General features: G+C 49.0%; 37 protein-coding genes and 1 pseudogene. 30 read left to right on the top strand and 8 right to left on the bottom strand.

Annotated features, from left to right (window positions below; translation table 11 throughout):
* Positions 1–462 precede the first annotated feature (462 nt).
* On the top strand, positions 463–711 hold the full coding sequence (locus tag G358_RS33055; RefSeq protein ID WP_157274342.1) for a hypothetical protein: 249 nt from the start codon (positions 463–465) through the stop codon (positions 709–711).
* Between the two features lie 204 nt (positions 712–915).
* Here G358_RS33055 and G358_RS0111555 read toward each other — a convergent pair whose 3' ends face one another.
* Positions 916–3,585: an EAL domain-containing protein gene (locus G358_RS0111555; RefSeq protein ID WP_019637382.1), complete on the bottom strand. Its 2,670-nt coding sequence runs from the start codon at positions 3,583–3,585 to the stop codon at positions 916–918.
* Between the two features lie 235 nt (positions 3,586–3,820).
* Here G358_RS0111555 and menA point away from each other — a divergent pair, with 235 nt between their 5' ends.
* Both menA and G358_RS33050 read left to right on the top strand, forming a co-directional pair.
* Positions 3,821–4,768, top strand: a complete 948-nt coding sequence (menA, locus tag G358_RS0111550; RefSeq protein WP_019637381.1) for a 1,4-dihydroxy-2-naphthoate polyprenyltransferase — start codon at positions 3,821–3,823, stop codon at positions 4,766–4,768.
* A gap of 34 nt (positions 4,769–4,802) precedes the next feature.
* Complete coding sequence (locus G358_RS33050; RefSeq protein WP_157274341.1) at positions 4,803–4,991, top strand: hypothetical protein; 189 nt, start codon at positions 4,803–4,805, stop codon at positions 4,989–4,991.
* Between the two features lie 283 nt (positions 4,992–5,274).
* Here G358_RS33050 and G358_RS0111540 read toward each other — a convergent pair whose 3' ends face one another.
* Positions 5,275–5,775: a hypothetical protein gene (locus G358_RS0111540; protein ID WP_019637379.1), complete on the bottom strand. Its 501-nt coding sequence runs from the start codon at positions 5,773–5,775 to the stop codon at positions 5,275–5,277.
* Between the two features lie 212 nt (positions 5,776–5,987).
* Between G358_RS0111540 and G358_RS0111535 the strand changes: the two genes are divergently transcribed.
* The 3 genes from G358_RS0111535 to G358_RS0111525 all read left to right on the top strand — a co-directional run bounded on the left by G358_RS0111535 (position 5,988) and on the right by G358_RS0111525 (position 8,271).
* Positions 5,988–6,908 carry a prenyltransferase gene (locus G358_RS0111535; protein WP_019637378.1) on the top strand — a complete coding sequence of 307 codons (921 nt, stop codon included), beginning with the start codon at positions 5,988–5,990 and terminating at the stop codon, positions 6,906–6,908.
* A gap of 90 nt (positions 6,909–6,998) precedes the next feature.
* Positions 6,999–7,727 carry a DUF6081 family protein gene (locus G358_RS0111530; protein WP_019637377.1) on the top strand — a complete coding sequence of 243 codons (729 nt, stop codon included), beginning with the start codon at positions 6,999–7,001 and terminating at the stop codon, positions 7,725–7,727.
* A 364-nt stretch (positions 7,728–8,091) separates the two neighbouring features.
* Positions 8,092–8,271, top strand: a complete 180-nt coding sequence (locus G358_RS0111525) for a hypothetical protein (protein ID WP_019637376.1) — start codon at positions 8,092–8,094, stop codon at positions 8,269–8,271.
* Positions 8,272–8,496: 225 nt separating this feature from the next.
* Here G358_RS0111525 and G358_RS32295 read toward each other — a convergent pair whose 3' ends face one another.
* A complete protein-coding gene (locus G358_RS32295; RefSeq protein ID WP_019637375.1) occupies positions 8,497–8,628 on the bottom strand; it encodes a DUF4023 domain-containing protein in 132 nt (43 codons plus the stop codon).
* Positions 8,629–8,801: 173 nt separating this feature from the next.
* Here G358_RS32295 and G358_RS0111515 point away from each other — a divergent pair, with 173 nt between their 5' ends.
* The 7 genes from G358_RS0111515 (at position 8,802) to G358_RS0111480 (ending at position 15,204) form a co-directional block, all read left to right on the top strand.
* Positions 8,802–9,806, top strand: a complete 1,005-nt coding sequence (locus G358_RS0111515; RefSeq protein WP_019637374.1) for a Gfo/Idh/MocA family protein — start codon at positions 8,802–8,804, stop codon at positions 9,804–9,806.
* Between the two features lie 341 nt (positions 9,807–10,147).
* Complete coding sequence (locus G358_RS0111510; RefSeq protein WP_019637373.1) at positions 10,148–11,101, top strand: ABC transporter permease; 954 nt, start codon at positions 10,148–10,150, stop codon at positions 11,099–11,101.
* A complete protein-coding gene (locus G358_RS0111505) occupies positions 11,091–12,041 on the top strand; it encodes an iron chelate uptake ABC transporter family permease subunit (RefSeq protein WP_019637372.1) in 951 nt (316 codons plus the stop codon). The genes G358_RS0111510 and G358_RS0111505 overlap by 11 nt, the downstream gene beginning before the upstream one ends.
* On the top strand, positions 12,035–12,793 hold the full coding sequence (locus G358_RS0111500; RefSeq protein ID WP_019637371.1) for an iron ABC transporter ATP-binding protein: 759 nt from the start codon (positions 12,035–12,037) through the stop codon (positions 12,791–12,793). The genes G358_RS0111505 and G358_RS0111500 overlap by 7 nt, the downstream gene beginning before the upstream one ends.
* A gap of 52 nt (positions 12,794–12,845) precedes the next feature.
* Complete coding sequence (locus G358_RS0111495; RefSeq protein WP_019637370.1) at positions 12,846–13,034, top strand: hypothetical protein; 189 nt, start codon at positions 12,846–12,848, stop codon at positions 13,032–13,034.
* A gap of 34 nt (positions 13,035–13,068) precedes the next feature.
* Positions 13,069–14,070: a siderophore ABC transporter substrate-binding protein gene (locus G358_RS0111490; protein WP_019637369.1), complete on the top strand. Its 1,002-nt coding sequence runs from the start codon at positions 13,069–13,071 to the stop codon at positions 14,068–14,070.
* 834 nt (positions 14,071–14,904) lie between these two features.
* Positions 14,905–15,204 carry a hypothetical protein gene (locus G358_RS0111480; protein ID WP_019637367.1) on the top strand — a complete coding sequence of 100 codons (300 nt, stop codon included), beginning with the start codon at positions 14,905–14,907 and terminating at the stop codon, positions 15,202–15,204.
* 321 nt (positions 15,205–15,525) lie between these two features.
* Here the strand turns inward: G358_RS0111480 and G358_RS0111475 are convergent, their stop codons facing one another.
* Complete coding sequence (locus G358_RS0111475; RefSeq protein WP_019637366.1) at positions 15,526–16,812, bottom strand: Gfo/Idh/MocA family oxidoreductase; 1,287 nt, start codon at positions 16,810–16,812, stop codon at positions 15,526–15,528.
* 130 nt (positions 16,813–16,942) lie between these two features.
* On the opposite strand from G358_RS0111475, the gene G358_RS0111470 reads away from it, so the two are divergent.
* Positions 16,943–17,770: a helix-turn-helix transcriptional regulator gene (locus G358_RS0111470; protein WP_019637365.1), complete on the top strand. Its 828-nt coding sequence runs from the start codon at positions 16,943–16,945 to the stop codon at positions 17,768–17,770.
* Between the two features lie 283 nt (positions 17,771–18,053).
* Here G358_RS0111470 and G358_RS0111465 read toward each other — a convergent pair whose 3' ends face one another.
* Together G358_RS0111465 and G358_RS0111460 are read right to left on the bottom strand one after the other, a co-directional pair.
* A complete protein-coding gene (locus G358_RS0111465; protein WP_019637364.1) occupies positions 18,054–19,805 on the bottom strand; it encodes a sensor histidine kinase in 1,752 nt (583 codons plus the stop codon).
* Positions 19,802–20,581 (bottom strand): response regulator transcription factor, encoded by a 780-nt coding sequence (locus tag G358_RS0111460; RefSeq protein WP_019637363.1) that lies wholly within the window; start codon positions 20,579–20,581, stop codon positions 19,802–19,804. The genes G358_RS0111465 and G358_RS0111460 overlap by 4 nt, the downstream gene beginning before the upstream one ends.
* Before the next feature lie 259 nt (positions 20,582–20,840).
* Here G358_RS0111460 and G358_RS0111455 point away from each other — a divergent pair, with 259 nt between their 5' ends.
* The 8 genes from G358_RS0111455 (at position 20,841) to G358_RS0111420 (ending at position 30,140) form a co-directional block, all read left to right on the top strand.
* A complete protein-coding gene (locus G358_RS0111455) occupies positions 20,841–22,190 on the top strand; it encodes an ABC transporter substrate-binding protein (protein WP_019637362.1) in 1,350 nt (449 codons plus the stop codon).
* 35 nt (positions 22,191–22,225) lie between these two features.
* On the top strand, positions 22,226–23,167 hold the full coding sequence (locus G358_RS0111450) for a carbohydrate ABC transporter permease (protein WP_019637361.1): 942 nt from the start codon (positions 22,226–22,228) through the stop codon (positions 23,165–23,167).
* A 3-nt stretch (positions 23,168–23,170) separates the two neighbouring features.
* Positions 23,171–24,016 (top strand): carbohydrate ABC transporter permease, encoded by an 846-nt coding sequence (locus tag G358_RS0111445; RefSeq protein ID WP_019637360.1) that lies wholly within the window; start codon positions 23,171–23,173, stop codon positions 24,014–24,016.
* Between the two features lie 383 nt (positions 24,017–24,399).
* Positions 24,400–25,173, top strand: coding sequence for an alpha/beta fold hydrolase (locus tag G358_RS0111440; protein WP_019637359.1), 774 nt, complete (start codon positions 24,400–24,402; stop codon positions 25,171–25,173).
* Positions 25,174–25,417: 244 nt separating this feature from the next.
* Positions 25,418–26,872, top strand: coding sequence for a catalase (locus G358_RS0111435; RefSeq protein ID WP_019637358.1), 1,455 nt, complete (start codon positions 25,418–25,420; stop codon positions 26,870–26,872).
* Between the two features lie 367 nt (positions 26,873–27,239).
* Entirely contained in the window at positions 27,240–28,028 is a 789-nt protein-coding gene (locus G358_RS0111430; protein ID WP_019637357.1) for an ABC transporter ATP-binding protein, read from the top strand.
* Positions 28,029–28,031: 3 nt separating this feature from the next.
* Positions 28,032–29,687, top strand: a complete 1,656-nt coding sequence (locus tag G358_RS0111425; RefSeq protein WP_019637356.1) for a hypothetical protein — start codon at positions 28,032–28,034, stop codon at positions 29,685–29,687.
* On the top strand, positions 29,688–30,140 hold the full coding sequence (locus G358_RS0111420; protein ID WP_019637355.1) for a nitrous oxide-stimulated promoter family protein: 453 nt from the start codon (positions 29,688–29,690) through the stop codon (positions 30,138–30,140).
* 125 nt (positions 30,141–30,265) lie between these two features.
* Here the strand turns inward: G358_RS0111420 and G358_RS0111415 are convergent, their stop codons facing one another.
* The gene (locus G358_RS0111415) at positions 30,266–32,563 is read right to left on the bottom strand and encodes a copper amine oxidase N-terminal domain-containing protein (RefSeq protein WP_019637354.1); all 2,298 of its coding nucleotides are present in this window, start codon (positions 32,561–32,563) and stop codon (positions 30,266–30,268) included.
* Positions 32,564–32,961: 398 nt separating this feature from the next.
* Here G358_RS0111415 and G358_RS0111410 point away from each other — a divergent pair, with 398 nt between their 5' ends.
* The 5 genes from G358_RS0111410 (at position 32,962) to gltC (ending at position 40,178) form a co-directional block, all read left to right on the top strand.
* On the top strand, positions 32,962–34,368 hold the full coding sequence (locus tag G358_RS0111410) for a cytochrome ubiquinol oxidase subunit I (RefSeq protein ID WP_019637353.1): 1,407 nt from the start codon (positions 32,962–32,964) through the stop codon (positions 34,366–34,368).
* Complete coding sequence (cydB, locus tag G358_RS0111405) at positions 34,355–35,371, top strand: cytochrome d ubiquinol oxidase subunit II (RefSeq protein ID WP_019637352.1); 1,017 nt, start codon at positions 34,355–34,357, stop codon at positions 35,369–35,371. The genes G358_RS0111410 and cydB overlap by 14 nt, the downstream gene beginning before the upstream one ends.
* Positions 35,371–37,107 carry a thiol reductant ABC exporter subunit CydD gene (gene cydD / locus G358_RS0111400; RefSeq protein ID WP_019637351.1) on the top strand — a complete coding sequence of 579 codons (1,737 nt, stop codon included), beginning with the start codon at positions 35,371–35,373 and terminating at the stop codon, positions 37,105–37,107. Before cydB ends, cydD begins: the two co-directional genes overlap by 1 nt.
* A complete protein-coding gene (gene cydC, locus G358_RS0111395) occupies positions 37,104–39,074 on the top strand; it encodes a thiol reductant ABC exporter subunit CydC (RefSeq protein WP_019637350.1) in 1,971 nt (656 codons plus the stop codon). Before cydD ends, cydC begins: the two co-directional genes overlap by 4 nt.
* Positions 39,075–39,281: 207 nt before the next feature.
* Complete coding sequence (gene gltC / locus G358_RS0111390; RefSeq protein ID WP_019637349.1) at positions 39,282–40,178, top strand: glutamate biosynthesis transcriptional regulator GltC; 897 nt, start codon at positions 39,282–39,284, stop codon at positions 40,176–40,178.
* Between the two features lie 211 nt (positions 40,179–40,389).
* On the opposite strand, the gene gdhA is transcribed toward gltC, so the two are convergent.
* Complete coding sequence (gene gdhA / locus G358_RS0111385) at positions 40,390–41,769, bottom strand: NADP-specific glutamate dehydrogenase (RefSeq protein WP_019637348.1); 1,380 nt, start codon at positions 41,767–41,769, stop codon at positions 40,390–40,392.
* 304 nt (positions 41,770–42,073) lie between these two features.
* On the opposite strand from gdhA, the gene G358_RS0111380 reads away from it, so the two are divergent.
* The 3 genes and pseudogenes from G358_RS0111380 to G358_RS29995 all read left to right on the top strand — a co-directional run.
* Complete coding sequence (locus G358_RS0111380) at positions 42,074–43,063, top strand: Gfo/Idh/MocA family protein (RefSeq protein ID WP_019637347.1); 990 nt, start codon at positions 42,074–42,076, stop codon at positions 43,061–43,063.
* A gap of 198 nt (positions 43,064–43,261) precedes the next feature.
* The gene (locus G358_RS30000) at positions 43,262–43,675 is read left to right on the top strand and encodes a hypothetical protein (RefSeq protein WP_019637346.1); all 414 of its coding nucleotides are present in this window, start codon (positions 43,262–43,264) and stop codon (positions 43,673–43,675) included.
* 143 nt (positions 43,676–43,818) lie between these two features.
* A pseudogene (locus G358_RS29995) lies at positions 43,819–44,001 on the top strand (transposase); the annotation flags it as partial.
* Positions 44,002–44,603: the final 602 nt, after the last annotated feature.

The raw sequence follows: 44,603 nt of genomic DNA, 5'->3' as shown, positions 1-44,603 counted from the left end.
GAATTTTCATATACACTCTCTGGATCTGGCCGCTGCGCGAGTGATGTGTATGAATTTTCATATACACTCTCTGGATCGGGCTGTCCCGCGAGTGAATGTGTATGAATTATCATATACACTCTCTGGATCGGGCTGCCACGCGAGTGATGTGTATGAATTATCATATACACTCCCTGGATCCGGCCGCCCCGCGAGTGAATGTGTACGAATTTTCATATACACTCTCTGGATCGGGCTGCCCCGCGATTGATGTGTATGAATTATCATATACAATCTCTGGATCCGGCCGCCCCGCGATTGATGTGTATGAATTATCATATACACTCTCTGGATCCGGCCGCCCCGCGAGTGAATGTGTATGAATTATCATATACACTCTCTGGATCGGGCTGCCCCGCGAGTGAATGTGTATGAATTATCATATACACTCTCTGGATCGGGCTGCCCCGCGAGTGAATGTGTATGAATTTTCATATACACTCCCTGGAACCGGCCGCCCCGCGAGTGCTTCTGTACGATTTTTCATCTATCCCCACCACCCCCGACGCCGGCCTAGGCGCTGCTAAGCAGCAACTGCTCGATCGGATGAGCCAAGAGCAGGTAATAAGCATTCAGCATGCTTACATCGTCAATTCCAACAACCGATCCCAGCTCTGCCCGGTTACATTAGAACTTATTTGCAGATTTCAAGCCGCGAAAGTAGAGTTATAAGTTTTTAACGGAGTTGAAAGATTGCATCATCGCAAGAAAAACGGGAGACCTCAAAAGACGCATTTGAAAGATCTCGTTCATATCAGAAGAACTACCGCTAATCGCGGTCTGTCTTTCCAGAAAATACGTCAATACGATAGACGTTTTCCTTACAAAACCGGATGAAAAAGAGCCCCGCCAACGCGGCGAGGCTGCAAACGCTAGTCAAAAGTTCATCTTATTGTCGTTCCAATCCCTGATGAAATGGATAAACTCATCGTTGGGCAGCGGCCGGCTGAACAGATAGCCCTGAAATTGGTCGCATTTCAGGTTCCGCAAGTAATGAAGCTCTTCCTCCGACTCGATGCCTTCCGCTACGATGTCCAGCTCCATATGATGCCCAAGCTCGATCACTGCACGGACGATGGCAGATTTTTTGGAGTCATGGGCCAGTCCTTGAATGAAGGAACGATCCAGCTTCATCTCATGAATGGGTAAGCGCTGGAGCTGACTAAGTGAAGAGTAGCCGGTACCAAAATCGTCCAATGAGATGGTAATCCCCATGGCGCGCAAATCGGACATCACCTTAATAACATATTCTGCGCTTTTGATTAGCGAGCCTTCCGTAATTTCAAGAATTAAGTCCTCTGGAGCAAGTTCTGTCTTCTTCAGCACGCGGGAGATCATCCCGAGCAAATTGCCTTGATAAAAGTGCCTTGCAGAGAGATTAATGGCGATTGGAAAACGCGGCAGCCCCTGCTCCTGCCAGGCTTTATTTTGCCGGCACGCTTCTGTAACGACCCATTCGTCAATATCCAGGATAATTCCGGACGTCTCGGCGAGCGGGATGAACTTGTCGGGAGGCACTGAACCGTATTCGGGATGAAGCCAGCGGATCAACGCTTCCGCTCCGCAGATGCGCCCCGTCAACGCATCGATTTTAGGCTGGTAGTTAAGGGAGAATTGTCCTGATAACAAGGCATTGCGCAGGCTGTTCTCCAGCTTCATATTTTCCGAACGCTGATTTTCAATGATCTGGTCATAGAAATGATAAATGCTGTCCCCTTGCTCTTTAGCGGCATACATAGCGATATCTGCATTTCTCATAATCAAATCAAGGTTGTCTCCATCATATGGATATATACTGATTCCGATACTGACGGAGACGTACAATACGACGTCATGGATACGGACCGGTTCATTCAAGGCATCGCAAATCGCCTGGGCGGCCTGCTGTACCGATGTTGTGTCATTGTAGTGATAGACAAAGACGAACTCGTCCCCGCTGAGCCTGAATACCCGGAGCTGATCGGTGACAAGCAGGGAAAAGCGGGAGGCGACCTGCTGCAATAAAATATCACCCATCTCATGCCCCAATGTATCGTTCACTTGCTTGAAGCGGTTCAAATCCGCAAACATGACGGCAAAGGGATGCTCCGGTCCATAGTGCATGCCCAGTGAGCCGATATATTCCGTAAAATGGAGCCGGTTGGGCAGCCCGGTCAGGCCGTCATAATAGGCTAGCTCCTGCAGCTTCTTCTCCGATTGCTGCAGCTGCATCGTTTGCTCCTGAAGCAACTGGTTGCTCTTAAGCGATTCCTGAAATATATGTAGCAGCTTATTGGTCATTTGCCGGAAATTCAGTGTCAGTGAGCGAATCTCCTGGATGCGGCTCTCCGGCCAGTCTAAATTATGTAGGCTGTATACTTTGCCTGGCAAGCCTGTTGTCACTTCCGCGAGCTCGGACAGCCCGCGAACCAGCCGCCGCGTGAACCACTTGCCGGCCATTGCCGCACAAATGGTGAACAGGAGCAAACAGCTGAACTGTGTTAAATATTGGCCGTAGATTTTCTCCTGGTACTGCAGCAAAGGCACCCTCATATATAAAGTCAGCGGCGCGCGCTTCAGTGTTGTCCCGTAAATATAACTGGCCTCTTGCCACTCCTGATTCGGCAGCAGCCTGGGCTGCTGCTGCTGTAAATGGAGGGTGAAATCATCCGATTGGATTGGATCGGCTTGAGGGAGCAGGAACTTCTCCATAGAGCGGTCGGAGAAAACGTTCTGGCTGTCTGCGACAATCTGCTGTGTCTTTGGATCGAAAATGATGATGTGATACAGATCGTCAGCGGCAAAATGCTTCACGATTTGCTGCAATCCCTCAACCTGGTTTCTCCCCAAACGCCCCAGGCTCCGAATATCGTAAGGGGACCAGCGGTCGATTTCATTGGAAATGCTGTTCGACGTCGTTAAGGCAACCTGTAAGGAATTGTAGCGTACAGCATCATATGTATTCCTGCTGTTAATGACAAGATAGAACAGAAATGGCAAGGAAATAGCCAAAAAAATAATATAATACAGCAATTTGCTTAAATAAATCGGCTGTTCAGGAGCGGCTACCCCAGTCTGAAAAAAACGCCTCGGAAGATGTTCCCAGATTACGTCAGCCATCAAGACGTTGAACAATCCGTTCGATATGTAAATAACCGCCAATAACCAGGCCTCTATCGATAAAATTTGATAGGATGCATAGTATAGGAGGAGGAAGAGAGGGGTACCGAGGGTAACCCAGAAAGCAAAATCCGCGCCGACCACGGTCCTGATTCGTTTTTTCCAGCGCAATGACAGGCTCACAAAGATGATCTCTAAAAGAAGAATACCCTGAAAATAGGGGTTGCCCCAAGCAAAAATGGAAAGAGTATAGACGATTAACGCAGCGCTTATCCCAGCGCCGATCCCGTATACCCGGGTCAACAGAAAAAGTACCAGATTTGTGAATATGAGTGAAATCCCAAATATCAGATGCAGGGGATGATATTCACTGAAGAGTGCCAGGGCGAGCCCCGCCAGAAAGATGATACCTGATGTGTAATGAAAACGCCTTCTTTTGGTGATCATGTTGATCCTCCCCCGGAGGAATTATAATCCGTTATACCTACATTTCGTCATGATCAGAAGAAAACCCTTTTTTTAAGGGGAGAAATCAGCGAGAGCCTCACTCGGAATACTAGGACAATAGAATTACAACTTGCACGTGTCAATGACTTATGGAACAGCAAATATTTAAAAAATGAGATACTTTTATTTTAAAGGTTCGGCTAGCATTAGATTACAGACGTTGAGGGGTGATACTATGGATTTTAAAAAATTTCTGAAACTGGTAGAAATCCAGACGAAGGCAGCGAGCATGATCCCCTTTTTGTTCGGAACGGTTTATGCTTTGTTCAGATTTCAGCAGCTCAATGCCCTGCATTTTATGCTGATGTTCATTTCCTTGTTAAGCTTTGATATGGCGACTACAGCGATCAACAATTACTATGATTATCGAAAAGCTATCAAAAAGCACGGCTACGGCTATGAGATTCATAATGCCATCGTACAGTACAATATTAAGCCGCCGGTTGTGCTTGTTGTTATCGCCATACTGCTTGCCTTGGCCGTGGGTGCGGGAATTGTCTTATTTGTGCATGTCGGCTGGCTGCTGTTGCTTCTTGGAGGCTTGTCATTTGCAGTCGGAATTTTGTATTCCTTTGGGCCGATTCCGATTTCGCGCATGCCGCTGGGGGAGATTTTTTCGGGGCTGTTTATGGGCTTTGTTATTATATTTATTTCCGCCTACATTCATGTGGGGGATCAGTTCGCTTCGCTGACCATGGCAGACGGTGCTGTTACGCTGCAGGTCCAACTGGCAGAAGTGATCCTGGTATTTCTCATTTCGATCCCGGCGATTATCGGCATCGCTAACATTATGCTTGCGAACAACATTTGCGATATGGAAGATGATATTGAGAATAAGAGGTATACGCTGCCGGTTTATATCGGAAGAGCAAATGCCATTGCGCTGTTTAAAATGTTGTATTACGCCGCTTACTTGGATCTTATCGTGCTGTGCATACTTCGTGTACATCCGCTCATTGTGCTGCTGATTCTGCTTACATTCATCCCTGTCCGTAAAAATATAAAACGCTTCGCCGAGCAGCCGACGAAGCAGTTTACCTTTGGACTAGCCGTGCAAAATTTTATGCTGACGAATGCTGCCCGCATAGCTGCCCTTGGCATCGCGGCGCTCCTGTTGTTGTAGCGAAGCTGCTCGCACAGCCGCTCGGCAGAGCGGCATGGCCGAGCGACGCGCCAGAGCAGGGCGCATGAGCGGCATGGCGGAGCGGCAGGGCAAAGAGGCAGAGCAGCCCGGCACAAAGCGGCGGGGCAGAGCCGCAGAGAAGAGTGATGAGCGGCATCCCTCAACGGTTGGCCTGCCTATGAGCAACTGCCGTCCGCCGGCCGTGCGCTGCTCTGCGCCGTGAGGGAGCTTCGTTGTTCCAGCGGAAAGCTGATCAGATTAGATATCATGTTTACGTTGTTTTCGTCCCGTGACAGGTTGGTGGACGATGTCCAAAACGCGAGCTGATTAATCCATAACATGAACTGATCAGTACAAGATGCTGAGCTAGCCAATTTGACTGCTGCGTACAGTCCGCGGCTTGGAAATATCGCCGAGATCAAGCGGACGCTGAACAAAGGCATGCCGCTCTGGCCAGCTGTTGGCGGTCCTAATGCTGGACCCGTCTGGAATGAGGCGTTAGAAGTCTATCTTTTTTTTGGGGCAAACATAATTCCGGCACCGATACAAATCAATGCCACTGCGAGGACGGGCTGACCCCAAATCATGCGGTTGTACAGCGATCCGAACAGGATGATGGCAAAGAACAGGAAAGACATCACGCCCAAAATGTTAATAGGGATCAGCAGCCATTTGTTCCGGTTGCCAAACCAGTAAAATTCGAACAATCCCACGGCGGGAGCAAGAATGAATCCAGGCCATAAATAGCCCCAGGCATCGAACAGCGTCGAGAGCTGGCAGATGATACCAACCGTGAACAGAATGCCTCCGGGGATGAGCAGGCCGATTCCGCGGCGCTCTGTCAGGGAGAAATATAACCAGTGAAAAAAAAGCCCAAGCGGAATAATGAACAGGGTAGCCCAGAAATTGCCGAACAGGCCGCCTATGGACACGGCTTCCCTATGGAAAAAAAATAAATAGATACCCGCCAGGATCAATAGCGGACCAAGTAAGGATTTACGATTCATGCGGACGTCTCCTTTAATTTTATGTAATCAATTATTCAATTATTTACAGCATACTATATTCAGCTTGCATCATCTTCGGTCTCTAGGGAAGAAAATAACTGGACTTTGGTCTAGCATATCTAGTCAAAATTTTACCTTAAGCGGCAGCGGAATACATCATGTATAATCAATATGAAGTATTTTTTAATTATTTTGGAGGAGCGTGAAGACGGGTGAGTAAATGGACGATGTTCAGAAAGGCATCCCGGTTTCAAGTCATTCCCGTCATGCTTATTCCTGTTTTTCTTGGAGCGCTGGGCGCTTTTGTGTGGAAAGGGGAATTCCATCCGGTTCTGTTCGTCATTACATTAGTAGGTGCGGGAGCGGCTCATCTGTTCTCGAATATGATTAATGACTTATGGGATTATCGGAGCGGGGCGGATATGGCTGCCCAAAATACACCGGAGGTGATTTCCACGAACTCCGGCTTTCTGGCGGGAGGAGTGATGCCGGAGCGGACCTTTGCACGGCTGACCTGGTCTTTGCTGGGGCTGGGCGTGCTCTGCGGTGTAGTTCTAAGCTTGTACAGCGGCTGGCCGGTTCTTGTCTTCGGCGGTCTTGGCGGGCTGATCGCTTATTTCTATGTAGCGCCTCCGATACAGTTCGGATATCGTGGAAAAGGGTTCAGCGAGCTGGCGATTTTACTGTCTTTTGGAATCCTGCCTATTATGGGCTCTTACTACGTGCAAACCGGCGATCTGAGCTTCTCATCTGTATTGCTGTCGATGCCGGTGGGGCTTTTAACGACGCTGCTGCTGTTCAACCATCATTTTTTGCATTGGCAGGCGGACAAGCAGGCTGGGAAAAATACGCTGGTCGTGGTTTGGGGAGAAAAGCGGGCGCTTCACTTCTCGAAGCTGCTGCTGTTTTTGGCCTATGCATTTCTATTGATTTGCGTCGCCATGGGCATACTGCCCATATATGCTTCGGTCGCCCTGCTGACGGCTATTCCGCTTTACCGGGTATATGGCGGGCTGCAGGATCATAACGCGCCATCCGCCTACTTGCCCCTGATGGGCGCTTCGCTTAAGGCATCTATTCGCTGCGGTGTCGTGATGATGGCGGCTCTTTTGATAGAAGGCTTTTTACGTTGAGAAAGGCAGCAGCTCCATATTTTTAGGCAATAGGCAATAATTTTAGGGCAGCCAATTGGGGACAACACGAAGGAAAGAGAGACGATAGTGATGGACAAACAACGGGTGATTGGTGATTTTCATACGATATTGAATGAGGGACAGGTGTGGAAAATCGGCGGATTTCCGCTGCCCGACGGTTCCTTCTGGGAGTATCGGGAACCGGATGCGGTCGTCATCGTCCGCAACGGAATTTTGTATGTGCGTGCTCCGCTTAGCCGCCAGCATGACCGTATACAAATACTGGATAATGCCAAGCACATGTACTACTCTGTTGAAGAATTCAAAGTGCCGGAGCACGGAGAGATCAGCTTTGAGCTCGATATTCGCGCGCGAACGCAGAACACCGTCCCCGGTGATCTGTATGACGGCTACGTATCCTTGAATCTTCTCGATTTTTCGACAGGAGCAGCGCTGGACTTTTTCGCCGGGAACGATAAATATGCCAGTGTGTACGCCGTGCTTCCCTTCCCTGGGGTAGAGGTGCCGGCCAGCGATAAGACGCGATTCTTCTGCATTTTCAAGGAGGATACGGACTTTAAGGCGAGAGAGTTTAACACGTATAAAATTACGTATAACCGCGCCGCAGATGAGGTTGTATTCTATGTTAACGGCAATGAAGTACGCCGGGAGCAGGGCGTGCCGGTTAAGTTCAATCAATTTACGATAGCACTCGGCATTATGACAGAGAAGGACTTAACGCCGGAGGGCAGCGTGTCGGTGCATGGCCAAACCGTCATTGCAGAGTATTCTCCAGTGAAGGTGACGGTAAAGGAATAGGAGACCAGACTCGGTGGTTTGTTCGATAAAGTGCATGATCCATTTCCAGTGCCTTGCTTGCGATCTCGAGAAGGGATACGCGCGTACAAGAACGTATAGGCTCGTAAAAGTTCGTACCAGCATATACAAGTTCGTACAAGTTCATACAAGTACGTTACAAGCACATATAGGCTTGTGTCAATACGTATAGGCGCGTACAAGCACGTATAAGTTTGTAAAGTTCTATAAGCCCGATAGGCTCGTAAAGCTCGTATAAAAGCCGTCCGAATGTCGTAACCTAGCTGAAGAATGAGGAGCGTTTGTTGCTTTAGCGGTACAAGCGCTCCAAAGACTTAATTAGGCACACATAAGGAGGTTTCTTATAATGGCGAATCGCAACAAGGAACGACATCCTGAGGCGGGCAATGGCAGCAGCAATGGACAAAATGCGACAACCGGAAACGGTGGTGAAGGCGGGAACGGGCGCTTAAGCCAGTTCAAAAACCACAGCATCCACGGCGGAGATACTCCTAACGAGTATATTGACCAGGAGAAGCGGAGATAAGGGCTAGGCACAGCCCGTAGCCGCAGCAAGAACGATTGAATGATTGCTCACTATATCCAGCCCAGCTCAGTTCGCTAAGGGGAAACGGCAAATCACAGCTAAGCGTAAAACAATAAGGTCAACGTCAAAACAAGCAGCAGATCGTATGGTAAAGTCAGACAGCATAACAAGGGGCCGTTCGTCAGCATTCGCTGGGAATGGCCCCTTTGCGCTTCATCTGCGGCTTTACTTTTGCGTGCCGTGCCGTTTTTTGGGCAGCTGGCCTGCTGGGTTGCCTTTCCCGTGCTGCTCCTTATTCCGGCGGTCTTTTTCCTGCTTGTCATGTACTTTCTCTACGAACTCATGCAAATTTTCCACGTTGCTTTAGCCTCCTTTGCAGCAAGGTGATGCTTCTTCTAATACTATGTCCAAATAAGCGGATTCCCATGTTGGGACGGCAGCTTTTTGCATGGTTGCTCGTTGTACTTGGATATAGACCGGTTGTACAATAGGGAAAGGATAAACGCTTTACAGGAAAGGGGAATGGAATTATGGAAAAGAAGCTTCGATTTGGAATACTCGGTTGTGCAGGAATTGCCATCAAAGATGTGATGCCGGCAATTCAGAAATCAGAGTACGGAGTACTGGCCGCTATCGCGAGCCGGAATTTGGAGAAGAGCAAATCGGTAGCCGAACAATTCGGCATAACGACAGCTTATGGCAGCTATGAAGAGCTGATTGAAGATACGACGATTGAGGCCGTATACATCCCGCTCCCGAATCATTTACATAAGGAGTGGGCGATTCGGGCCATGGAGGCGGGCAAACATGTGCTGTGTGAGAAGCCGTTAGCGCTTACGAGCGAGGAAGCTGCAGAAATGGCGGCTGTCGCCAAGCAGCATGGCGTCGTTCTTGCCGAGGCTTTTATGTACAGACATCATCCGCGCTGGCATAGAATCCGGGAAATTATAGCGAGTGGAGAACTGGGCGAACTGCGTCTGATTCGTGGCGCATTCACCTACAACAATGCCGAGGATCTGGACAATATCCGGCTGCAGCCGGAATGGGGCGGAGGCTCGCTCTACGATGTGGGCTGCTATCCGATCAGTGCTGCCCGCTTCATTCTCGGACAAGAGCCGGAGGCGATTACCGTGCATGCGCAGTTCTCGGACAAGCATTATGGCGTGGATATGATGGCTGCGGGAATCGTAGAATTCCCTCGGGGCCTGGCGCTGACCTTCGATTGCGGCATGTGGACGGAGCATCGTCAGCTGCTGGAAATCGTGGGCAGCGAGGGCCGCATCGACATTCCGCATGCTTTTACCGTGGGAGATGATGAGGATGCTTCCTATACAGTCACGGTTGGCGGCGAGAGCCGGGTGGAGGGCCATAATGACAAGGCGGATCCTTATGCCATGGAGGTAGATGATCTGGCCAAAGCCGTATTCAAGATACAGCCGCTGCTATTTTCTCCTGAGGATGCTGTTCAAGGCATGCGCGTCCTGGAGGCAGGACTGGCATCGGCGCGGGAACGCCGCCGGATTAGCTTGAAATAGTTCATAATTCGCTCGTCGAAATAAAATTTTACAATCCTAGTCAATGTTGAATGCACATATGGACACCCGCAATCTGGACATTTTGAGAAAAAGTGTTCGGCTTGCGGGTTCCTTGTCTTATATATGCTAAAAAAGCTTGTTCCCCTAATTGAGAATAGAGACTTTGATATCCCGCGCAGACCGTGCATTTCCTGAAGCTTCAAAATTTAAATGGTTGACATTACTGGAACGGGATAGGTATAATTTAATCTAATTGATAATGAGTATCATTATTAACAATGATCTTGCCGGCAATGACATTAAGTTCCTCTGGCCAGGGGAACGATGATTAAGGACTAGAAATGAAGAAGACATATCTGATCGCAGCACTAATCATATTATCCATCGTTTCGCTCTTGATCGGAGCAAAGACGACTTCATTAACGGAATTGCTTCGTCTCGACCCGGAACAGTGGGAAATTATGCGGATCAGCAGATTTCCCCGGCTGATCAGCATCGTAATTGCCGGAGTGAGCATGAGCATCGTCGGTCTTATTATGCAACAGCTTACACGGAACAAATTCGTCTCGCCTACGACAGCAGGAACGATGGATTCCGCAGGCTTCGGCATTATGGTATCGATGCTTCTGTTCTCTTCCGCAGGACCGCTGGGCAAAATAGCTGTCGCCTTCGTTTTCGCCTTGCTCGGTACGTTCATCTTTATGCGTATACTCGACAAGGTAAAATATAAGGATACGATCTTTATTCCGCTGGTCGGACTGATGTTCGGTGGAATCGTCAGTTCGGCGACGACCTTTTTCGCGTACAAGTATGATTTGATTCAAAGTATGAATGCATGGCTATTCGGTGATTTCTCGATGATCATGCAGGGACGATACGAGATTCTGTACATAAGCGTCCCGCTTGTCGCGTTGTCTTATTTTTTTGCGAATAAATTTACGGTTGCAGGCATGGGTGAGGAATTCTCAGTCAATCTTGGCCTGAATTATAAACAGGTCGTCAATATAGGGCTCTTTATCGTGGCGCTAGTCACTTCGGTCGTGGTGCTGACGGTAGGCTCGATTCCTTTTATCGGCCTCATCGTTCCGAATTTGGTGACGATCTTCAAAGGGGATAACCTGAAGAAGAACCTGTCGGATACGGCGCTGCTTGGGGCTGTATTCGTTCTGGCCTGCGACATCCTGGGCAGGGTCATAATTTACCCATATGAGGTGCCAATTGGCCTGACAGTAGGGGTTATCGGCAGCGGCATTTTCCTGTACTTGCTAATGAGGAGAAAGACATATGAGCATTAGAACAAAAATAGGCGCTCTGGCCATTCTAGCGATTGTCCTCGCGGTCTTGTTCATGACGATCGATGCAGGCGGCCAATGGGACTACATCCTCCAAAAACGAGGCAAGAAGCTGATCGCCATCCTCCTTACGGGAACGGCCATTGCATTTTCCACCGTCGTGTTTCAGACGATTACGAACAATCGCATCCTTACGCCGAGTATCATCGGCCTGGACTCATTGTATATGCTTCTCCAGACGGTCATTGTGTTTGTATTCGGATCAACGGCGCTGACGTTAATGAACAAGAACCTGCAGTTTATTTTGGCTGTTGGACTCATGGTGCTGTTTGCGCTGCTCTTATACCATCTGCTCTTCCGCAGGGAAGGCCGCAATATTTATTATTTGCTGTTGATCGGCTTGATCTTTGGCACGTTTTTTTCCAGCTTGTCGTCGTTTATGCAGAAGCTGATCGATCCCAACGAGTTCCTGATCGTGAAGGATAAAATGTTCGCGAGCTTCAACAACGTGAATTCAGACATTTTGCTGATCGCTATAGCGGGGGTGCTTGTGACTGGGATTTATTTTTCCAGGTTCAACAAGTATTTGGACGTCCTTGCACTAGGCAGGGAGCATGCCGTCAATTTAGGGGTCAGCTACGACTATGTTGTGAAGCGAATGCTGATCGTGGTGGCGATTCTCATCTCCATCTCGACGGCGCTGGTCGGACCAATTACCTTCCTCGGGCTGCTCGTAGCCAACGTAGCGTATCAATTTCTGAATACGTACCGCCACAAGCAGTTGATTGCAGGGGCATCGCTCATCAGCGTTATCGCCTTGGTCGGCGGGCAACTGGTTGTGGAAAGAGTGTTTACTTTCTCCACCTCACTTAGCGTCATCATCAATTTTATCGGTGGGGTGTACTTTATCTATCTACTGCTGAAGGAGAACAAATCGTGGTAAAGGTCAGGGGAGTATCGAAGAAATACGGCGGCAAAAAGGTAGTCGACAACGTCTCCGTCGACATCGCCCAAGGGAAAATCACCTCGTTTATCGGCCCGAACGGAGCGGGCAAAAGCACGCTTATGTCGATGATTAGCCGGTTAATCACGAAGGATGAGGGCGAAGTCGTCATTGATGGACAGGAAGTCGGCAGCTGGAAGAGCAACGAGCTGGCGAAGAAAATTTCGATTTTGAAGCAATCGAACCATATCAACATTCGGCTTACGGTCAAGGACTTGGTCAGCTTTGGACGATTCCCTTATTCGCAAGGGAAGCTGACGAAGGAAGACGTGAAGTATGTCGATAAGGCTATCGCCTACATGGATCTTGAACCGATGAGAGACAAATACTTGGATGAGCTCAGCGGCGGCCAGAAGCAGCGGGCGTTCATTGCCATGGTCATTGCGCAGAATACAGAATACGTTCTGCTTGACGAACCGCTCAACAATTTGGATATGAAGCACTCGGTACAGATCATGAAGGTGCTGCGCAGGCTCGTGGATGAGCTGGGCAAGACGGTTGTGATAGTCATTCACGACATCAATTTTGCCTCCTGCTACTCGGACTTTATTGTGGCTCTTAAGGATGGAAAGATCGTCAAGGAAGGCACCACCGATGAAATTATGGATCAAGATGTGCTTAGGGAAGTATATGACATGGACATTCCGATCGAAAATATCGGGGGCAACAAAATCTGCGTCTATTTCACATAAATACGAAAAGGCGAAGGGGCCATGGCGAATTGGGTGGGAGGCAAATTGCTAAATGCCAAATGCCAAATGCCAAATGCAAATTGCGAATTGCGAATTGCGAAATGCAAAATGCAAAATGCAAAATGCGAAATGCAAAATGCAAAATGCGAAATTGCAATTGAAATTGCAATTGAAATTGCAAATTGCATTTAGCAAAAGCGCCGCTCTTCAAGGTTGGACACTAGAGAATATAGATGGGTAACCATCTCTAATTATGATGATGAGGTGAATTTGAAGTGAATAAGAAACTGTCTTTATTGGTCATGTCATTGATGCTTGTATTTGTGCTTGCGGCGTGCGGCGCGAATAAAGGAAATAATGCGGCGAATACAGGAAATGCGCCAAGCAATGGCGATACATCGGCTCCTGCAGCGGCGGCTCCGGCGGAGGAAGAACTGTCGATTACGCATCAGTTGGGAACAGCAACGCTGAAGAAGAATCCGGACAACATCGTTGTATTTGACTACGGTACATTGGAATCGCTCGACAAGCTGGGCGTAGAGGTAACAGGTGTGCCGCAATCCAATTTGCCGCCTCACCTGAAAAAATACGAGGATTCCAAATATACGAACGTAGGTACATTGAAAGAGCCTGATTTTGAGAAAATTAATGCGATGAAGCCGGGAGTGATTTTTATTTCCGGACGTACGTCAGAAGCTTATGGTGAATTGAATCAAATCGCCCCGACGATTTACTTGGGCGTCGACAATGCGAAGTATTTGGAATCTATGAAGGAGAACGTGAATATTCTGGGACAAATTTTCGGCAAAGAAGCTGAAGTGGATCAGGAATGGGGAGCGATCGAGGAATCCGTTAAGGCGATCAATGAGCAAACGGCGGCAAGTGAAGGCAAGGGACTTGTTATTTTGACGACGGGCGGCAAGGTGAGCGCTTATGGCCCCGGCTCCCGCTTCGGAATTATTCACGATGAGTTCGGTATCGCACCAGCAGACGATACGATTGAAGTGTCTACGCATGGACAAAGCATATCTTTCGAGTTTGTAGCGGAAAAAAATCCGGATTATCTGTTCGTCATCGACCGTGACGCTGTAGTTAGCGAAGGAGGTCAAGAGGCAGAGCCGGCATCCAAGCTCGTAGAAAACGATCTGGTGAAGAAAACAAATGCTTATAAGAACGGTAAAATCATCTACCTCGATGCCAGCTACTGGTACCTGTCCGGCGGCGGATTGATCTCTGTCCCAGAGATGGCCAAGGAAGTCCAAGAAGGCATCAAATAAACGGTTAATTTTTGATCATGGAATAGTAATATTGCTTGGAAGCTCTCCGGCTACTTTGCCGGGGGGCTGTTTTTATTTGGAGCTATCTGAGTGCTCTGAGGGGTATGGCCGGTGAGTGAAAAATAGGGGGATGCAGCAATTTGGGGAATTGTAGAAATGTAAAGTTGTAGGGCTGTAAGGTTGTAGGGTTGTAGAGCTGTAAGGCTCTAGGGCTATAGAGCTGTGGAAATGTGGAGTTGTAGAATTATTGAGCTGCACAGTTTCACAGTTGTAGAATAGCAGGGTTGCACAATAGAGTTGTACAGTTGCAAAGATACACAGATACAGAGTTGCAGAAGCATAGTTCACAGTTTCACAGTTGTAGTTGCATAGTTACATAGTTCACAGTTTCACAGTTGTAGTTGCATAGTTACATAGTTCACAGTTTCACAATTGTAGTTGCAAAGTTTCATAGTTCAGTTTCACAAATGTAGTTGCAGAATAGCATAATCACACAGTTATAGAGTTATAAAATTGCAGAATTGCAGTAACATGCATGCTTGCTTTATGGGGGCTATGGAAGAATGGAATAAAAGATGCCAGGCAGGTTGATATGGTGTTCAAGGAGCTTGAAGTAGGAGTACTGTTTGTAACTGTATTTATGGTATTTAAATTATATAATTTGGCGTGGGATACACATTTAGAGGGATTTCGTGTAGTTAAATTCAAGTTTAATGGAGAGTAAGGCAGAAAAACTTATTTTAGATACACGAAGTCCATCTATTATTTAAAACTGTCTAATTAACAATAAATTAAGTACACAAAATCCTTTTATTTTGTAGCATTAATGAGAATATGGAGCATGCGCGCATCAATGAGAACGTCGCAGTATATGAATCAACGCGAATGGCCGCAGCATGCGCGCATCAATGGGAATGTGCAGTATACGAGCATCAATGCGAATGGCCTCAGCAAGCGAGCATTAATGGGAATGTGCAGTATACGAGCATCAACGCGAATGGCCGCAGCATGCGCGCATCAATGAGAACGTCGCAGTATATGAATCAATGCGAATGGCCTCAGCAAGCGAGCATTAATGGGAATGTGCAGTATACGAGCATCAACGCGAATGGCCGCAGCATGCGCGCATCATGAGAACGTCGCAGCATACGAACATCAATGCGAAATGCCATAGCATGCGAGCATTGAATGCGAATGCGCAGTTATTGGCATAGAGGGAAGCTTGACTTGCCCCAACTGAATGCAAAATTACATTTATAGTGATGAGAGAGGAGGGGGGATAGTGATGAGAGGGAAGGGGGTATAGTGAGAAAGTGGGCGTCTTCCCCGATCGGCATTAACACCAATAAAACCACAAAAGCAGAGCCCCGCGCACTGAGGAGTGCACTGGGAGGCTCTGCTTCATTTTTTTAATCTTGCACAAATCGTCTTTTAAATCTTGAACAGGCCTATCTTTTAAATCTTGAACAAATCGTCGATTTTCACCGGCTGTCCGGTGCGGATCGAGCGGTTGGCAGCAATGCCTGTCATGATGGACAGGGCGCCGTCAACATGGGAAGCAGCGCGATTGAAGCGGTCCTCCTGCTTCTTGTCGAAAATGTCGCGCAGCATGACCGGATCCCCGCCGCCATGGCCGCCGGCAGCTTGCTCGACCTCAACTTTGTAAGGCTCCGCAAAGTGAGGATAGACCGTAATGTCCATGCCCTCCAGCGCGCCTTCATTTTCTTTCTTGCCGCCGGAATTGACGTAGGATTGTTCAGTCACCCGCACCTCCATGCGCCCTTTCGTGCCGTTGAATACAATGATAAAGCCTTCCCACGGCAAGTAGGCGTTCAACGAGTAGTTCATGACGGTTTTATTTTTGTATTTCACCATGACGCTCATCGTATCTTCAATGCTGATGTTGTCTCCAAACACGCTTTGGTCGCGTTGGTACCCGTCCTCATGCTCGGCATCCAGGTACAAGTTCTTCAAATGCTCGTTACGATCGAGGTGCAGGGCAAACGGGTCGTTCTCGGCTGCCTTGCTGCCATAGGCACGCTGATAGAATTCGGTGACTCCGCGTTTCTCGGCATTCTCCTTGCCGTAGAAGCGCAGATCGCCCATCGCGAATACGGTATCCGGCTTGGAATCCAGCCAGAAGTTCATCAGGTCAAAGTGGTGCGTAGATTTATGCACGAGCAGTCCGCCGCTGTTGCGTTTGTCGCGATGCCATCTGCGGAAATAGTCGGCACCATGCTGGGTGTTCAGCAGCCACTCGAAATTGACGGACAAAATTTCGCCCAGCGTTCCATCCATAATAACTTCACGGATTTTCGTATTATGGGGAGCGTAGCGGTAGTTGAACGTTACGCGCAGGTCACGGCCCGTCCGCTCGATGGCGTCATATATTTCCTGGCACTTCTCCTCGTCCACGGTCATCGGTTTTTCGGAAATGACGTCACAGCCCAGTTCCATTGCGCGAACGATATATTTATGATGCGTGCGGTCGATCGTGCACACCAACACGTAGTCCGGTTTCGTTTCCCCGATCATCCGGTCAAAGTCTTCCGACTTATATGTCGGCACTTCATGGTAGTTGTATTTGTCCCTCAACAGCTTGTTCGTGTAGTTCATTCTCGTCTGGTTGACGTCGCAAATGGCCACCAGCTCCGAAGTTTCTTTATACGTCGTAATCAGCTCACTATAGAAAAATTCAGCCCGGCCTCCGACACCTACGATGACATATTTCTTCTTGGACAAGGGGATCACTCCATTTACATTAGTTTAAATCTATCTTATAGTATATGAAATGTAAAAATCTAAGCTTTTCTTAGTCATTTCGTCAAAAAGTATGCATATATTATCTTAAAATTGCAGCGAGGGATGTGCTATGAATATCGTACCTTTTTTTGATGTCGAACAGATCAAGCGAACCGGGACATTCAATATGGACTCTGACCATTTTCATGAAAGTTACGAAATCTATTATTTGCTCGCCGGGGAAAGATACTACTATGTGAATGACCGGATTTACGCCCTTCAGGTCGGCGACCTGCTGTTCATTAACAAAAATCAGCTGCACCGGACAACGAGCAAAGGCCGCTCTAACCATGAGCGGATCTTGATTAACTTTGAGGATTCCTTCCTAGAGCCGCTGCTGGAGCTGGGGGTCGGCGAATTGCCGCTGTTTCAGGGAGAGAGCTTCCTGCTGCGACCGGACGTGCATGAACAAGGACGGATCCTCGACATCCTCCAAGATATGCTGCGTGAACGAAAGGAAGCCGCCATTAACTATACGCCCTACTTGCAAACACTGCTGCTGCAACTGCTCATTCTGATCCGCCGCATCCGGGAGGCGGCTCCCGAGCCTGTCCTGCCCGAATCCAGCGAAAAGCAGCGCAGGGTTTACCGCATTCTCGAACATTTGAATGCCCATTACGCCGAGAGGCTGACCTTGGAAGGCATCGCCGAGCACTTCTACATCAGCGAGACGTATTTATGCCGTATTTTCAAGCAAACAACAGGGTTTACGGTAATCGAGTACCTGAACTATGTACGCATCCGTGAAGCACAGGCACTACTGCGGGAGACGGACTTCAAAGTTACCCGGATTGCCGAGGAGACAGGCTTTGACAGCATTGCTCACTTCGGAAGAGTGTTCAAGCAAATTACGAAACGATCCCCTTTGCAATATCGCAAGCAATACAGATCAGGCTAATCAGGAGCTAGAGCTATTAGCGACTATAGAAAGCAATATGACCACGGATGGGGGATAGGCGGATGTACTGCTAGCTTCATTGCAGGAAAAAATACAGGCGTTGATCGATAGCAAGTAAGTCCCCGGCCCTCACCTCGTGACTAGCCCTGCGGCCTTGCTCGGTGATCGTACCCGCACTCTCGGTCCGTAACCAAACCTGCGGCCTTGCTCGGTGACCGTACCCGCACTCTCGGTTCGTAACCAAACCTGCGCCCTCACTCCGTGACCGCCCCCCCCCTCGCCTTCACTCCGTGACCGGAATAATGATTTCCACCATCGTGCCGAAGTCAGGCTTGCTGCGAATGCGCAGGCTGTACTGGTCGTTGTACATGAGCATCAGCCTCTTGTTCGTGTTGAACATGCCTACATGGAGCGCAGGCTCCTCATCCGATCGCAGCTGTCTGTTGATCTCGCTTAATTTTACGGGCTCTATGCCCGCCCCGTTATCGAGGACAATGATCGACAGCCGGTTTTCTTTGCGGACGAGCTTCACCTTAATAAGTCCGAAATCCTCCTTCTCTTTAATGCCGTGATAAATGCTGTTCTCCAGAAGCGGCTGCAAGATTAGCTTCATCGTGGACAGTTTGGTGGTTTCCTCCTCGTATTCAAAGAGGACGTCAAACTTGTCCTTGTATCGTTTTTTCTGAATATTGATATAACTGACAGAGTTGGCGATCTCCTCTGCCCAGGTCACCGTTTTGGTAGGATTGCTGAAGGAGTAAGACAGCATATCGGATAAATCCTCAATCATTTCACTCGCCTTATTTGGCTTTCCGGTCAGAGCCACAGACTCCCAATAGACGGAGTGCAACGTGTTGTACAGGAAATGCGGATTGATTTGCGATTGCAGAGCCAGCAGCTCCATAACCTGCAGCCGGTATTTTTTCTCCAACAGTTGTGTGTGAATATAACGATGCTCGATAAAATGAGTGATCATATTATGAATAATATAAGAGTACTCGTCCCTGACTTTTCCCGGGGGCTCCAAGGGTGTAAGGCGGTCATCTGCAGACTTGATCAGCGTACGAATCATCTTCAGCTGCTTATAGTTGCGGCTCACTAAATAATAGGTGAGGATAAAACCGCATACTACAGATATTCCTGTAAAGAATAGGGTGTAGTTAAAAATACGCGTCGGTGTCTTATACAGCTCAGAATGCGGAATAGCCGAAACATATTTCCATTTGTAGCGTTCCGACTCTACTTTGGTAACATTGATCATTCCCTGCGGGGTGCGCATATCAAAAAATTCTGCAGGTTGATTCGCAATCCGCTGAATGTCTTCATCCTGAAAGAATGCCTCATGCTTATGGTTAGAGAAAATGACATGGTTGTTCTCATCCAGTACGAATAGCTGCTGCCCCTCGTAGGTTGTAATATCATCGAGAATATTTTCTATATATTTCGGGCGGATATTGAGGATGATCGCGATTTTTTGCGGCACCAGCACATTGTAGAACGTAACCATCGCCGTAGGATTGGTCTCAAAATCATAGAAGCGGATATTTCGCCGTGTTGTCCATTTCGTAGGCATGCCTGTATAATCCATAAACAGCCCATACCATTCCGTATCGTAGTAATGATCCAGCGTCACCAGACCGTCGACAGACGATAGAAAGCGATGGTGCGGGTTATCGACATAGAGATAGAACGACTGTATATAAGGCTTGGAACTCGTAAAAGCATTCAAAAAGCTGGAAATGATCCGGTTAGAAGTGGAACTCTCATACGTATAATATGGATTTTTTAGTACAGATGACAGCTCGTTAAAAATGTCTTTGTTGTCGTAAAGTGCAAGATACAGCGTATCCAGCTCATTCAAAATCATTTCCAGCTGAGTTTGCGATTGCTGCAGCAAAAAGCTGCTGTTCTGATTAATGTCGGCTTTAATATCATGCTGTGTTGAAATCGTCGAGAGGGAGCCAAGTATGATAATCGGAATCAGCAGCGGAATGAGAAACCTAGCCAGATGCTTGATGAAATACTTTTCTCTCATCGGGTCACTTGGCCATTTCTATATTCACTGGGCGTTTTCCCGTAATAGCTTTTGAAGGTGCGCGTAAAGTTTTTAGCGTTGCTGTAGCCGACCATTTCACTAATTTCATACGTCTTGTAGCTTACGTTTTGCAGCAGATTCACCGCGACCTCCATCTTGGTGCTGATCAAATAATCTGAGAAATTTTGCCCCGTCTTTTGTTTGAAAAAAAAGCTAAGGTAGTTGGCGTTCATATGGACCTGCCTGGCGACTTCATCGAGAGAAGCGTCCTTATAGTTTTCTTTTACATAGGACTTAATTTTACAAATAATAAGGCTTTCGTCATTTCGGGGACCAGCCAGATCGGCTGGTCCCGCTGGACCGGCTGCCTCTGCCTTTTGTGCCGGCAATGCTCCCTCAGCTTCCATTTCTTCCTTTAGCTTGAGGAACACTTCCATAAGCATATGATACTTGGCTGGCTTGAGCACGTAGTTTTTCACCCGGTAGTGCAGTGCTTTTTGGGCATATTCGAAATCCCGGTAACCGCTAATAAACACAACTTTAATGTGCCGGCTGCTGTTGTATAAATGCTCCGCCAGCTCGATGCCGGACATGACAGGCATTTTAATATCTGTAAGGACGATATCGACACGTTCTTTTTCCGCTATAAAATGAAGGGCTTCCTGCCCATTGTTAACCTGGCCGACAATATGAAATCCGATCTCGTCCCAAGGAAAATAACTGCACAATGCTTCCCTTGTCTCTGCTTCATCATCAACAATTAACAGGTTAAACATGAATTCACCTCATGCTCGCAAGATGTAGTGTACTGGTTTCTTCTTAAATTATAACAGATACGGTGATTACGAATGTAAGCGATTTAACAGGCGGGGTGAACAACTGTAATAATGATTCGTTTTACAATAATGGGATACCTTTTTGAAAAAAAGCATGTGAAATGATACCCAAATCTAAGATTAGCTACCTTAAAAAAGCGGGAAATTAGCCCTATAATTAAAAGCGCTTACATCAAAGATGTTAAAAGGAGAATGAACGATGAAAAGAAAAAAAGTAGGGGCGTTATGTATTGCTATTGTCATTATTCTTTCCATTCTTGGTGGCTGCTCTTCAGGGAATAGCGAGCCTTCGGGTGCAAATAACACGAACGGAGGCGGCGGAAAAAGCGCCGGCAATGAGAAAGTAACCTTGCGCTTCAGCTGGTGGGGTGGAGAGGATCGCCATGCGGCAACTCTTGCAGCTATTGAAGCCTATAAGCAGATTGCGCCAAACGTCACGATCGAAGCGGAATACCAGGGCTTTGACGGCTATGAGCAAAAGATCAAGACCCAGCTGTCCGGAGGCACTTCCGCTGACATTATGCAGCTTGACCTGCCGTGGCTGCAGGAGTTGACCGGCAAAGGAGATTTCTTTGTCGATTTGAAAGATCAATCGGAATTTGATACGTCCGGATTCGATCAAAACTTTCTGAGCAATTTCGGGCTGTACAATGGCAAGCTTGCCGCTGTGCCTACCGGAGTTAATGCTTATTGTATGATCATTAATAAGACGCTGGCGGATCAACTGGGAATTTCAACGGAGACGCAGTGGGATTGGGAATCTATATATGAAGCAGGGAAGAAGCTGCATGCGGAAGACAGCTCCAAATATCTTCTGCTTGCCGACCATGCAGCCTTGCGTCAGGATATCATCACCATGCTGAAACAGCGCACAGGAAATCAATGGGTTAATGAAGATTTTACCGTCGGCTTCAGTAAAGAAGATGCAGTGTCCAGCTTTGAGTGGCTGCAAAAAGCGATGGAAGCAGGCGTTTATCAGCCGATCGGCGAGAGCGACCTTTTCTTCGGCAAAATTGACCAAAATCCGAAGTGGATCAATCAGGAAATTCCAATGGCTCCATCGATGAGCAGCACGCTGTTATCGCTTAAAAATGTACTGCCTGAGGACGTTGAAATTGTAACGGGCCTTCCGGTCATTGCCAAGGATGCCAAAGATACAGGCGTACTGGTCAGACCTGCCCAGCTGTTTGCTATCAGCAACAAAAGCCAGCATCAGGAAGAAGCCGCCAAGTTCCTCAATTGGTTTATGAATGATCCGGAGGCTGCCGCTATTCTGGGTGACGTTCGTTCTGTTCCGCCGGTCAAATCATCTCAAGAAGCTGCTGTGGCAGCAGGTAAAATTGACGCGGCAATTACGAATGCGGTGGAGCTTGGGTTGAAAAATGCTGGAATAGTGGACAACAGTGTAGCTAACAACTCTGAAGTGCAAAAAGTGCTGGAGGACATCATTCAAAAAGTCAGCTATGGAAAGTCAACCCCGGAGCAAGCTGCGGATGAGCTAATTTCCAGCCTGACCTCCAAGCTGGAGGAAGTCAAAGGCAGACAATAAACAAAGAGATTTGAGATAGGAAGGGAGAGTCCGCTATGTCTGTATCTAACTCAGTGCCGGCCAAGGCTCAGAAGCATGTGGGGCAGAAAATTAGAGTCAAGAAAAACTATCAGTACATCGGACTGTTGTACATTGCGCCTTGGATTATAGGTTTGCTGGTCTTTCAGTTCTATCCGTTTCTGTCATCGCTGTATTATTCGTTTACGGATTATAACATGGTAAGCACGCCTAAATTTATAGGGCTAGACAATTATAAGAAGATCTTTACGGCGGATCCTGACTTCTACCAGTCGCTAAAGGTAACGGGGATTTATGTACTGCTCGCGGTTCCGGTCAAGCTGGCTTTTGCCCTGTTTATCGCCGTATTGCTTAGCGCGAAGCTGAAAGGGATCAATCTTTTCAGAACCGTCTACTACCTGCCTTCTATTCTTGGGGGGAGCGTGGCAATTTCCGTACTGTGGCGCTTCCTCTTTATGAAGGAAGGGGTTATCAATCATATGCTGGGCTATCTTCATATCGGTCCGGTGGATTGGCTCGGGAGCCCGGATGTGGCGCTGTATACGCTGGGACTGCTCACGGTTTGGCAATTCGGCTCCTCGATGGTGTTATTTTTGGCGGGGCTGCAGCAGATCCCTAACGATCTATACGAGGCCGGCTCCATTGACGGGGCATCCAAGGTACGCATGTTCTTTAAAATTACAGTGCCGCTGCTCACGCCGATTGTCCTGTTTAATCTGGTGATGCAGATGGTTAACGCTTTCCAGGAGTTTACCGGCGCGTTCGTCATCACGAATGGGGGACCGATGAAGTCGACCTTCTTATATGCGCTGAAACTGTATGAAGAAGCTTTCAGTTTCTTCAAAATGGGCTACGCCTCCGCGCTGTCCTGGATCTTGTTCATCATTATTATGGTGGTAACTGCCGTTATTTTCAAAACCTCCAATAGCTGGGTATATTATGAGGACGGGAGAGGATAAACCATGAGGGAATCAAACAGCAGGACACGCACTACACTCAATTACACATTTCTGATTGTTCTCGGGTTTATTATGGTATACCCGCTCATCTGGCTATTTACGTCATCGTTCAAGACGAATGCTGAAATTTTCGGCTCCAGCAAGCTGCTGCCTACGACGTATGTGTGGGACTCTTATGCACTAGGCTGGCAGGGAACGGGACAGTACGGCTTTCAGGATTTTTTCATCAACACCTTGATTCTGGTCATTCCGACGGTTGTATTCACGATTATTTCCAGTGTCATTGTAGCTTACGGCTTTGCGAGATTCGAGTTTCCGATGAAAACGATGCTGTTTTCGATTATGATCGCGACACTTATGCTGCCGAACGCTTCGATCATGATTCCACGGTATATTTTGTTTAACAAGATGCACTGGCTCGATACGTATTTGCCATTCATTATTCCGGCGGCTTTTGCCACAGGTGCGTTTTTCGTCTATATGATGATCCAGTTTCTCAGGGGTCTGCCCCGGGATTTGGACGAAGCCGCCACTATCGACGGATGCAACTCGTTTACTGTACTGACGCGGGTGCTGCTGCCGCTTTGTAAACCAGCTATTTTCTCTGTCGGCATATTCCAGTTCATGTGGACGTGGAACGACTTCTTTAACTCGATCATCTACATTAGCAGTGTGAAGAAGTTTACCGTGTCGCTGGGACTTCGTCTATCTCTCGACGCTTCGTCGGCGGTGTCCTGGAACCAGGTGCTGGCGATGTCCGTAGTCAGCATTGTGCCTTGCATTCTGTTGTTCTTTTTCGCCCAGAAATATTTTGTGGAGGGCATATCGACAACAGGCTTGAAAGGGTAAGAGGGGACAGCAGCTCCAAAAGGTCTGGCGAGACTGAAGGACTGCAGGCCGTTGTATTGAAGGTAGTCCTCTGTGCTTTATTTCTAATTTATGAAGAACCTATACCGTGCCGCATTTTTCGCTGCGAGGGCTTCCGTCCTTTGATTTTCGAATGTATACAATCATCGTAGAAGCTCGCACAAACAACGGGGCTGTCTATAAAGTTAGTTTTTACTGACTTTATAGACAGCCCCTTGATCTTCATGGGGGTTAATTGGGGAGTGGTGGAATTGGTGACCCTCTTTCGCTCAATTTGTTTGCCTTTTTCAAGTCATGAATAGTTGCGGAAGAAGGGAGATACAATAATAACTCCAACTAATAAAACAATAGCGGTGATTAGTAAAATGCCGAATTCCAGTATAAATGGGTATAACATGCATTACATCGATCAGGGCACAGGAACCGCCATCATCTTCATTCACCCTCCGGTGTTGACAAGCTTGAACTTTCAATTTCAGATTCAGCAATTGTCGGAACATTTCCGGGCCATTGCTTTCGATATCAGAGGCCACGGCCAAAGCCAACCGTCCGCGAAAGGAATCACTTATCCTTTGATTGTCGAGGATATCAGGCAATTGATGGATCAGCTGAAGATCGAAAAGGCTTTTATATGCGGATATTCCGCAGGGGGCTCCATTGTGCTTGAGTTTATGTTGACCTATCCGAATCAGACATTAGGCGGCATTGTAATCGGCGGTATGTCGGAAGCGAGTGACCGGAAATTAAGAAACAAAATAGTTCTTGGATCAATCTTGTCCCGAATCGGCGCGGTTAGCACAATAGCTTTCTCTGTTGCCTGGGGACAAGCACGGACAAGGCTATCCCTGCTGCGGCTGTTGTATAACGACGCTAAAAAAGGAAACGCCGAGAACGCCGGGCAGTATTATCAATACAGTTTGAATTACAACTGTACAGCACAATTGGGAAATATCCATCATCCCGTCTTGTTGATTTACGGACAGAAGGATAAGTTGTTTCATCGGCATGCTAAGCTGCTTCACGAGCAATTACCGAACAACGAGTTAGCCTTTATTGAAAACACCAGTCATCAGATTCCGACAAAAGCAGCGAAAGCATTAAACGAGCTCATCCTGCAATTCCTCAACCGCTGGAGCTAATCCTACAAATATGAGAATTCAAAAGCTATGCTGATTTATTCAGGCATCGCTTTTTTTTGGTTATTTTATTTTCTCAGGGTATAAAATTTGATTTCCCCAAGGTTTATCACGCTTCGTTTCAGCAAATGTTATTCTTCATGTATTTCTCATCTAACCTTCATGCTATAGGGCCTAAGTGTGTGATAAGATCTATTACAGAACTTAGACCAAGTCTAAATACAATAGCAATGAAGGGATGATATAGATGAATCATCGGTTGACTACAAACCAGGGCGCTCCGGTAGGAGATAACCAAAATTCGCGGACGGCCGGACAGAACGGACCTGCCTTACTGGAGGACTACCATTTGCTCGAAAAGCTGGCCCATTTTGACCGGGAGCGCATTCCAGAGCGTGTCGTTCATGCCCGCGGGGCAGGAGCCCATGGAGTATTCGTTACGGAGAGCAGTATGGCGCAGCATACGCGGGCTCATTTCCTGCAGCAAGCCGGCAAAGAAACACCGGTGTTCGTTCGCTTCTCGACGGTCATCCACGGACAAGGATCTCCAGAGACGGCGCGTGACCCAAGAGGCTTTGCGGTAAAGTTTTATACAGAGGAAGGCAACTATGATATTGTGGGGAATCATCTGCCTGTATTTTTTATTCGCGATGCAATTAAATTCCCGGATATGGTTCATTCGCTTAAGCCGTCGCCGGCCACCAACATTCAAGATCCGGCCCGGTATTGGGACTTCATGACATTGTCCCCGGAGTCCACGCACATGATGACCTGGCTGTTTTCGGATAACGGGACTCCAGCGAACTATCGCCAAATGGACGGCTTCGGTGTTCATGCCTTCAAATGGATCAATGCTGAGGGAAAAGTGACTTATGTTAAATATACATGGAAGTCGAAGCAAGGTGTGGCCAACTTCACAGCAGATGAAGCAGGTGAAGTTCAGGGAAGGGATTTTAACCATGCAACGCGTGACCTGTATGACCATATTCAGCAAGGACAATACCCGCAATGGGAACTGCATGTCCAATTGATGCCTGTGGAGGATATAAACAAGTGGAGCTTCGATCCGCTTGATCCGACCAAAGTATGGCCAGAGGACAGCTATCCGCTTATGAAGATCGGTACGATGACGCTGAACCGCAATCCGGACAATTTCTTTGCGGAGGTCGAGCAGTCTGCCTTTTCTCCTAGTGTCCTGGTGCCCGGCATCGAGCCTTCGGAAGATAAACTTCTGCAGGGCCGGTTGTTCTCTTACCCGGATACCCAGCGTTACCGTTTAGGGGCAAACTATTTGCAAATTCCGGTCAACTGCCCCTATGCACCGGTCCGCAACTATCAAAGGGACGGTTTAATGAACGTCAATCAAAACCCTTCGCCGATCAATTACGAGCCAAACAGCTTCGATGACAGCCCGAAGGAACAACCGGCTTATCGCGACAGCGTTATGCCGTTATCCGGCCAAGCGGGCCGCGAGCGGATAGCCAAGACGGATGACTTCACGCAGGCTGGTGAACTGTACCGTGCCTATACGCCGGAACAACGGGACCATCTGATTCAGAACCTGGTGAACGACTTGAACCAGACTCCCGAGCAAATCCAGCTCCGGGCGGTATGCAACTTCTTTCGGGCGGACGCGGAGTACGGGATGCGGCTGGCACAGGGGCTTGGTGTTGATATCAGCGGATTTGTGCCCAAAGAGTAATGCTTTCGGATGAATTTCAATAGACAACAGCTAATGATGTAAGAAAAACGACTGTCGATGTATTTTCTAGGCGGGCAGACTGTCATTAGCGGTAGTTATACCAAGGACACGCTGTGTCTATCAAATAGAGATTGCCTCGCGCCATAAACGGTCCGGGGGCAGTCTCTGTTTTTTCTAGGTTCTTGTCGGCTTTATGCCAAAATCCAATGAAATATTGAGAAATGGATACATATACTGGATAATAGATTCATATCCCGTAATTTCTTAAGCTATTTGAGGCACGGTCATATAGTGGTCATGTGCTGAAAGATAGGGAGCAGGGACAAACGGCTAGCATAATCAAATTGGCAGAGAGAGGGTTGGGAGAATGAATGAAGCTGTGCAGCCTCTTATTTCAATCCGGGAATTACGCATGAAATTTGAGGACAAATATGTTTTGAACGGCATTGATCTGGATGTATATCCCGGACAAATTATCGGATACATTGGGCCGAATGGCGCAGGCAAGAGCACGACGGTAAAAATTATGCTTGGTTTAGTGGACGGCTATGATGGGGAAGTGAGTGTCCTTGGCCAAAGCCCCAAAAACGGGGATGTGGAATATAAGCGGAGAATCGGTTATGTTCCGGAAATTGCTGAGCTGTACGATACGCTAACCGCTAGGGAGTATTTAACGTTTATCGGTGAGCTGTACGGGATGAAATCACAAGATGCGGAGACGAAAGCACGGAGATTGCTGGAACAGCTCGGGCTCGGCCACGTTCTGGATACCCGGATCGCCACTTATTCCAAAGGTATGAAGCAAAAGGTGCTGATCACTTCCAGTTTGCTGCATAATCCTGATATTCTGTTTTTGGACGAGCCGCTCAGCGGCCTGGACGCAAACAGTGTGATGGTCATTAAAGAACTGATGTCTATATTAGCTGCCAACGGAAAGACGATATTTTATTCCTCCCACATTATGGAGGTCGTTGAGAAGATCAGCAGCCGGATTATTCTGCTTGACGACGGAAGAATTGTGGCTGACGGCACGTTCGAGGAGTTAAAGGACCGGAGCCAGGAAGGCTCACTGGAGCAAATTTTCAATCAGCTTACCGGCTTTAATGAGCATCGGGCCATCGCGGAACAATTTGTAAATATCGTCCAAGAGGTGTAGCGGATGAGAAATTACAAATCTTTGATCGTTTTGGACCGGTTCCGGGGCTGGTTTGAAAAAGCCGGGGTGGACTACACCGTGATGCGGCACATTTTGCAAGTGAAGCTGATGATGGACGCGCGCAGAGTGCCTTCCTTCCTCAATAAGAGGAAGAAAGCGGGAGCTCAGCAGGAAACGAAGGAAAGCAACAACTTTCTTTCCTCGTTGTGGATTTATGCTATTTTCGGCGCGTTCAGTACTCCGTTTATACTGCTTGGCGACAACTATATTTTTCAAATGAGCCTGCTCTTCGGCATTTTTATGTTCATGACATTAACCGCGCTAATTTCTGACTTTTCCTCCGTTCTGCTCGATATCCGCGACCGGAATATACTCGGCACGAAGCCAATCAGCCGCAAGACGATATCGATGGCGAAGACGATGCATATTTTCATTTATATGGTTTTTTTGACGGGTGCTATTGGTCTTCTGCCGCTCGTGGTTGGTTTGGTGAGGCATGGGGTGTTATTTTTTGTTGTCTTCCTGCTCACTTTAATATTAATGGACCTGCTGGTCGTGGTTTTGACGGCGCTGCTGTATTTGGCGGTATTGAAATTTTTTGACGGTGAAAAACTTAAAGATATGATCAACTATGTACAGATCGGATTAACAGTAGGTATTACATTGGGCTACCAGGTGCTAATCCGCTTGTTTGACATCGTTGAATTCAATGTGACTTTCCAGCCGAAATGGTGGCAGATCTTTATCCCCCCTATTTGGTTCGGTGCGCCGTTTGAGGTGTTCCTGCACGGAAGCCGGGATTCACTTTATATCGTATTTACGCTGTTGGCTTTACTGATACCGATTGCAGCTATTTTGATTTATGTGAAGCTGATGCCGTCACTGGAGAGAAATCTGCAGAAGCTGGCAGATCCGGGGAAGCGAGGCGGCAAAGGGAGAGGAAAGTGGAAGGAACGCATATCTGCCATGCTGCCTGTGGGGCCGCAGGAAAAAGCCTTTTTTCGCTTTACCTGGACAATGATTGGCCATGAGCGGGAATTCAAGCTGAAGGTGTATCCTTCGCTAGGCTTTTCGCTGATCTTCCCGTTTATTTTTCTCTTTACACAAATTAATCAGATGGGCTTTCAGGCGCTGCGGGGCACGAAGCTGTATCTGTTCATTTATTTTTGTGCCCTGCTCGTACCAACGGTTGTGATGATGCTGCGATATTCGGGTAAATATAAGGCGGCCTGGATTTATGAGGCAACTCCGATTGCCGAGCCTTCGGCTTTTCACAGGGGAGCGATTTTGGCGGCATTGCTTCGCCTGGTCCTTCCGGTATATTTGCTGGAGTGCGTTCTGTTTGTGTTCTTGTTCGGCGCGGCCATTATCCCGGATTTAATCGTCTTTGCCCTTAGCATTATGTTCTATACAGTTCTTTCTTTTGCCGGTCTCAGCAAGGTGCTGCCATTTTCGATGCCGTTTGAAGCCGCGCAGCAAAGTGAAGGCATGAAAATGATTCCGTTAATGATGCTGTTGGGCGTGCTGGCCCTGATCCATTTGGGGGCTACATTTATTCCTTACGGCGTTTACATTTATCTCGTCTTGCTGCTCATAATAAATTGGATCACCTGGAGCAAGTTGTTTTCATCAGCAGTCAAGCGGGAGGTTTCAGCATAAATGACGTCAGAAACTAGAACCGCACGGCGGGAAGGTCCGAGAATTCGCCGTGAGAAAGCTACGGTAGCTTGCATGATTTTGATTTACTGTCAGGGAAGACATCCTGAAGCAGAAAAAAGCTATTTTATGGACGACGAGAAGGAAGGCGGCGCCGGAGACTATCGAGTCACCGGGATCAGAGGAAGGCATAAACCGGGGAAGCGGTCCCGCTTATGCAATGAATGCTATGTCCTGTACCGCTATAGCCAGAGGCGCCTCACTTTCTGCCGCTTCGGCGAGGAGAAGACGACCTGTCTGAATTGTCCGGTCCATTGCTACGCGCCGAAGGAGAGAGAGGAGATCAGAGAGGTGATGCGGTATGCCGGGGGACGCATGCTCTTTAGGCATCCCGTGCTCGCTTTTTGCCACGTTCTCGACGGCAGGGCCCGCAGGCGCTTACTGTCCGAAGGATGAAGCGCCCTTAGTCGGGAAACAGCAAACACTAAACAGGGAACACTAAACACTGAACACTAAACAGGAAATAGCCACCCTTTCAGCGAATGCTGGGGGTGGCTGTTTCGTTATATGCAGGTATTTGATTAATGCTTAATCTCAGGCAGGGGCATGAATAAAATGGAAAATGGCAAGTTGCTTCCTGCAGACGGTGTAGTCCAAATTTCTACGGTTTCCTCGGAGTTCCCTGTCCGGTGCAGCACACTGGTCTGTCCGGAAATGTTCTCGCTGCCGCTATGCGTGAAGTTGACGAGGTTGCCGTTAACGAGAGCGGCTCCCAAATAAAGCCCTCCGCGCGGGTTGAAGGTAATGAGCGTGCGTGGAGCTACACGCAGCTTGAGTTTATAAATGACGCCATAGTTGCCGGAGTTTACGCTCGATATTCCCAGCGTAGTGTCGGTTCCTACCTGGAATGGATCGGACGTTTTATCCGTCAGCGACATACGATAGTTTTTGCCGCTGCCGCCAATCGTATCGTAATGCTCAAAGATTCGCGTCGAGTCCGTGAACGTGCCTCTCATCACCGATTGAATGGGATCCAGAATAGGCAGCGTATCAACTACCTCAAGTGGATCCTTGTCTTGCGTCACGAAAACGGAAGTGTACTCAATAGGGGAATCGCTGTAAAGATCGCCCAGGAAAGAAATCGTCTCCTGCGGCTTTAAAGCGAGCTTGTTCACATCAGCCCAGATCACCTTGCTCTCTCCAGGCGCAAGCGTGATGCTTGTCTTTTTACTATTGTTTTGATAGTTTTCGAAGTAACGCGCTACCGACTTCTGTCCGGTAATTTCAGCATAAATATCCGGGCCGGCCATCCCTGAAGTGATCACTTCAAGATTGGCGGCAACCTCATTGTTGTTTTTGGCAATGATGTAGATTTTGGCTCTTTCCGTCGTTTTGTTGACATGGTGAATCATAAAGCGGGTCAGACCGGAAATCGTATCCTTGTACAGAATGCCTTCCGTAGAGACGGGCTCCGGGCCATTATCTTTAAATAGCGTATAAGGTTCTGTTGAATAATTGTAGGATAACAGTTCATAACCTAACGCTTCCCCGCCGTTGATCATGAAATTGCTGCCTACCGGCGTAAAGAGCTTCGAGAACTCGATTTGCGTGTACAGCGTTTCGGTTGTGATATTGATCGTATGCTCCACCATGGAGGAGGCCCCGTGATGGTCTGTGACGATTAATTGAATTGTGACGGGCCCCGGTGTAAAGAAGGCCGGGTAGTTGTTCATCCACTGCCGGTCGGCAATTCCGTCGTCTTCATCGTAGCTTTGATCCGTGATCGTAATCGGTTCCCCCATTTTGTATTGTTCCTTGTCCGTGGTGAACTTGGCTACAGGAGGAACGTTCGGATTGACGACGATGATCGTTTGGATATAGGGATCGCTCCATTCCCCGTTGGCGTCCTGGACGGAATACGATACCGTGTAGGTGCCCGCGGCCTCGAATATCTCCTGGCGTCCTTCCCACTTCTCGTCTACGATTTCCACGCCTCTAGGAGAAGAGGACTTCGTTTGATAGATTACAGTCGTTTCGCCGGCGACGATTTCCTTGTTCAGCACGGTGAAGGAGGCGACAGGTTTGGTGGACAACTGCATTATGACCTTCTTGCCTTCGACTTTATAAGATATATTAAGGGCTTGTGTTATCGACGTAAGCGGGATCATGAATACATTGTTGTCCTGGTAGCTCGCGCCCTTCATGGTCATTGTTTTACCGTTGACACGGTAAGTTTTGCTGTCGGTCTTGAAACGGAGCTCATCTTCCCCGTATTTGATAATCGTTTCTTTGGTTTTCGCGTCGTAGTCGATCTTATAGCCGACCCGGTCTACCAGGGAACGGATACTTACGTAGGATACACCGTCTTTAACAGTCATGGGCTGGGCAGAAGTATAGACTTGACCGTCCTGTTCCATCTGGGTGCTGTTCATATAAAGGATGAGCTGCCCCCCTCCACTGGAAGGCGCAACGGCGTTATCGCTGCTCGTGCCGGTTCCTCCGGCCTCCTCCGTATTGCTCTTAGTCTCCTGCAGGGGCGTTCCGGTATTTTCTTGCCCCTTATTATTGCTGTCTTCTTTTCCCGCCGTCCTGGCTTCATCTGATACATTCGTTGTCCCGGAGTTGCCCGGATCTGCGGTCGAGTCTTTGGTGCCGCCGCTGTCTGTTGCGGTCTGAGAACTGCCTGAAGCAGCTTGGTTTGTGTCTGTCGTTCCAACCGCGATCGGGTTATTCACAGAAGTATGTACCTGCTGGTTTGGAACTGTCTCCTCCCTCACGATGGAGCCGGATACGGGCTCCTGGGCTAAAGCTGCAGGCACAGCCAGCACGGCCTGGGAAACAAGCAGTGCGGCTGCTAAAGAAATACTTTTAAGTTTCATCTTGATAGAATAACTCCTTCTATTAAATATTTGGTTATAACTCTAGTAATAGAACATAGCACAGGACAGAAAGAAGCGTTTCCGCCTAGGCAAGTGGAAGATTGCTTGAAATTCCTTTCCGTATCTCATGTTTAGACGCTGCATAGTAGTGAAAAGTTACGGTCAAAGGAAAAAGTTGCAGCTTGATCCAGACTGGTCCATGCCCATTCACAATATCTCCACAAATGCAAATGACTCAAAAAAACCTTGTCGTAACGCGGACTTTCGGCGCTGTTAACACAATAGACACAGGGTTATGTGATTCTTGTCACAAAACGATTACTTTTTAAACGTTTGTTTTCATAATTCCGTGATAGAATTCACAATAGTTAAACCAAAGATGAAAGAAGGGTGTATTTATGGATCCGGTAATGCTTGCACGTATCCAATTTGCGGCAACAACAATCTTTCACTTCTTCTTTGTGCCGCTGTCCATTGGTCTGGTGTTACTCATCGCGATCATGGAAACGATGTATGTGGCTAAGGGGAAAGAAATTTATAAGCGCATGGCCAAGTTTTGGGGGAAGCTATTCCTTATTAACTTCGCCGTAGGAGTCGTAACCGGGATTTTGCAGGAGTTCCAGTTTGGCATGAACTGGTCCGACTACTCGCGCTTTGTAGGCGACGTTTTCGGGGCACCGCTGGCGGTCGAAGCGCTGTTCGCTTTTTTCATGGAATCGACCTTTATCGGACTATGGATTTTCGGATGGGATCGCCTGTCCAAAAGAGTGCATTTACTCAGCATTTGGCTCGTGTCCATCGGTACGATTGCTTCAGCCTTCTGGATTTTAGCGGCAAACTCGTTTATGCAGCGTCCTGTCGGCTTCGAGATCAATAACGGCCGGGCGGAAATGAATGACTTCTTCGCGCTGATCAGCAATGGCCAGCTGTGGGTGGAATTCCCGCATACGGTGCTAGGAGCATTTGCAACCGGAGCATTCGTCATTACGGGGATCAGTGCTTACAAGCTGATGAAACGCCAAGACGTGGAGTTCTTCAAAAAGTCGTTTACTATCGCAGTGATAATCGGCTTGATCTCCTCGTTTGGTACGGCTCTTTACGGTCACCAGCAGGCGCAGTATTTGGTAAAAACCCAGCCGATGAAGATGGCTGCTGCTGAAGGCCTATGGGGGGAGAGCGGCGACCCGGCGCCTTGGACGGTGTATGCACACATCGATCCGAAGACCGGAGAGAACTCGTTTGAGATTAAAATTCCCTATTTGCTCAGCTTCTTGTCCTATAGTCAGTTCTCCGGTGAAGTGAAAGGGATGAACGAGCTGCAGGCTGAATATGAGCAGACCTACGGATCTGGAGATTATATTCCCCCGGTTCGAACGACCTTCTGGAGCTTCCGGATCATGGTAGCTGCTGGATCACTGATGATCGTACTCGGGATGTACGGCGCGTATCTGGCCTGGCGTAAAAAGCTGGATCGTCCGAATACATGGTACTATCGCATTATGCTGTGGGCGATTTCCCTGCCGTTCATTGCGAATACCGCAGGTTGGATTATGACGGAAATCGGCCGGCAGCCGTGGACGGTGTTCGGATACATGCGGACGGAGGACAGCATATCGCCAAGCGTCACCTCCGGCCAGATCCTATTCTCGCTGATCGCGTTTACGGCGATTTATGCAGTACTGGCAGTAGTTATGGTTTATTTATTCGTCAAAGCTATTAAGAAAGGCCCTTATGCCGACAATGTGAATGATGATGAGCAGTCGGCAGATCCATATGGTAAGGAGGGATACCATGCTATCTCTTAATGAGCTCTGGTTTATCCTCGTTGCAGTTTTATTTATCGGCTTCTTCTTCCTTGAAGGCTTTGACTTCGGGGTAGGGATGAGTACTCGCTTTCTAGCTAAAAATGATATGGAGAGAAGGGTGCTGATCAATTCGATCGGTCCCTTCTGGGATGCGAACGAAGTCTGGCTGCTGACGGCAGGCGGCGCGATGTTCGCGGCATTCCCAAACTGGTATGCCACGCTGTTCAGCGGCTACTATACACCGCTTGTCGTACTGCTGCTGGCCTTGATCGGACGCGGGGTGGCGTTTGAATTCCGGGGTAAAGTAGAGAACACGCGCTGGAAGAACACCTGGGATTTGGCGATTTTCCTGGGCAGCCTGCTGCCTCCGTTTCTGCTCGGCGTCGTCTTCTCCGGCTTGCTTAAAGGGCTGCCGATCGACGGCGACATGGAGATGAAAGCTGGATTGTTCGACATGGTCAACCTGTACACCCTTGTCGGCGGGATTACCGTTGTCGTACTCTGCCTCGTTCACGGTTTGCTGTTCACGACCTTGCGGACGACGGGCAGCTTGCAGGAACGGGCTCGCAAGCTGGCGCATAAGCTGCTCATTCCGCTAGCGGCATTGTTCGTTATTTTCGGCGTAATGACGTTCTTCCAGACGGATGTATTCGAGGTTCGTGCCTTGCCGCTGACGCTGATCGCGGTGGTTGGCCTGGGGGCTTTCCTGTCAGCCGGACGGTTCATCAGCAAGAAGAGAGACGGTTGGGCCTTTGGAATGACGGGTACGTTGATCGCCCTTTCCATCGCTTCCGTATTTATCGGATTGTTCCCGCGCGTCATGGTCAGCTCGATCAGCGAAGCTTACTCGCTGACGATTCATAATGCGGCGTCTGGTCCATATTCATTAAAGATCATGACGATTGTTGCCCTGACTTTGCTGCCATTCGTTCTTGGCTACCAAATTTGGAGTTACTTCGTCTTTCATAAACGCCTTAACGAGAAGGAGCATTTAGAGTACTAATGGGACGCGATTTGATGAAGTTTAAGGGGATTAAGCCGGTTCTTGCCGGAATCGGCGTATTGACCCTCATACAGAGCATCGCTATCATATTGCAGGCCAAATGGCTGGCGGAGGTTATCTCCGCCCTGTTTGCCGGCGCTAAGCTGCAGGAGCAATTCGGCGGGGCCGTTTTGTTCCTGCTTGCTTTTATCGTCAGGCAAATTTCCGCGCTGCTGCAGCAAAGGATAGCGTTCCGTTTCGCTGAGCGGACGGGAAAAGAACTGCGCAAACAGGTAATGGAAAGGTTGTTCGAACTAGGCCCCCGCTTTGCCAAAAAGGAGGGAACCGGCAACCTGGTTACGCTCGTGCTGGACGGCGTGACGAAGTTCCGCAATTATCTCGAGCTGTTCCTGCCCCGCATGCTGGCCACCGGAATGACGCCTGTTTTTATTTTGCTGTACGTATTTACGCTGGATGTGACGGCAGCGATTATTCTCATCGTCACGATGCCGATTCTGATTGTGTTTATGATTTTAGTCGGTTTGGCCGCGAGCAAGCAAATGGATCGCCAGTGGAAGTCGTATCGTACCTTGTCCAATCATTTTGTGGATTCGCTGCGCGGACTGGAAACATTGAAATTTCTCGGGCAAAGCAAAAGGCACAGCCAGTCGATCGAGAAAGTGAGCAATTCTTACCGCTCCGCGACGATGCGGACACTGCGCGTAGCGTTTCTGTCTTCATTCGCCCTTGATTTCTTCACGATGCTGTCGGTCGCCTCAGTTGCGGTTAGTCTCGGCTTGCGCCTCATCGATGGAAATATGACTCTGCTTACCGGTTTGACAGTGTTAATCCTGGCGCCGGAGTATTTCCTGCCCGTCCGGATGGTCGGGGCGGATTATCATGCCACCCTGGACGGCAAAGAAGCCGGTGAAGCGATGAATGCGATCATTGCCGAAGGGGAGGCGGAGAAGGCTGCCGCGGCGCAGCTGCCTGAAGGAGCTTCGCTGGAATGGCGGCCCGGCAGCGGGATGAAGCTGTCTTCGCTGACGGTGCGTCATAAGGAGGAAGGCGAGCCTTCGCTGGACCAGGTGAGCCTTGAGCTGAACGGCATGGGTAAAATCGGCATCATCGGCGAGAGTGGTGCCGGCAAATCGACGCTGATCGATGTGCTGGGGGGCTTCCTGCGCCCGACGGAGGGCGAGATTGAGCTGAACGGCGTGGAGCTTGGAAATTTGGCAGGCGTGGATTGGCGGAAGCAGATTACGTATATTCCGCAAAATCCATATATATTCAGTGGAACGCTTGCAGAAAATATCGCCTTCTATGCTCCGGGCGCTTCCCGCGCCGCGATTGAGCAGGCGGCCGCAGCCGCCGGGCTTGGTGCTTTAGCGGCTTCGCTGCCCGCCGGATTCGATGAGCCCATCGGCGGGGGCGGGCGCGCCTTAAGCGGCGGCCAGGAGCAGCGCGTGGCGCTGGCCCGCGCTTTGCTCAGCGAGCGGCCGGTGCTGCTGCTCGACGAGCCGACGGCGCATTTGGACATCGAGACGGAATATGAATTGAAGGCGACGATGCTGCCTTTATTCGAGGGCAAGCTCGTCCTGCTGGCAACCCACCGCCTGCACTGGATGCGGGACATGGACCGGATTATCGTTATGGAGCAGGGGCGGATCGTCGAGACGGGCACGCACGATGAACTAGTTGCGAGAAGAGGAGCGTACTATCATCTGTTAATATCGCAGCGGGAGGGGATAGCGTGAGTGGAAATAGTGCGAGCCGGGATCGTGCTGGGTCGGGAACTTTTCTCGGCAGTGCCGGTGCCGTTCACGAAGATAAGCTGAAGCGGGATCAAGGTCAGGAGCAGGGTCAGGGTCAGGAACAGTGGATTACTCCTTATTTCCGTACCTACAGCGGCCGCTTCGCCTTGTATTTGATCCTTGGCACACTGACGATTTTGGCAGCCAGCATGCTCATGTTCACCTCCGGCTTCCTCATCTCCAAATCGTCATTGCAGCCGGACAACATTCTGCTCGTTTATGTGCCGATCGTCGGGATTCGGGCATTTGGCATCGGCCGGGCCGTCATTCATTATGTAGAGCGGCTGGTCGGGCATGATGCCGTGCTGCGAATTTTATCCAAAATGCGGGTGCGTTTATATAAAATATTGGAGCCGCAAGCATTGTTCATTAGGTCCCGCTACCGGACGGGAGATATTTTAGGCGTCTTGGCGGATGATATTGAGCAGCTGCAAAATGTGTACATCCGCACCGTATTTCCGAGTCTTGCCGCTTTACTCGTATACGGTACCGTCATTATTGCCTTGGGCCGGTTCGATTGGCTGTTTGCCCTGCTGATAGCGGGGTATATTTTCATCCTTGTTGCCGTGCTGCCGTATATTTCGCTTTTGCTGACTAAACGTACAAATGCGGAGGTGAAGCGGGAGCGGAACGGACTGTATCAGAAGCTGACGGACGCGGTGATGGGCATTGGCGACTGGGTAATCAGCGGAAGGCCAGCGGAGTTTTTGGAATCTTATGAGCAGGATGAGGATGCCGTAGCCCGCAAAGAACGAAAATTGCGCACCTGGGCGAGATGGAGAAGCTTGGCTGGCCAGCTAGTTGTGGGGATCGTGGTTGTATCCATGATTTATTGGTCAGGCTCTCAAGCCGCAGGCGGACATATCGATCCCACGCTGATCGCGGCCTTCGTGCTCGTTGTGTTCCCGCTTGCGGATGCTTTCCTGCCGCTCTCGGATGCGGTGGAGCGCATCCCGCAGTATCAGGAATCTTTGCGCCGGCTGGATCGGATTTCAGAGCCGGTATTGGAGCGATCTGCCCTGCAGACTTCACGTGGAAGTGAAACGAAGAGCAGGGGTAGCCAAACGGCCGCTTCGGCATTGCGACAGTTGAACGCAGAGGCTGTCGCAGCTGCTGTGCTCGATGTCTCCCGTACCCGTGAAGTTCATCTACAGCTTCACGGCGTCTCTTTTGCATACGAAGGGGGGCGGGATGAACGGGAGCGCGGTGAAGAGCGTCAGGCTGCGTATACTGTTCGCAATGTTTCGCTCGATCTTCCCCAGGGCAAGCGCGTGATGGTGATCGGCCGGAGCGGGGCGGGCAAGTCTACTCTGCTGAAGCTCATTCAGGGGGCTATCGCGCCAACGGAAGGCGACGTCAGCATTAACGGCGTGCCAGCGTCGCATTTCGGGGATGACATCTCTAAGGTCATCTCGGTGTTGAACCAAAGCCCGCATCTGTTCGATACGACGGTAGCGAACAATATCCGGCTCGGGCGTCCCGCTGCTTCGGAGGAAGAGCTGGACCTGGCGGTGCAGCAGGCGCAGCTTGACGCGCTGATCGCCACGCTGCCGGCGGGCCTGGATACGCCGATGCGCGAGACCGGGCAGCGCTTCTCCGGCGGAGAGCGGCAGCGTGTGGCTCTGGCGCGCATCCTGCTCCAGGATGCGCCGGTGCTCGTCCTTGACGAGCCGACAGTGGGGCTGGACCCTCGTACCGAGCGCCAGCTGCTGTCGACGATTTTCAAGTCGACAACAGGCAAGTCGCTCGTATGGGTCACGCACCATTTGGTCGGCGCGGAGATGATGGACGAGATCGTCTTCATGGAGCACGGGGCTATCCTAATGCGCGGCACGCATGAGCAATTGCTGGAGCGGGAGCCGAGGTACCGCAGCTTGTATGCCCTGGATCGCCCGGGAGATGGAATCTGATCGCAGGAACTCTGTCCAGCAACGCCGGAAATTGCTGTTCCCTGAAGCAAGTGGAATCAGGTTAAACTTGAACAAGCGAGGTTGCCCTAACATGAGGACATGAGAGGCAGCCTTGTTTGATTGGCGTCGGATTGAAGTGGCAAATAAGCGGGCTTTGCTTATATAATGGGGCTATCTGCTTCATTGCAATCGGAGGTGAGCCGGGAAATGGAATTGAGACAAATTTTGTATTTCATTGAAGTGGCCAAGCTGGAGCATGTGACGGAGGCTTCTTATGTTTTGCACGTATCGCAATCAGCGGTCAGCAGACAGATCTTCAAGCTGGAGTCGGAGCTTGGAGTTGATTTGTTCATACATGAAGGGCGAAGAGTGAAGCTGACGCCGATCGGCAGGCTTTTTTTATCCCATATGGAGCAGTTGGTCAAGGTGCTGGACAATGCCCGGCAGGAAATAAGTGAATTTCTGGACCCGGAGCGGGGGACGGTGCGCATCGGCTTTCCAAGCAGTCTGGCGGCCCAGCTCATTCCGGGTGTCGTATCGGCATTTCGGGAGCTTTATCCGTCCGTACATTTTCAACTGCAGCACGGCTCATACCGCGAGCTGATCGATTCGGTAGTCAAAGGTGATATGAATTTGGCAATCATGGGCCCTGTTCCGAAAAATGAGTCGCAAATTAAAGTGGAAGTGCTGTTCCGCGAAAAATTTAAGGCGTTGCTTCCTTCCAAGCATAAATTAGCCCTCCAGCCCTCGGTTAAGCTAAGCGATCTAAAGGATGATCTGTTCGTATTGTTTCCCGAAGGCTTCATCCTCCGTGAAATTGTCGTCAGTGCTTGCAGCGATCTGGGCTTCAAGCCGAAAGTAATGTTCGAGGGGGACGATCTGGACGCCATTAAAGGCCTCGTTTCGTCCGGACTGGGTTTGACTGTGCTTCCGGAAATTGCGCTTGGCGACTACTTGCCGAATTCGATTACAGCCTTGCCGATTACGGAACCGCTAGTTACCCGTGACGTCGGAGTCATTATACCGGTTAACCGCGACCTTCCGCCGACGGAGAAGCTATTTTATGATTTCCTGAAAGAATTTGCACCGGGCTACTGGGGATAGCCATGCTGCGGGGGATAGGCGGCAGGAGAGCTGCGAACTTACAGAGCTACTAAGTTGCAGGCGAGGGCGAGGTCTGTAGGGATCGCAAGGTCTAAGGGGATAGCCATGTTGCGGGTGACAGCCACAAGTCTTCAGGGACACCCCAAAAAAAAACAAGCTCCGGCGGATAATTCCGCCGGGGCTTGCCGCTGAATCAGCAATAGTTACTATATTAAACGACGCCATGGATGATCATCGTATCGGCAACTTTGAGGAAGCCGGCAATGTTCGCGCCAACCAGGAGATTGCCGGGATGTCCGTATTCCTCGGCTGCATTGACGCTATTTCTGTAAATGCCCTTCATAATATCTTTCAGCTTCTTGTCTACCTTCTCAAATGACCAGGCGAGTCTGGCGCTGTTCTGCGCCATTTCCAGCGCGGATACGGCAACTCCGCCCGCATTGGCCGCTTTGGCTGGCCCAAAGTATACGCCATTGCTCAGATAAACTTCGATAGCTTCCAGCGTAGATGGCATATTCGCGCCTTCAGCCACATATTTAACGCCGTTGGCTACGAGCAGTTTAGCTGACTCTTCATTGATTTCGTTCTGCGTCGCGCAAGGCAGGGCGATATCGCAAGGAATGCTCCAAATGTTCTTGCAGCCTTCTACATAAAGCGCAGTCGGATGTTCGTTTACATATTCTTTGATCCGTTTTCTTTCCACTTCTTTAATTCGTTTCACGGTCGCCAGATCGATGCCGTTCTCATCATAAATGTAGCCGTTGGAATCGCTGCAGGCGACAACCTTGGCGCCGAACTCCTGAGCTTTCTCAATGGCGTAGGTGGAGACGTTCCCGGAGCCGGATACGACAACCGTTTTGCCTTCCAGGCGCTCGCCTTTGGTTTTCAGCATTTCACGGGTGAAGTATACGAGCCCGTATCCCGTCGCTTCGGTTCTGCCGAGACTACCGCCGTACAGCAGGCCTTTCCCCGTTAATACTCCGGCTTCATTGCCGCCGACCAGACGTTTATATTGTCCGAACATATAGCCGATTTCTCTGGCGCCCACACCGATATCCCCCGCCGGTACGTCCGTGTCAGGACCGACATATCTGGACAGTTCCGTCATGAAGCTTTGCGTAAAACGCATGATTTCATTGTCGGACTTGCCTTTGGGATCAAAGTCGGAGCCGCCTTTACCGCCGCCGATCGGTTGGCCGGTAAGCGAGTTTTTGAAAATTTGCTCGAAGCCGAGGAATTTAATGATGCTAGCATTAACGGAGGGATGGAAGCGAATTCCGCCTTTATAAGGCCCGATTGCACTGTTGAATTGAACACGGAAACCGCGGTTGACCTGCACTTTCCCGTTATCATCAACCCACGGAACGCGGAAAGTGATCAGCCGCTCAGGCTCAACCATTCTTTCGAGGATCGCATTGTCCTGGTATTTTGAATGCTTGGCGAATACGGGCACGAGCGAATCCAAAATTTCTTTCACGGCCTGATGAAACTCAGTTTCTCCCGGATTCCGTTCCTTGACCGTCTCGTACACTTCATTTACATATTGCCTAGCTGTTTCTAAGTTGCTGCTTGAATGCTGCGCGATAGCCATGGCTACTCCACCTTTCACATTTGAATGAAGATTTGTTCTCATTTTCACGATTTTCCTGAATCAATTGTAATATGTAACTTCACTCTAAACAAAACATTATTTAGATGAACTTCATGCATAAATGAGATGAACTTCAGGAAATTAATCTGATACTTCATCACTTAATTATATGAAAAATAACATAGTTTTCATAAAAAAGATTGTCAATCTTGTGATTAATACCAGTTGCGGTTACGCTTAGTTTTAAATAAAGCTATTGAATTGGCATTCGCAATCACATTTTCCGGTAGGGAGAGATAAGCTTATGGCCTTAAATATTGGAATTGTCGGCACGGGCTGGTTCAGCAAGGTACATGGTGATATTTTGGCGGAAACCGCTGGAGTACGCGTAGCCGCTACATGCGGAACAAGCATGGAGAAGGCGAATTCGCTTGCTGCCCGCTATCCCGGTGCGAGGGGCTTTGACCGTTTGACAGCTATGCTGGATACGGTGCCCCTGGATGCGGTCTATTTATGCATCCCGCCGATGGCGCATGAAGAGATGGAGACGGAGCTGATTGCCCGGAGCATTCCGTTTCTTGTTGAGAAGCCGCTTGGCGTAGATTTGGAGAGGCCGATGCAAATTTTGGAGCAGCTGCGTCATAAGCCGGTCATCACATCGGTAGGCTATCATTTTCGCTATAAACAGTCGGTTGCGCAGCTCAAGCAGTTGCTGCAGGGGCGGACAATTGGCATGGCTATGGGGGCATGGATGGGCAGTATGCCGGGAGTTGGCTGGTGGCGAAAGCAGGAAGGGTCGGGTGGTCAATTTATTGAGCAGACGACACATTTAGTAGATTTGCTCCGCTATACGGCCGGTGAGGTAGAGGAAGTCTATGCCGCATACGGAAGCAGGATTGTTCATGAGCAGCATGATGGCGTTACGGTTTCTGATGTCGGTACGGTTACGCTGAAGCTCTCCAGCGGTGCGGTGGCTAACATTTCAAATACCTGCGTACTGCCGGGCGGAGTAGCACAAGTTGGGCTGAGTCTTTACACAGAGCGAGGCATTTTAGCTTGGAACCCTGATCTGCTGGAATCCCGGGAGGATGGTGTAACAACGGCCTATAGCGGGAATGATAACCCGTATATAGCTGAAACGGCTGCGTTCTTGCATGCGCTCCGCACTGGCGATACGTCGCAAATCCGCTCCGATTACGCCGATGCGGTACGGACGCAGGCCGTCACGTGTGCCGCTCTGGCCTCATCCATTACAGGCCAACCGGTGCGTGTCGATTACGTAGGCATTAATTGAGGCGGTGAAACAGGGGGGGACAGCGGGAAACAGCGGGAAACAGCAGGGCAAGTGGCTTCTTCGGCTCAGTTCATTAACTGTTTTAAAAGTATATGGCTGGACTCATAAAATAAGCACATCTCCCTGTCTACTCGTCCAATCTAAATCTATCGCACTTTCATAGGATGCAATATATCTTAGAAAGGAGTTGATAGAAAAATGGCGTTTATTCAACACGTTACGAATGTTCCCACTCCCATCACGAATGGAGCTGCGATTAATGTTCCGCAAACTCCAGCTGGCCAAGGTATTGCTTTAGTAGAGGTGTCTATCCCGGCTAATACTCCGGTGAACACCGTAGAACTGACCGCTACGGTAGGACTGCAGGGCTTGACGGGGGTTCCCCGTATATTGTTCCGTATTTTCCGGGATGGTCATGAAATCTATTATGCTGCTCAGGGGGTTGAAGCGAATTTCGAGTCTCTTAATCTTACAACATTGACGGCGGTAGATACGAATGTAGCTTCTGGCGTGCATGCTTACATTTTGTCGGTAGAACAGATCAATACGGCCACCAACACGGCTAGAGTCATCGGGCCTATCGTGTTTAGCGCGCTTGTAACAGCACCTTAGTTTGGCTGGTAATCTACCAGCTAGGTTGAGAGAATAGGTTGAGAGCCTCTTGCTCTCAGCCTATTTTTGATATTTTAGGCTTTAGCCAGTTGAGTGCGTAAAACGCGCGAAACTAAAAACGACCCGCTATGCGGGTGCGGGTGGAGGGTTCGTTAATGATTTTTGAGAAGCATGCGCAGTTAAAGTATAAATATGGGCATCGAAAATTCTGGGCAGAAGGATATGATGTAAGTACAGTAGGCCTAAATGAAGCAACTGTAGCGAAATACATTGGTGAACGAGAAGCACATGATCAAGCCATAGATAAGCTGAGTGTAAAAGAGTAGGAAGATCCGTTCAGCAGCAACAAGAGCAAGAAAGAAATAAACCCATTTAACTTGTAAGTGAAAGTGACAAATAACACTGAACCTGAACAGATTTGTGGTCAGGCTAGCGTCTTTAGGCACAGTTTGGCAACAGGGGATTATCCCCCACAAGAGCCCTCCCCACTCTTTGGACGGGTGGTCATGATTTAATTACCCGAAAATGAAAATTACAGGGAAAGCCCCAGGCCTGAAAATAACGCCTATATTGTCCTTCCCCTGCAGAACATTTACAGATTTCTGCATCCTATACTAAGTATTTACGAATGGCCACGCAGTCACGCTGGAAAACCACGTCGTTAACTTCGGTTTTGGAGGATGTAATTCCTTGCAAAGATTGGATTTAGATATTACCGACTGTTGTTTAATTCTAGCTATGATGAACGTAAACAGACAGCCCTCCACATTGCTACATCTCGTAGGTTAAAATGGAAAGTGGAAAGACCAACCATTTCAGAGCTACATAGCAAAGGAGAGCTGATACTATGCAGTCTATCACAAAATTCGTCGGTTTAGATGTATCCAAAGAAAAAATTTCGGTGGCCATTGCGGATTCAACCGGGGAA

The organism is Paenibacillus fonticola DSM 21315, assembly GCF_000381905.1.
In the GTDB taxonomy this organism is placed as follows: Bacteria; Bacillota; Bacilli; order Paenibacillales; family Paenibacillaceae; genus Fontibacillus; species Fontibacillus fonticola.
Note: the sequence above shows the minus strand (reverse complement) of the source record. Positions and strands in the feature narration are given on the sequence as shown.

What these genes read in the sequence shown, in the direction of transcription:
- G358_RS33055 (WP_157274342.1), top strand. Translation starts at nt 463, where the DNA reads ATGAATTTTCATATACACTCCCTGGAACCGGCCGCCCCGCGAGTGCTT.
- G358_RS0111555 (WP_019637382.1), bottom strand. Translation starts at nt 3,585, where the DNA reads ATGATCACCAAAAGAAGGCGTTTTCATTACACATCAGGTATCATCTTT.
- menA (WP_019637381.1), top strand. Translation starts at nt 3,821, where the DNA reads ATGGATTTTAAAAAATTTCTGAAACTGGTAGAAATCCAGACGAAGGCA.
- G358_RS33050 (WP_157274341.1), top strand. Translation starts at nt 4,803, where the DNA reads ATGGCCGAGCGACGCGCCAGAGCAGGGCGCATGAGCGGCATGGCGGAG.
- G358_RS0111540 (WP_019637379.1), bottom strand. Translation starts at nt 5,775, where the DNA reads ATGAATCGTAAATCCTTACTTGGTCCGCTATTGATCCTGGCGGGTATC.
- G358_RS0111530 (WP_019637377.1), top strand. Translation starts at nt 6,999, where the DNA reads ATGGACAAACAACGGGTGATTGGTGATTTTCATACGATATTGAATGAG.
- G358_RS0111525 (WP_019637376.1), top strand. Translation starts at nt 8,092, where the DNA reads ATGGCGAATCGCAACAAGGAACGACATCCTGAGGCGGGCAATGGCAGC.
- G358_RS0111515 (WP_019637374.1), top strand. Translation starts at nt 8,802, where the DNA reads ATGGAAAAGAAGCTTCGATTTGGAATACTCGGTTGTGCAGGAATTGCC.
- G358_RS0111510 (WP_019637373.1), top strand. Translation starts at nt 10,148, where the DNA reads ATGAAGAAGACATATCTGATCGCAGCACTAATCATATTATCCATCGTT.
- G358_RS0111505 (WP_019637372.1), top strand. Translation starts at nt 11,091, where the DNA reads ATGAGCATTAGAACAAAAATAGGCGCTCTGGCCATTCTAGCGATTGTC.
- G358_RS0111495 (WP_019637370.1), top strand. Translation starts at nt 12,846, where the DNA reads ATGCCAAATGCCAAATGCCAAATGCAAATTGCGAATTGCGAATTGCGA.
- G358_RS0111480 (WP_019637367.1), top strand. Translation starts at nt 14,905, where the DNA reads ATGGAGCATGCGCGCATCAATGAGAACGTCGCAGTATATGAATCAACG.
- G358_RS0111470 (WP_019637365.1), top strand. Translation starts at nt 16,943, where the DNA reads ATGAATATCGTACCTTTTTTTGATGTCGAACAGATCAAGCGAACCGGG.
- G358_RS0111465 (WP_019637364.1), bottom strand. Translation starts at nt 19,805, where the DNA reads ATGAGAGAAAAGTATTTCATCAAGCATCTGGCTAGGTTTCTCATTCCG.
- G358_RS0111460 (WP_019637363.1), bottom strand. Translation starts at nt 20,581, where the DNA reads ATGTTTAACCTGTTAATTGTTGATGATGAAGCAGAGACAAGGGAAGCA.
- G358_RS0111455 (WP_019637362.1), top strand. Translation starts at nt 20,841, where the DNA reads ATGAAAAGAAAAAAAGTAGGGGCGTTATGTATTGCTATTGTCATTATT.
- G358_RS0111450 (WP_019637361.1), top strand. Translation starts at nt 22,226, where the DNA reads ATGTCTGTATCTAACTCAGTGCCGGCCAAGGCTCAGAAGCATGTGGGG.
- G358_RS0111445 (WP_019637360.1), top strand. Translation starts at nt 23,171, where the DNA reads ATGAGGGAATCAAACAGCAGGACACGCACTACACTCAATTACACATTT.
- G358_RS0111440 (WP_019637359.1), top strand. Translation starts at nt 24,400, where the DNA reads ATGCCGAATTCCAGTATAAATGGGTATAACATGCATTACATCGATCAG.
- G358_RS0111435 (WP_019637358.1), top strand. Translation starts at nt 25,418, where the DNA reads ATGAATCATCGGTTGACTACAAACCAGGGCGCTCCGGTAGGAGATAAC.
- G358_RS0111430 (WP_019637357.1), top strand. Translation starts at nt 27,240, where the DNA reads ATGAATGAAGCTGTGCAGCCTCTTATTTCAATCCGGGAATTACGCATG.
- G358_RS0111425 (WP_019637356.1), top strand. Translation starts at nt 28,032, where the DNA reads ATGAGAAATTACAAATCTTTGATCGTTTTGGACCGGTTCCGGGGCTGG.
- G358_RS0111420 (WP_019637355.1), top strand. Translation starts at nt 29,688, where the DNA reads ATGACGTCAGAAACTAGAACCGCACGGCGGGAAGGTCCGAGAATTCGC.
- G358_RS0111415 (WP_019637354.1), bottom strand. Translation starts at nt 32,563, where the DNA reads ATGAAACTTAAAAGTATTTCTTTAGCAGCCGCACTGCTTGTTTCCCAG.
- G358_RS0111410 (WP_019637353.1), top strand. Translation starts at nt 32,962, where the DNA reads ATGGATCCGGTAATGCTTGCACGTATCCAATTTGCGGCAACAACAATC.
- cydB (WP_019637352.1), top strand. Translation starts at nt 34,355, where the DNA reads ATGCTATCTCTTAATGAGCTCTGGTTTATCCTCGTTGCAGTTTTATTT.
- cydD (WP_019637351.1), top strand. Translation starts at nt 35,371, where the DNA reads ATGGGACGCGATTTGATGAAGTTTAAGGGGATTAAGCCGGTTCTTGCC.
- gltC (WP_019637349.1), top strand. Translation starts at nt 39,282, where the DNA reads ATGGAATTGAGACAAATTTTGTATTTCATTGAAGTGGCCAAGCTGGAG.
- gdhA (WP_019637348.1), bottom strand. Translation starts at nt 41,769, where the DNA reads ATGGCTATCGCGCAGCATTCAAGCAGCAACTTAGAAACAGCTAGGCAA.
- G358_RS0111380 (WP_019637347.1), top strand. Translation starts at nt 42,074, where the DNA reads ATGGCCTTAAATATTGGAATTGTCGGCACGGGCTGGTTCAGCAAGGTA.
- G358_RS30000 (WP_019637346.1), top strand. Translation starts at nt 43,262, where the DNA reads ATGGCGTTTATTCAACACGTTACGAATGTTCCCACTCCCATCACGAAT.